Origin of the sequence: Streptomyces sp. NPDC042638, from assembly GCF_040647235.1 — a bacterium.
Classification (GTDB): Bacteria; Actinomycetota; Actinomycetes; order Streptomycetales; family Streptomycetaceae; genus Streptomyces; species Streptomyces rameus.
Genome location: NZ_JBEZBT010000034.1, coordinates 1 through 55,852 on the forward strand (window position 1 = coordinate 1; position 55,852 = coordinate 55,852).

54 protein-coding genes and 2 riboswitches (1 of these 56 cut by a window edge) are annotated in these 55,852 nt (G+C 72.9%); of the genes, 20 read left to right on the forward strand and 34 right to left on the reverse strand.

What is annotated here, in order from left to right; translation table 11 throughout:
* Positions 1-184 precede the first annotated feature (184 nt).
* From AB0B40_RS24740 to AB0B40_RS24750, 3 genes are all read right to left on the reverse strand, one after another.
* Entirely contained in the window at positions 185-568 is a 384-nt protein-coding gene (locus tag AB0B40_RS24740; RefSeq protein WP_345050399.1) for a DUF3040 domain-containing protein, read from the reverse strand.
* Between the two features lie 276 nt (positions 569-844).
* Complete coding sequence (locus AB0B40_RS24745; protein ID WP_345050397.1) at positions 845-1,615, reverse strand: methyltransferase; 771 nt, start codon at positions 1,613-1,615, stop codon at positions 845-847.
* A 131-nt stretch (positions 1,616-1,746) separates the two neighbouring features.
* Positions 1,747-2,325, reverse strand: a complete 579-nt coding sequence (locus AB0B40_RS24750; protein WP_345050395.1) for an SAV_6107 family HEPN domain-containing protein — start codon at positions 2,323-2,325, stop codon at positions 1,747-1,749.
* A 160-nt stretch (positions 2,326-2,485) separates the two neighbouring features.
* Here AB0B40_RS24750 and AB0B40_RS24755 point away from each other — a divergent pair, with 160 nt between their 5' ends.
* The 5 genes from AB0B40_RS24755 (at position 2,486) to AB0B40_RS24775 (ending at position 8,660) form a co-directional block, all read left to right on the forward strand.
* Positions 2,486-3,349, forward strand: coding sequence for an ATP-binding cassette domain-containing protein (locus tag AB0B40_RS24755; protein ID WP_345050393.1), 864 nt, complete (start codon positions 2,486-2,488; stop codon positions 3,347-3,349).
* Positions 3,321-5,405, forward strand: a complete 2,085-nt coding sequence (locus tag AB0B40_RS24760; protein ID WP_345050391.1) for a YhgE/Pip domain-containing protein — start codon at positions 3,321-3,323, stop codon at positions 5,403-5,405. The genes AB0B40_RS24755 and AB0B40_RS24760 overlap by 29 nt, the downstream gene beginning before the upstream one ends.
* Positions 5,406-5,452: 47 nt before the next feature.
* Positions 5,453-6,082, forward strand: coding sequence for a TetR/AcrR family transcriptional regulator (locus AB0B40_RS24765; protein ID WP_345050388.1), 630 nt, complete (start codon positions 5,453-5,455; stop codon positions 6,080-6,082).
* A 405-nt stretch (positions 6,083-6,487) separates the two neighbouring features.
* Positions 6,488-7,090, forward strand: coding sequence for a DUF4126 domain-containing protein (locus AB0B40_RS24770; protein WP_345050386.1), 603 nt, complete (start codon positions 6,488-6,490; stop codon positions 7,088-7,090).
* 58 nt (positions 7,091-7,148) lie between these two features.
* The gene (locus tag AB0B40_RS24775; RefSeq protein WP_362265623.1) at positions 7,149-8,660 is read left to right on the forward strand and encodes an NAD(P)/FAD-dependent oxidoreductase; all 1,512 of its coding nucleotides are present in this window, start codon (positions 7,149-7,151) and stop codon (positions 8,658-8,660) included.
* A gap of 32 nt (positions 8,661-8,692) precedes the next feature.
* Here the strand turns inward: AB0B40_RS24775 and AB0B40_RS24780 are convergent, their stop codons facing one another.
* The 6 genes from AB0B40_RS24780 to AB0B40_RS24805 all read right to left on the reverse strand — a co-directional run bounded on the left by AB0B40_RS24780 (position 8,693) and on the right by AB0B40_RS24805 (position 13,557).
* Positions 8,693-9,622, reverse strand: a complete 930-nt coding sequence (locus tag AB0B40_RS24780; protein ID WP_362265625.1) for a hypothetical protein — start codon at positions 9,620-9,622, stop codon at positions 8,693-8,695.
* A 56-nt stretch (positions 9,623-9,678) separates the two neighbouring features.
* Positions 9,679-10,602, reverse strand: a complete 924-nt coding sequence (gene metF / locus AB0B40_RS24785) for a methylenetetrahydrofolate reductase [NAD(P)H] (RefSeq protein WP_345050380.1) — start codon at positions 10,600-10,602, stop codon at positions 9,679-9,681.
* Positions 10,603-10,772: 170 nt separating this feature from the next.
* Positions 10,773-11,420 (reverse strand): thiamine phosphate synthase, encoded by a 648-nt coding sequence (thiE, locus tag AB0B40_RS24790; RefSeq protein ID WP_362265627.1) that lies wholly within the window; start codon positions 11,418-11,420, stop codon positions 10,773-10,775.
* 91 nt (positions 11,421-11,511) lie between these two features.
* Positions 11,512-11,877: an Rv2175c family DNA-binding protein gene (locus tag AB0B40_RS24795; protein ID WP_133922101.1), complete on the reverse strand. Its 366-nt coding sequence runs from the start codon at positions 11,875-11,877 to the stop codon at positions 11,512-11,514.
* Between the two features lie 64 nt (positions 11,878-11,941).
* Entirely contained in the window at positions 11,942-13,174 is a 1,233-nt protein-coding gene (locus AB0B40_RS24800; protein WP_345050372.1) for an FAD-dependent oxidoreductase, read from the reverse strand.
* A gap of 32 nt (positions 13,175-13,206) precedes the next feature.
* Positions 13,207-13,557 (reverse strand): hypothetical protein, encoded by a 351-nt coding sequence (locus AB0B40_RS24805; protein WP_345050370.1) that lies wholly within the window; start codon positions 13,555-13,557, stop codon positions 13,207-13,209.
* 53 nt (positions 13,558-13,610) lie between these two features.
* Positions 13,611-13,722, forward strand: a riboswitch (TPP riboswitch).
* On the opposite strand from AB0B40_RS24805, the gene thiO reads away from it, so the two are divergent.
* The 6 genes from thiO (at position 13,720) to AB0B40_RS24835 (ending at position 19,507) form a co-directional block, all read left to right on the forward strand.
* Positions 13,720-14,889 (forward strand): glycine oxidase ThiO, encoded by a 1,170-nt coding sequence (gene thiO, locus AB0B40_RS24810; RefSeq protein WP_345050368.1) that lies wholly within the window; start codon positions 13,720-13,722, stop codon positions 14,887-14,889. Its footprint overlaps the riboswitch before it by 3 nt.
* A complete protein-coding gene (gene thiS / locus AB0B40_RS24815) occupies positions 14,886-15,098 on the forward strand; it encodes a sulfur carrier protein ThiS (RefSeq protein ID WP_362265630.1) in 213 nt (70 codons plus the stop codon). The genes thiO and thiS overlap by 4 nt, the downstream gene beginning before the upstream one ends.
* Before the next feature lie 3 nt (positions 15,099-15,101).
* A complete protein-coding gene (locus tag AB0B40_RS24820) occupies positions 15,102-15,896 on the forward strand; it encodes a thiazole synthase (RefSeq protein WP_345050362.1) in 795 nt (264 codons plus the stop codon).
* Between the two features lie 141 nt (positions 15,897-16,037).
* On the forward strand, positions 16,038-17,975 hold the full coding sequence (gene pknB, locus AB0B40_RS24825) for a Stk1 family PASTA domain-containing Ser/Thr kinase (protein WP_345050360.1): 1,938 nt from the start codon (positions 16,038-16,040) through the stop codon (positions 17,973-17,975).
* A gap of 57 nt (positions 17,976-18,032) precedes the next feature.
* Positions 18,033-18,911: a deoxyribonuclease IV gene (locus AB0B40_RS24830; RefSeq protein ID WP_362265632.1), complete on the forward strand. Its 879-nt coding sequence runs from the start codon at positions 18,033-18,035 to the stop codon at positions 18,909-18,911.
* Positions 18,912-18,988: 77 nt separating this feature from the next.
* Entirely contained in the window at positions 18,989-19,507 is a 519-nt protein-coding gene (locus AB0B40_RS24835; protein WP_345050965.1) for a DUF4396 domain-containing protein, read from the forward strand.
* Between the two features lie 12 nt (positions 19,508-19,519).
* Here the strand turns inward: AB0B40_RS24835 and AB0B40_RS24840 are convergent, their stop codons facing one another.
* The gene (locus AB0B40_RS24840; protein WP_345050355.1) at positions 19,520-20,152 is read right to left on the reverse strand and encodes a sulfite oxidase-like oxidoreductase; all 633 of its coding nucleotides are present in this window, start codon (positions 20,150-20,152) and stop codon (positions 19,520-19,522) included.
* A gap of 167 nt (positions 20,153-20,319) precedes the next feature.
* Between AB0B40_RS24840 and bfr the strand changes: the two genes are divergently transcribed.
* Positions 20,320-20,838: a bacterioferritin gene (bfr, locus tag AB0B40_RS24845; RefSeq protein ID WP_345050352.1), complete on the forward strand. Its 519-nt coding sequence runs from the start codon at positions 20,320-20,322 to the stop codon at positions 20,836-20,838.
* Positions 20,839-20,856: 18 nt separating this feature from the next.
* Here bfr and AB0B40_RS24850 read toward each other — a convergent pair whose 3' ends face one another.
* Both AB0B40_RS24850 and AB0B40_RS24855 read right to left on the reverse strand, forming a co-directional pair.
* Positions 20,857-21,081, reverse strand: coding sequence for a (2Fe-2S)-binding protein (locus tag AB0B40_RS24850; RefSeq protein WP_362265635.1), 225 nt, complete (start codon positions 21,079-21,081; stop codon positions 20,857-20,859).
* A gap of 148 nt (positions 21,082-21,229) precedes the next feature.
* The gene (locus AB0B40_RS24855) at positions 21,230-22,582 is read right to left on the reverse strand and encodes a class II 3-deoxy-7-phosphoheptulonate synthase (protein WP_345050346.1); all 1,353 of its coding nucleotides are present in this window, start codon (positions 22,580-22,582) and stop codon (positions 21,230-21,232) included.
* 269 nt (positions 22,583-22,851) lie between these two features.
* Between AB0B40_RS24855 and AB0B40_RS24860 the strand changes: the two genes are divergently transcribed.
* A complete protein-coding gene (locus tag AB0B40_RS24860) occupies positions 22,852-24,714 on the forward strand; it encodes an anthranilate synthase family protein (protein ID WP_362265637.1) in 1,863 nt (620 codons plus the stop codon).
* Positions 24,715-24,765: 51 nt separating this feature from the next.
* On the opposite strand, the gene AB0B40_RS24865 is transcribed toward AB0B40_RS24860, so the two are convergent.
* From AB0B40_RS24865 to AB0B40_RS24880, 4 genes are all read right to left on the reverse strand, one after another.
* Positions 24,766-25,794 carry a 6-phosphofructokinase gene (locus AB0B40_RS24865; RefSeq protein ID WP_345050342.1) on the reverse strand — a complete coding sequence of 343 codons (1,029 nt, stop codon included), beginning with the start codon at positions 25,792-25,794 and terminating at the stop codon, positions 24,766-24,768.
* A 108-nt stretch (positions 25,795-25,902) separates the two neighbouring features.
* The gene (locus AB0B40_RS24870; RefSeq protein WP_345050339.1) at positions 25,903-26,580 is read right to left on the reverse strand and encodes a response regulator transcription factor; all 678 of its coding nucleotides are present in this window, start codon (positions 26,578-26,580) and stop codon (positions 25,903-25,905) included.
* The gene (locus AB0B40_RS24875) at positions 26,577-27,812 is read right to left on the reverse strand and encodes a DUF5931 domain-containing protein (RefSeq protein WP_345050337.1); all 1,236 of its coding nucleotides are present in this window, start codon (positions 27,810-27,812) and stop codon (positions 26,577-26,579) included. The genes AB0B40_RS24870 and AB0B40_RS24875 overlap by 4 nt, the downstream gene beginning before the upstream one ends.
* 35 nt (positions 27,813-27,847) lie before the next feature.
* The gene (locus AB0B40_RS24880; protein WP_345050962.1) at positions 27,848-28,579 is read right to left on the reverse strand and encodes a lysophospholipid acyltransferase family protein; all 732 of its coding nucleotides are present in this window, start codon (positions 28,577-28,579) and stop codon (positions 27,848-27,850) included.
* Positions 28,580-28,696: 117 nt separating this feature from the next.
* Between AB0B40_RS24880 and AB0B40_RS24885 the strand changes: the two genes are divergently transcribed.
* Both AB0B40_RS24885 and AB0B40_RS24890 read left to right on the forward strand, forming a co-directional pair.
* The gene (locus AB0B40_RS24885; protein WP_345050335.1) at positions 28,697-29,476 is read left to right on the forward strand and encodes an alpha/beta fold hydrolase; all 780 of its coding nucleotides are present in this window, start codon (positions 28,697-28,699) and stop codon (positions 29,474-29,476) included.
* Positions 29,469-30,161, forward strand: coding sequence for a hypothetical protein (locus AB0B40_RS24890; RefSeq protein WP_345050332.1), 693 nt, complete (start codon positions 29,469-29,471; stop codon positions 30,159-30,161). The genes AB0B40_RS24885 and AB0B40_RS24890 overlap by 8 nt, the downstream gene beginning before the upstream one ends.
* A gap of 6 nt (positions 30,162-30,167) precedes the next feature.
* On the opposite strand, the gene AB0B40_RS24895 is transcribed toward AB0B40_RS24890, so the two are convergent.
* The 6 genes from AB0B40_RS24895 to AB0B40_RS24920 all read right to left on the reverse strand — a co-directional run bounded on the left by AB0B40_RS24895 (position 30,168) and on the right by AB0B40_RS24920 (position 35,138).
* The gene (locus AB0B40_RS24895; protein WP_345050330.1) at positions 30,168-30,914 is read right to left on the reverse strand and encodes an endonuclease/exonuclease/phosphatase family protein; all 747 of its coding nucleotides are present in this window, start codon (positions 30,912-30,914) and stop codon (positions 30,168-30,170) included.
* 106 nt (positions 30,915-31,020) lie between these two features.
* Positions 31,021-31,974: an ROK family glucokinase gene (locus AB0B40_RS24900; protein ID WP_345050326.1), complete on the reverse strand. Its 954-nt coding sequence runs from the start codon at positions 31,972-31,974 to the stop codon at positions 31,021-31,023.
* 67 nt (positions 31,975-32,041) lie between these two features.
* Positions 32,042-32,521 (reverse strand): DUF5304 domain-containing protein, encoded by a 480-nt coding sequence (locus tag AB0B40_RS24905; RefSeq protein ID WP_345050324.1) that lies wholly within the window; start codon positions 32,519-32,521, stop codon positions 32,042-32,044.
* A gap of 57 nt (positions 32,522-32,578) precedes the next feature.
* Positions 32,579-33,751: an ArsA-related P-loop ATPase gene (locus AB0B40_RS24910; RefSeq protein WP_362265641.1), complete on the reverse strand. Its 1,173-nt coding sequence runs from the start codon at positions 33,749-33,751 to the stop codon at positions 32,579-32,581.
* 44 nt (positions 33,752-33,795) lie between these two features.
* Positions 33,796-34,239 (reverse strand): SRPBCC family protein, encoded by a 444-nt coding sequence (locus tag AB0B40_RS24915; protein ID WP_345050319.1) that lies wholly within the window; start codon positions 34,237-34,239, stop codon positions 33,796-33,798.
* A 143-nt stretch (positions 34,240-34,382) separates the two neighbouring features.
* Positions 34,383-35,138, reverse strand: a complete 756-nt coding sequence (locus AB0B40_RS24920; RefSeq protein WP_345050960.1) for a metallophosphoesterase — start codon at positions 35,136-35,138, stop codon at positions 34,383-34,385.
* Between the two features lie 339 nt (positions 35,139-35,477).
* On the opposite strand from AB0B40_RS24920, the gene AB0B40_RS24925 reads away from it, so the two are divergent.
* Positions 35,478-37,274 (forward strand): AMP-dependent synthetase/ligase, encoded by a 1,797-nt coding sequence (locus tag AB0B40_RS24925; RefSeq protein ID WP_345050316.1) that lies wholly within the window; start codon positions 35,478-35,480, stop codon positions 37,272-37,274.
* A 13-nt stretch (positions 37,275-37,287) separates the two neighbouring features.
* Here the strand turns inward: AB0B40_RS24925 and AB0B40_RS24930 are convergent, their stop codons facing one another.
* Together AB0B40_RS24930 and AB0B40_RS24935 are read right to left on the reverse strand one after the other, a co-directional pair.
* The gene (locus AB0B40_RS24930; protein WP_362265677.1) at positions 37,288-38,874 is read right to left on the reverse strand and encodes a GMC oxidoreductase; all 1,587 of its coding nucleotides are present in this window, start codon (positions 38,872-38,874) and stop codon (positions 37,288-37,290) included.
* Between the two features lie 101 nt (positions 38,875-38,975).
* Positions 38,976-40,118 carry a glycosyltransferase family 4 protein gene (locus AB0B40_RS24935; protein ID WP_345050314.1) on the reverse strand — a complete coding sequence of 381 codons (1,143 nt, stop codon included), beginning with the start codon at positions 40,116-40,118 and terminating at the stop codon, positions 38,976-38,978.
* A gap of 136 nt (positions 40,119-40,254) precedes the next feature.
* Between AB0B40_RS24935 and AB0B40_RS24940 the strand changes: the two genes are divergently transcribed.
* On the forward strand, positions 40,255-41,490 hold the full coding sequence (locus tag AB0B40_RS24940; protein WP_362265643.1) for a glycosyltransferase family 87 protein: 1,236 nt from the start codon (positions 40,255-40,257) through the stop codon (positions 41,488-41,490).
* Here AB0B40_RS24940 and AB0B40_RS24945 read toward each other — a convergent pair.
* Positions 41,451-42,773 (reverse strand): MATE family efflux transporter, encoded by a 1,323-nt coding sequence (locus AB0B40_RS24945; protein ID WP_362265645.1) that lies wholly within the window; start codon positions 42,771-42,773, stop codon positions 41,451-41,453. The genes AB0B40_RS24940 and AB0B40_RS24945 overlap by 40 nt on opposite strands.
* 89 nt (positions 42,774-42,862) lie before the next feature.
* Here AB0B40_RS24945 and AB0B40_RS24950 point away from each other — a divergent pair, with 89 nt between their 5' ends.
* Complete coding sequence (locus tag AB0B40_RS24950; protein ID WP_345050309.1) at positions 42,863-43,396, forward strand: PadR family transcriptional regulator; 534 nt, start codon at positions 42,863-42,865, stop codon at positions 43,394-43,396.
* Here the strand turns inward: AB0B40_RS24950 and AB0B40_RS24955 are convergent.
* The 5 genes from AB0B40_RS24955 to AB0B40_RS24975 form a co-directional block, all read right to left on the reverse strand.
* Complete coding sequence (locus AB0B40_RS24955; RefSeq protein WP_362265647.1) at positions 43,377-44,564, reverse strand: hypothetical protein; 1,188 nt, start codon at positions 44,562-44,564, stop codon at positions 43,377-43,379. The two genes, AB0B40_RS24950 and AB0B40_RS24955, sit on opposite strands and share 20 nt — an antisense overlap.
* 27 nt (positions 44,565-44,591) lie before the next feature.
* A complete protein-coding gene (locus AB0B40_RS24960; protein WP_345050305.1) occupies positions 44,592-45,605 on the reverse strand; it encodes an NlpC/P60 family protein in 1,014 nt (337 codons plus the stop codon).
* Between the two features lie 237 nt (positions 45,606-45,842).
* A complete protein-coding gene (locus AB0B40_RS24965) occupies positions 45,843-46,874 on the reverse strand; it encodes an NlpC/P60 family protein (protein ID WP_345050303.1) in 1,032 nt (343 codons plus the stop codon).
* A 212-nt stretch (positions 46,875-47,086) separates the two neighbouring features.
* Positions 47,087-48,430 (reverse strand): NYN domain-containing protein, encoded by a 1,344-nt coding sequence (locus tag AB0B40_RS24970; protein WP_345050300.1) that lies wholly within the window; start codon positions 48,428-48,430, stop codon positions 47,087-47,089.
* A gap of 46 nt (positions 48,431-48,476) precedes the next feature.
* The gene (locus AB0B40_RS24975; RefSeq protein WP_345050297.1) at positions 48,477-48,716 is read right to left on the reverse strand and encodes a hypothetical protein; all 240 of its coding nucleotides are present in this window, start codon (positions 48,714-48,716) and stop codon (positions 48,477-48,479) included.
* 152 nt (positions 48,717-48,868) lie between these two features.
* Between AB0B40_RS24975 and AB0B40_RS24980 the strand changes: the two genes are divergently transcribed.
* Positions 48,869-49,663, forward strand: coding sequence for a rhomboid family intramembrane serine protease (locus AB0B40_RS24980; RefSeq protein WP_362265650.1), 795 nt, complete (start codon positions 48,869-48,871; stop codon positions 49,661-49,663).
* Positions 49,660-49,941 (forward strand): Lrp/AsnC ligand binding domain-containing protein, encoded by a 282-nt coding sequence (locus tag AB0B40_RS24985; protein ID WP_345050290.1) that lies wholly within the window; start codon positions 49,660-49,662, stop codon positions 49,939-49,941. Before AB0B40_RS24980 ends, AB0B40_RS24985 begins: the two co-directional genes overlap by 4 nt.
* Before the next feature lie 13 nt (positions 49,942-49,954).
* Here AB0B40_RS24985 and AB0B40_RS24990 read toward each other — a convergent pair whose 3' ends face one another.
* The 4 genes from AB0B40_RS24990 to AB0B40_RS25005 form a co-directional block, all read right to left on the reverse strand.
* On the reverse strand, positions 49,955-52,585 hold the full coding sequence (locus tag AB0B40_RS24990; protein ID WP_362265651.1) for a PQQ-binding-like beta-propeller repeat protein: 2,631 nt from the start codon (positions 52,583-52,585) through the stop codon (positions 49,955-49,957).
* Positions 52,586-52,658: 73 nt separating this feature from the next.
* Positions 52,659-54,035, reverse strand: coding sequence for an aminotransferase class V-fold PLP-dependent enzyme (locus tag AB0B40_RS24995; RefSeq protein ID WP_362265653.1), 1,377 nt, complete (start codon positions 54,033-54,035; stop codon positions 52,659-52,661).
* Positions 54,036-54,163: 128 nt separating this feature from the next.
* A riboswitch (SAM riboswitch) is annotated at positions 54,164-54,280 on the reverse strand.
* Between the two features lie 75 nt (positions 54,281-54,355).
* Positions 54,356-55,420, reverse strand: coding sequence for an anthranilate phosphoribosyltransferase (gene trpD / locus AB0B40_RS25000; RefSeq protein WP_345050281.1), 1,065 nt, complete (start codon positions 55,418-55,420; stop codon positions 54,356-54,358).
* A gap of 121 nt (positions 55,421-55,541) precedes the next feature.
* On the reverse strand, positions 55,542-55,852 hold the end of the coding sequence (locus tag AB0B40_RS25005; protein WP_345050279.1) for a cytochrome bc complex cytochrome b subunit. It continues 1,327 nt past the right edge of the window; the window shows 311 of its 1,638 coding nt (coding positions 1,328-1,638); its start codon lies beyond the right edge, outside the window — the gene reads right to left on this strand; it ends in the stop codon at positions 55,542-55,544.

Consider the following 55,852-nt stretch of genomic DNA (forward strand, 5'->3'; position numbering starts at 1 on the left):
GCGGCCGGGCCGAGGGGGCGCCGGCGGAGCGGCGCGGGGGCCGTACCCACCCGCGGGGGGGGCCGGGGGCCACCCGGCCGGGGCGCCCCACCGGGGGGGGGGCCCGCCCCTCACCTGTGTCTGCTGCCGTCAGCGTGTCTCCACCGTGGCCGGACGTCGTCCGGCGGGGCCGGCGGCGGAGCGGTCAGTGGCCCTGTTCGTCCCGGCGGCGCTGCCAGCGCTGCTCGATGCGGTCCATCACGGAGCGCTTCGGCCGTACCTGCCGGCGAGCGGTCCCCTGGGGCTGCTCGCCCGGTTTCGGGGCCTTGCGCCAGCCGGTGACGGCGAGCACCGCACAGCCCAGCATGACGAGGAAACCCACCACGCTGACCCAGATCTGCTGCATGACCATTCCGGTCATGAGGAGCGCGATACCGATGAGGAAGCCCGCGACCGCCTGGTAGACCCGCCGCCGGGTGTACGTACGCAGCCCGCTTCCCTCAAGCGCCGACGCGAACTTGGGATCTTCGGCGTACAGCGCTCGCTCCATCTGCTCGAGCATGCGCTGCTCGTGCTCCGAGAGCGGCACGGAGTCCTCCTCATCGTGCAGTCGCCTGGGCGACCCGGGGGGTCCCTTCAGGATAGGCAGGGAATCGCCCCCGTGAAACCCGCCCCTCTACGCCAACTGGCCAGCCGAACTCCGCCACGACCGTCCGGCTCGCTGAGGCTTCCATTCCCCGGCGGCCGACCCGTCATGCCGGAAGCTGCACCTCGATCATACGGCGCAAACCGCTCGATCGGGGGGCTTGTGGCGTACTCCATGTGCGGCCCAGACCCTGATCAGCGACTTGTCACGGCCCCTTGCTCAGGCCTCCGCGGCCTCCGGTGTCTCACCGAGCACATGCAGCTGGGTGGCGACCGAGTGGAACGCGGGCAACTCGGCCGCCGCGGCCTCCAGCTTCAGCAGGGCGTCCACGGCCCCGGGCTCGGTGTCCACCAGAACACCGGGCACGAGGTCGGCGAACACGCGCACGCCGTGCACCGCGCCGACCCGCAGTCCGGCGTTCTCGACCAGCGCGGTGAGCTGCTCGGCGGTGAACCGGTGGGGCACCGGGTCGCCCGTGCCCCAGCGGCCGTGCGGGTCCTCCAGCGCCTGCCGGGCCTCGCTGAAGTGACCGGCGAGGGCGCGGGCGAGCACGGCTCCGCCGAGGCCGGCGGCGAGCAGGCTGAGGACACCCTCCGAGCGCAGCGCCGCCACCGCGTTGCGGACGCCCTCGGCCGGGTCGTCCACGTACTCCAGGACGCCGTGGCACAGGACGACGTCGTAGCCGCCGCGCTCGGCCACGTCGAACAGGCCGTGCGCGTCGCCCTGGACGCCCCTGACCCGGTCCGCGACGCCGGCCTCGGCGGCGCGGCGCTCCAGCGCGAACAGGGCGTTGGGGCTGGGATCGACCACGGTGACGCGGTGGCCGAGGCGGGCGACGGGCACGGCGAAGTTGCCGCTGCCGCCCCCGGTGTCGAGGACGTCCAGCGAGTTCCGGCCCGTGGCCTTGACCCGGCGGTCGAGGGCGTCCTGCAGGACCTCCCAGACCACGGCGGTACGGAGGGAAGCGCGGGGGCGCGACGGGTCCGACACGGCAGTTGACTCCTCGGCAGGGCTGGAGGGTTTCAAGGCGTCTCCACCCTATTGCCTCCGTGCCGGACCAGGTCACCGCGCCGCAGCGCGGCCCGCGCGGCCCACCCGGTCCGTGGCCGAGGCGGCCGGGGTCAGCCCGTGTCCGGCAGCTCGCCGCGGGTTCCCGGGGGCCGCGGCGCCGGGGCGTCCGCTTCGCCGGTGTCCCGACGGGGCTGGGGCAGGACCGGCTGGAGGACCAGGATGCGCTCCACGATGCGGAGGAACATCGCGACGTCGCGTATCAGGTCGTCGGCGTCCCGCGAGCCGGCCGCGCCCCGGATGCCCGCCTCGGCGCGGGCGCGGCGGGCGGCACCGGAGGCGAACAGCGCGCTCCACTCGGTCAGCTCGGGGGCGATCTCGGGCAGCACCTCCCAGGCACTGCGGATCCGGGCGCGGCGGCGTGGTGAGGTCTCGGGGCGGCCCCGGGCGGCGAGGACGGCGGCGGCGGTGCGCAGGGCGGCGAGGTGGGCGGTGGCGTAGCGCTCGTTCGGCGTTTCCAGGACGGTGGCCTCCTCCAGAGCGGCGCGGGCCTGGGCGAGCAGGTCGAGGGCGGCGGGCGGGGCCGTGGCCCGGCGGAGCACGGGGTGCACGTCGCTCGCCGGGCCGGTCAGTGAGGGGGCAGGGCCGGTGGCGCGGCGCCGGCGGGCGGCGGCTGCGGACGAGTGGGCCATGACGAACCTCCTGTCGTCTGGGTGACGGCACGAATGCCGTATGTGCCCATCGTGCGGTATGCCACTGACAATCCGATCTGACCTGGGGCTTTGCCTCGATCGGCAGTTCGGGCGTATTTTTGAACTGACCAGTCAGTTCAAATAGCCACAGGGGGGCTTGGTGGACGGCACGGACGGCACCGGCGGCACGGCCGGCGCGGGCGTCAGGATCGACGGCCTCGGCCTCAAGGGCCCACGGGGGTGGGCCTTCCGCGGCATCACCCTCGACGCGGAGCCGGGCTCGCTGATCGCGATCGAGGGACCGTCCGGCTCGGGCCGCACATGCCTGCTGCTCGCGCTCACGGGGCGGATGAAGCCCACCGAAGGAGTCGCCGTCATCGGCGAGTTCAAACCTCCCCGGCACATGGCGGCGCTGCGCCGGATCAGCGCCGTGGCCAACGTGACCGGCGTGACCGACCTGGAGCCGGCTCTGACCGTCGGGGAGCACCTTCGCGAACGGGCCCTGCTGCAGCGCCGTTTCGGCGCGTCCCTGCGCGAGCTGCTGCACCCCCGGACCCGCCGCGTCCAGGAGGCCCGGCTGCGCGTCGACGCGGCGCTGGCTGCCGCCGGGCTGGACCTGGAGACGCTCCCGAAGGGCTCCCGGACGGCCGTGCGCGATCTGGAACGGCCGCAGGAGGTACGGCTGTCCATCGCGCTGGCCCTGCTCGGCCGGCCCCAGCTGCTGGGCGTCGACGACGTCGAAATGAAGCTCTCGGAGGCCGAACGCGCCGGGATATGGGAGGTGCTGCGGTCCCTCACGCGCGCGGGGACGACGGTCGTGGCCGTGTGCCGCACCGCGCCCGAGGACTGCGTGTCCGTGTCCACCCGGCGCACCGACGGCGACACCCACGAAGGCACCGACGGCGACACCCACGGGGGCACCGACGACAGTGCCGACCGGGGCACCGACGACAGTGACGACAGTGACGACGACAGCGACCCGAAGGAGGAGGCCGATGCGCTCGCCGAGGCTGGCCGCGCTTGAGCTGAGGCGCTTCGGGCGCGGCAGGCTGCCGCGCGCGGCCCTGGTCGCGCTGCTCGTGCTGCCCCTGCTGTACGGCGCCCTGTACCTGTGGTCCTTCTGGGACCCGTACGGCCGTCTGGACCGCGTCCCGGTGGCGCTGGTCAACGACGACAAGGGCGCCACGGCGGGCAAGAAGAAGATCACCGCCGGTGACGACATCGTCGACGGGCTGCGCGACAGCCGGAGCTTCGAGTGGCACGAGGTGAGCGACGCCGAGGCCCGCGCGGGCGTCGAGGACGGCACCTACTACCTGTCGCTGACCATGCCGGCCGACTTCAGCCGCCGTATCGCGTCCAGTTCGGGCGACTCCCCGGAGACCGGGGCCCTGCAGGTGCGCACCAACGACGCGAACAACTACATCGTCGGCCAGATCTCCCGCACCGTCTTCAACGAGGTGCGTACGGCGGCGTCCACGAAGGCGTCCCGGACCTTCCTGGACAAGATCTTCGTGTCCTTCTCCGACATCCACGACAAGACCGTCACGGCGGCCCGGGGCGCCGACAAGCTGAACAGCGGCATCGGGAAGGCGGAGAAGGGCTCCAAGGACCTCGCCGACGGCCTGAAGGAGGCCAAGGGCGGCAGCGGCAAGCTGGCCAAGGGCCTGGCGAAGCTCGACACCGGCTCCAGCGACCTCCAGGACGGTTCACGGCGGGTCGCCGACGGCACCCAGGCCCTCGCCGACAAGGTCAACGGCGTCTACGCCGACGCGGGTCCCTTCCTGAAGGGCAACGAGAAGACCATCGGGGACACCGCCAGGCTGGTCTCCGACTCGGCCAGGACGGTCAAGGACAACCTGGACGTGCTGGTGAAGCTCGCGCCCGGCGCCGCCAGGGCGGCCCACGCGTCCTCCGCCGTCCTGGACGAGGTGTACGAGGCGCGCTGCCGGACGGCGACCGTGGCCGACCCGTTCTGTCCGCAGCTGAAGCGGGCCAGGACCGCCGCGGCCGAGGTGGCGACCGTCGCCGACGACCTCGGCACGCTGATCGCGGACCAGGACGGCGATCTGAAGACGATGCGGGACAACCTCGGCACGCTCCAGAAGCAGGCCGACGCCCTCGCCGAGCGCTCACCGCACCTCTCCGAGGACGTCGAGAACGCCGTGAAGGAGATCAACACGCTGAACACCGGCGCGCAGAAGGTCGCCGCCGGGGCGGAGAAGCTGCACACCGGGATCGGTACCGCCCGCACCGGCGCGGACACGCTGGACAAGGGCATCGGCACCGCCGAGTCGGGCGCCGAGACCCTGAACGGCGGCCTGTACAAGCTGTCCGACGGCTCCGGGAAGCTGGCCGGCGGGCTGCACTCCGGCGCCGGGAAGATCCCGGACTACGACAAGCGGGACCGCGACCGGCGCACCGGCGTGATGGCCGACCCCGTCCAACTGGCCTCCCACGACCTGCACAAGGCGCCGAACTACGGCACCGGCTTCGCCCCCTACTTCATCCCGCTGTCCCTGTGGGTCGGCGCGATGGTGGCCTACATGCTGATACCGCCGCTCAACCGGCGTGCGCTGGCGGCCGGTTCCCCGGCCTGGCGGATCGCGTTCGCGGGCTGGCTGCCGGTGGTCGCCGTGGGGGTGCTCCAGGTGCTGGCCCTGATGGCCGTGCTGCACTGGGCGATCGGGCTGCAGATGCTCCGGGCGGCCGGCACGATCGGCTTCCTGTGCCTGGTCACAGCCTGTTTCGCGGCGATCGTGCAATGGCTGAACGCCCGCTTCGGGGCGGCCGGCCGGATCCTCGTCCTCGCCCTGCTGATGCTCCAGCTGACCTCGGCGGGCGGCACCTATCCCGTGCAGACCAGCCCGGGCTTCTTCGCCGCGATCCACCCGTTCCTGCCGATGAGCTACGTCGTGGAGGGGCTGCGCCGGCTGATCACGGGCGGCGGGCTCGGCCCGGTGTGGCAGGCGTGCGGTGTGCTGGCCGCGTTCACCGCCGGCGCCCTCGCGCTGACCGCCCTCGCCGCCCGCCGCCGCCAGGTGTGGACGCTGGACCGGCTGCACCCGGAGCTGACCCTGTGATCCCCGGGAAGCTCCCGCACGCGCGCGTACCTGTGAGAATCGGGGCCATGGAAAGCAGCAGCGCCAGGTCCGGCGGCAGCACGCGCCGCGAGGCCACCCGGCAGAAGCTCTACGAGGCGGCCGTCACGCTCATCGCCGAGCAGGGCTTCTCCGCGACCACGGTGGACGAGATCGCCGAGCGGGCCGGGGTCGCGAAGGGCACGGTCTACTACAACTTCGCGAGCAAGTCGGTTCTCTTCGAGGAACTGCTGAGGCACGGCGTCGGCCTGCTCACCGCCTCCCTGAAGGAAGCGGCCGACACCACGGCACGCGAGGGCGGCAGCACGGTGGACGCGCTGGACGCGATGGTCCGCGCGGGCCTGGTCTTCATCGACCGCTACCCGGCCTTCACCCAGCTGTACGTCGCGGAGCTGTGGCGCACCAACCGGGCCTGGCAGTCCACCCTGATGGTGGTGCGGCAGCAGGCGGTCGCGGTGGTGGAGGGGGTGCTGCGCGAGGGCGTGGCGGCCGGCGAGTTCAGCGACGAGATCGACGTCCAGCTGACGGCGGCGGCGCTGGTCGGCATGGTCCTGGTGGCCGCGCTGGACTGGAAGTCCTTCCAGCCGGAGCGCTCCCTGGACGACGTCCACGCGGCTCTGTCCCGGCTCCTGCAGGGGCGGGTCAGCGGCCGGGTCTGAGCCGCCCGGGCACGCCCCGCGCCTCCCGGGCGGACAGGACGGCGCCGGTCCGTTCCCGGACCGGCGCCGTCCCCCTCCCCGTGATTTCCCCCTGTTCCCCCTTGTCTCCGTCCCGTACTCCCCCGTACGGGTCCCCCGAACGGACCCCCGTGGTGGTCTTCCCCGAGGCCCCCGTGTCTCGCTTCCGCCGACGGATCGGCGGAAGGAGCGGCCGGTGGGCGGGCACCGTTCCGCCGCCCCGTGCCGGCGGTGCCGGGCCACGCCCCCTGCCGTGCCCCCACTCTCTCGTTCCGGCGCCCGTCGGCCCATCCGCGCGGATACTCATCTGGCCGGCTGAGTACCCGTACTCAGCCGCCCGCGCGCGTGCCCACGACTGCGGGCCGCCGGGTGGCTACGATCGCGTCCGTGTCCGTACTCCCTCTCGTCTTCACCAGCGGCTGGGCCAGCGGCATCAACGCCTACGCGGTGGTGCTGCTGCTCGGCCTCTTCGGCGCGACGGGGATCAGCGACGACGTCCCGCAGACGCTGCAGCGCCCCGAGGTGCTGATCGCCGCCGGCGCGCTGTTCCTGTGCGAGGCCGTCGCCGACAAGATCCCGTACGTCGACTCGCTGTGGGACTCGGTGCACACGGTGGTCCGTCCGCTCGCCGGTGCCTGGGTGGGGGCGCTGCTCGCCGGGCACAGCGGCTCGGTCTCCGATGTGGCGGCCGGCCTGCTCGGCGGTTCCACGGCACTGGCCAGCCACACCGTGAAGACCGGGACGCGGATGGCGGTCAACGCCTCGCCCGAGCCGTTCAGCAACATCGTGCTGAGTCTCGCCGAGGACCTCGGGGTGGGTGCCGTCGTCTCGTTCGCGATGTTCCATCCGGTGGCGGCGGCGGTCATCGCGGGTGTCCTGCTGCTGGGCGGGCTGCTGGCGCTGCTGTTCCTCGTCTCGCGCATCCGGCGCTTCCTGCGCCGCCGGGCCCAGCGACGCGAAGAGCGGCGCCTGGCCTCGCGGTCCCCCTGAGCCGTGCCGGAGCCGCCCGGCGGCCGGGGTGTCGGCGGCGGTCGATAAAGTCGCGGACATGGCACGGATTGCGGTGATCGGCGCCGGGACGGGCGCGATGGCGGCCGCCGCCCGGCTGGCCGTCGCGGGCCACCGGGTGGTGGTGTACGAGCGTACGGAGACGTACGGCGGCGCGGTGCGGCGGTTCGAGCGGGACGGGTTCCGCTTCGACACGGGCCCGGGGCTGCTGACGCTGCCCGCCGTCTACCGCGACCTGTTCGTCAAGACCGGCAAGGAGCCGCTGGAGGACCGCGTCGAGCTGGTCCAGGTCGACCCGTCGGCGCGGCACGTCTTCACGGACGGCGGCGAGGTCTCGTTGCCGAACGCCTCGCGCGCGGGTGTCGTCGCGGCCCTGGACGAGGCGCTGGGCGCGGGGGCGGGCGGGCGCTGGGGCGACTTCCTGGTGCGGGCCCGCGAGGCATGGGACCGCACCCGCCGGCCGCTGCTGGAGGAGCCGCTGTGGCCCGACTGGCGGGTGCTGGGCGAGAAGGAGCCGTATCCGGCGGTCCCGCACAAGCGGCTGCTGCGCACGCGCAGGGCCGGGACCCTGGCCGAGATCGGCTCCTGGGAGCTGCGTGACGATCGCCTGACGGCCCTCCTGATGAGTCACGCGCTCGCCTACGGCCTCGATCCCTGGACCGCTCCGGCGAGTGCGGCCGTGCTGCCGTACATGGAGCACGCCTTCGGCACCTGGTACGTCCGCGGCGGCATCCGCGAGCTGGCGCGCGCGGTGTACGAGCGGTGTCTGGAGCGGCGGGTGGAGTTCGTCTTCGGCGCCGAGGTCAGCCGGATCGTGGAGAAGGACGGCCGGGCCGCGGGGGTGGAGCTGGCCGACGGGAGCGTCACCGAGGCGGACCATGTCGTGGCGGGGGTGCACCCGGCGCGGCTGCGGGCGCTGACGGAGCGTCCGCTGGACGCCGAGGGGGACGTCCGGGCCGACCCCGGGGCCGTCCCGCCCGCCCGGTTCACCCTGCTCCTGGCGTTGCGCGGCGCGCGGGAGCCGGGAGCCGCGCACCGCACGGTCGTCCATCCGGCCGCCCCCGAGTCCGAGTGGGACTTCCTGACCTCTCCCGGCGGCGACCTGCCCCCGCCGCCCACGGTGACGGTCCTGCGTCCCGACGACCCCACGCTCCGCCCCGACGACGGGCACGAGGCGGTGGTGATGTCCGCCGCGGTGCCGGCCGATGCCCCCTGGGAGGAGGAGAGCACGGCCCGGCGCTACACGGATCTGCTGCTCGACGCGGGCCGGCTCGCGGTACCTGATCTGCGCGAGCGCCTGCTGTGGCACGAGGTGCGCGCACCCGGACACGTCGCGGACGAGACGGGTGCCCGTTCCGGAAGCGTGCCCGCGCCCTCGCTCGCCGGCGGCCAGGGACGTTTCCTGCGCCCGGCGAACACCACGCGGCTGCCCGGGCTGTACCGGGTGGGCGGCTGGTCCCACCCGGGCGGCGGGCTTGCGCACGCCGGTATGTCGGGCGCGCTGGTGGCCGGCCTGATCGTGGAGGGGCCGGGGTTCCGCGGCTCGCAGTGAGCGCCCCGGGCCGAACGGCCCGGGGCCGGCCCTCAGAAGCGGTACTGCTCGTCGTATCCGGCGCCGGGCTGCGGCTGCGGCTGCCCGTTCGGCTGGTGCGGATACGGCTGCTCCTGCGGGAGTTCGCCGCCGTAGGTCTCGTCGGTGCGCTGCTGCGGCACCCACACCCCGCCGGGCGGCGTCTGGCCGTAGCCGCCGGTGGCGTACGGGTCCTGGGTGTAGCCCGGCTGCCCGTACTGCTGTCCGTACCCCTGGTCGTAGGAGTCGTAGGACTGGTTGCCGATGTACGGGTCGGAGTAGTTGGCGTAGCTCTGCTGGCCCGCGGTGTCGTAGCCGTAGCCCTGCTGGGTGTACCCGGAGTAGTCGTAGGCGTAGCTCTGCTGGGTGGTGTCCGCGGGGGCGGTGTCGCCGTAGACGCCGTAGTTGCCGGTGTCCTCGTGGAGGGGCTGCGGCTCGTAGACGGCGGTGGTCTCCGCGGCGGACGGCTCGGCCGTGCGGGCGGCGGGGGTGAAGACGTCGTCGCGGTCGTAGTCGCCGTCGAAGCCGTCGTAGGCCCGGCCGTGGCCGCCGTGGACGTCGTCGTGGTCGTGGTCGGTGTCCCGGTCGTCGGCGGCCCCGGCCGACTCCGGGTCGGTGTCCGGGACGCCCGGCTCTTGCCGGTCCGCCCTGCCGCGGCGGCGCTTGCTGCCGCCGCCGGCCTCGGCTTCGGGCCGCTTGACCGCCCAGCCGGAGGCGAACCCGCGGCGGAACGACAGTGTGACGTAGGTCTGGCCGACCGCGAAGGCGATCGCGCCGAGCCCGATCACGATGACGGAGGGCATGAGCACGCCCAGTACGACGCCGAGGAACCCGGCGAAGGCGAGCAGCCGCCAGCGCAGCCGCGCCTTGTACTGCAGCAGCACCTCGCCCAGCAACCACAGCGCGACGACGCCGAACGCGATGTAGAGGACCGTCCAGCCCATGTACGCCCCTCTCCCAGTGACCGCTACGCAGTGTGTCGTATCGCGGTGCGGCCGGTCTAGGCCCGCGGGGGGTGGTGCAGGCCCAGGTTCTCGTAGATTTCCAGGGTCGCCGTGGAGTTGTTGAGCGTGATGAAGTGCAGTCCGGGCACTCCCTCGGACAGCAGCCGCGCGCAGAACTCCGTGGCGAACTCGATACCGATGGAGCGTACCGTCGCCGGATCGTCCTTCGCTGTGAGGATCCGCTCTTTCAGGACGTCCGGGAAGACCGCGTTGCTGAGTTGGGGCAGCCGTTCCAGCATCTTCACGCTCGTGACGGGCAGGACCTCCGGAATGACCGGGGTGTCACAGCCCGCGGCCGCCACGCGGTCGCGCAGCCGCAGGTACGACTCCGGCTGGAAGAACATCTGTGTGATGGCGTAGTCGGCGCCCGCACGGCACTTGTCCACGAAGTGGGCGACGTCCGTGTCCCAGTCCGCGGAGCGCGGGTGCATCTCCGGGAACGCGGCGACACCCACGCAGAAGTCACCCGACTCCTTGATGAGCCGGACGAGATCGGCCGCGTAGGTCAGGCCCCGGGGGTGCGGCACCCACTCGCCCATGGGGTCACCGGGCGGGTCACCGCGTACGGCGAGCATGTTGCGGATACCGGCGTCCGCGTACTGGCCGATGATGTTGCGCAGTTCGGCGACGGAGTGGTCGACCGCGGTGAGGTGGGCGACCGGGGTCAGCGTGGTGTCGGCGACGATCTGCTGGGTCTCCTTGACCGTGCCCGCGCGGGTGGAACCGCCGGCGCCGTAGGTCACGGAGACGAAGTCGGGAGCGACCGCCTCGACCCGCCGGAGCGCACTCCACAGGTTCCGCTCGCCCTTGGAGGTCTTCGGCGCCGAGAACTCGAACGAGTACGTCCTCTTGCCGGTGGCGAGGATGTCGCGCACGGTGCGTGCGCGATCAGTCCTGGTGGATGCGGTTCCGAGGGCCATACCCGCAGGTTAGCCAGGCGGGGACGGTCACCCAACCGTGCGTAGGGTATTTGACCGAATTGCCGGGTTCCTGTCCATCCCTTGGACAAACCCCCGGGACAAACCCCCGGGACAAATCCCTGGGACACCGGATCCCCGGACCGTCACCGGGCCCAGCGGGGGCCGCGGGCCTAGAGCTGCCGCAGCCGCTTCGCGAACTCCGCCGCCGCCGCGCCCGGGTCGTCCGCCTCGGTGACCGCGCGGACCACGACCACCCTGCGGGCACCCGCGTCCAGCACCTGGTCCAGGTTGCCGAGGTCGATACCGCCGATGGCGAACCAGGGACGGCCGGTGCCGAGGCCCGCCGTGTGGCGGACCAGGTCGAGACCGGGTGCGTGGCGGCCGGGCTTGGTGGGGGTCGGCCAGCAGGGGCCGGTGCAGAAGTAGTCCACGCCCTCCTGGACGGCGGCGGCGCCGGCCTCGGCCTCGGCGTGCGTGGAGCGGCCGATCAGCACCCCGTCGCCGAGGATCGCACGGGCCGCGGGGACCGGCAGGTCGCCCTGGCCGAGGTGCAGCACGTCGGCACGGACCGCGTGGGCGACGTCGGCCCGGTCGTTGACGGCGAGCAGCTTGCCGTGCCGGGCGCAGGCGTCGGCGAAGACCCGCAGGTGCTCCAGCTCCTCGGCCGCCTCCATGCCCTTGTCCCGCAGCTGCACGATGTCCACCCCGCCGGCCAGGACCGCGTCCAGGAACTCGGGCAGGTCGCCCTGGCGCTTGCGGGCGTCCGTGCAGAGGTACAGGCGGGCGTCGGCGAGCGCGGCGCGGGCGGTGTCGGACATGCGTGGGTTCCCCCGTGGTCGGTGTGCCTGGTGGTTCCGCGGGCGGCGTGCGGGCTCGGTCCAGCACGCCGCCCCCTGATGCGGGTCGGCCTCAGACGGCGAGCGCCTGGGCGCGGCGCTTCACCTCCGTGCCGCGATTCTCGCTCAGGGCCTGCGCGGGGGTGCCGGGCAGGGTCGGGTCGGGGGTGAAGAGCCACTCGATCATCTCTTCGTCCGTGAAGCCGTCGTCCCGCAGGAGCGTCAGGGTCCCGGACAGGCCCTTGACGACCTTGTCCCCGTCGATGAAGGCGGCGGGGACGTGCAGCGCCCGGTTCTCACCTCGGCGTACGGCGATCAGCTGGCCCTCCTTGACCAGCTGCCGGACGCGCGTCACCTCGACGCCGAACTGTTCGGCGATGTCGGGGAGCGTGAGCCAGGCGGGGACGAGAGCATCGATTTTTGCGTCAATCTCGGTCACGGGGACAAGCCTGCCATCCCCCACCGACAGTCGGAAGCCAGGCGGGTCCACCTGGGAGGACGCGCTAGTCGGCGGTGGCGTCCTTCAGGGGGCGGGCCGGCTCGGACAGAGCCTCGGAGTCCATGTGGCGGCCCGCCTCGATCAGCCGGCGGCCCTGGGCCAGATCACGCGGCCGGCCGACGGCCAGCAGGGCCACCAGGCGCTCCTCGCGCAGCCAGCACACCGTCCAGGAGGGGCCCGCCGGATCACCGCGCCAGACCACGCGGTCGGCCGCGGCATGGTGTCCGGCGTACTGCACGAACCGGCCGAACTGCTCGGACCAGAAGTACGGCACCGGGTCGTAGACGGCCGGGGTCTCGCCGAGGATGTTCGCGGCGACCGTGCGCGGGCCCTGCAGGGCGTTGTCCCAGTGGTGGACGAGGAGCCGTTCGCCGTAGCGGGCCGAGGGGAAGGACGCGCAGTCGCCGACGGCGTACACGTCCGCCAGGGAGGTGCGCAGCCGGGCGTCGGCGAGGACGTCGCCGTGCGCGCCCAGGGCGATGCCGGAGCCCGCCAGCCAGCCGGTGGCGGGCCGGGCCCCGATGCCGACGACGACGGCGCCCGCGGGCAGCCGGGTGCCGTCGGCGAGCACCACCGCGCCGGGCTCGACGCGCTCCACGCGCGCGTGGGTGCGCAGCTCCGTACCGCTGTCGGCGTACCAGGCGGTCATGGGCGCGGCGACCTCGGCGGGCAGGGCCCCGGCGAGCGGGTGGTCGGCGGCCTCCACCACGGTCACCGCGCAGCCGGCCTCGCGGGCGGCGGTGGCGAACTCGGCGCCGATCCAGCCGGCGCCCACCACCACGATGTCGTGCTGCCGGGCGAGCACGGGCCGCAGCCGCTCGGCGTCGTCCAGGGTGCGCAGCAGATGGACCCCCGGCACGCCCTCGGTGCCGGGCAGCATGACCGGTTCGGCGCCGGTGGCGAGGACCAGGACGTCGTACGGCACCGGGCCCGTCTCGGTGTCCAGCTCGCGCGCGGCGGGCCTGAGGCCGTACACCTCGCAGCCGAGCCGCAGCTCGACGCCGAGGGACTCGAAGTCCACGTCGAACGCGGAGCCCTCGGCCTTGCCGAGCAGCACCGCCTTGGACAGCGGCGGCCGGTCGTACGGCTGGTGCGGTTCGGCGCCGATGACGGTCACAGGGCCCCGGAAGCCCTGTTCCCGCAGCGCGACCGCGGTCTGCACCCCGGCCATGCCCGCGCCGACGACGACCACGCGCCGTCCCTGTGACGTGCCTTCTTCCGCTGTCTGCTCGCTCACCCGATCACCTTAGACACATGACTGAGCGTCAGTCAGGGGGCGGGCTCGGTGACCTGCTCCACAACGCTGGTGCCGGAGCCCGGCCGGGACTCCCACTCCCAGGTCTCCGCCAGCCGCACGCGTCCGTCCGGCAGCTCCACGACCGTGGACACGCAGTGCCCCGAGGCGGTCGTCCCGTCGGTCCTGAGCTGCACGTACCGGAAGTCCACCTGGTCGCCCTCCCGGGTGCCGACCAGGTGGCCGCGTACGACGTCGCCGCCCGCGTACTCGGCCCAGACCTCGCCGTCCTTCTCGTGGTAGGCGAACCGGGTGCGGGTACCCACCTGACCTGGGGCCTGGTCGGACACGGGGGCGAAGGTCAGTCCGTCGAGCGACCGGGCCATGAATCGGGGCTCCCTTACGAGTGACGAGGTCCGCGGGCTAGGGTGGCCACCGTACAAGCACTCGCGGGAGCCCGGACGCACCGGGCTGAGAGGGAGGCTGGCGGCCTCCGACCGTACGAACCTGATCCGGGTCATGCCGGCGAAGGGAGGGGCTGGACGCCCATGTCGTCACGTACGTCCGACGTCCTCGTCATCGGGGGCGGAATCATCGGCCTGGTCACGGCCTGGCGCGCGGCGCAGCGCGGGCTCGTCACCTCCGTGGTGGACCCCGAGCCCGGGGGCGGGGCCGCGCAGGTGGCGGCCGGGATGCTGGCCGCGGTCACCGAGCTGCACTACGGCGAGGAGACCCTGCTCGCCCTGAACCTGGAGTCGGCCCGCCGTTATCCGGCGTTCACGGCCGAGCTGACCGAACTGACCGGCCACGACCTCGGCTATCGCCGCTGCGGCACCCTCGCCGTCGCCCTGGACGCCGACGACCGCGCCGGCCTGCGCGAACTGCACGCGCTCCAGCAGCGCTCGGGCCTGGAGTCGGAGTGGCTGTCCGGACGGGAGTGCCGGCGGCTGGAGCCGATGCTCGCGCCGGGGGTGCGCGGCGGACTGCGGGTCGACGGCGACCACCAGATCGACCCGCGCCGGCTGGCGGCGGCCCTGGTGGCCGCGTGCGAGCGGGCCGGTGTGGTCTTCCACCGCGTCCGCGCGGAGCGGCTGGACGTGGCGGGGGACCGGGCCGTCGGGATCACCACGGGGGACGGCACCGCACTGCGCGCGGAGCAGGTGGTGCTGGCCGCCGGAAGCCTGAGCGGGCGCCTCGCGGGCGTGCCGGCCGAGGTGCTGCCGCCGGTGCGGCCGGTCAAGGGACAGGTGCTGCGGCTGGCCGTGCCGCGCCGGTACGCGCCGTTCCTGAGCCGGACCGTGCGGGCCGTGGTGCGCGGCAGCCATGTCTACCTCGTGCCCCGGGAGAACGGCGAACTCGTGGTCGGCGCCACCAGCGAGGAGCTGGGCTGGGACACGACGGTCACGGCGGGGGGCGTGTACCAGCTGCTGCGGGACGCCCACGAGCTGGTGCCCGGCATCACCGAGCTGCCGCTCACCGAGACCCGGGCCGGGCTGCGCCCCGGCTCCCCCGACAACGCGCCGCTGCTCGGCCCGTCCGGCCTGGCCGGGCTGCTGCTGGCCACGGGGCACTACCGCAACGGCGTGCTGCTCACCCCGGTCACCGGGGACGTGCTGGCGCATGCGCTGGTCACCGGTGGACTGCCCGAGGAGGCGCGCGCCTTCACCCCGCGGCGGTTCGGCGCCGCGCCCATGGAACGGCTGGAGCGATCCGCATGAACCTCTCCGTCACGATCTCCGTCAACGGTGAACCCCTCCAGGTCGCCGCCGGCACCGCGCTGGACGCGCTGGTCCGCAGGCTCACGGCGGCGCCGCGCGGGGTGGCCGCCGCCGTCAACGAGACCGTCGTCCCGCGCGCGCAGTGGGCGACGACCGCCCTCGCCGAGGGCGACCGCGTCGAAGTCCTCACGGCCGTGCAGGGAGGCTGAGCCATGGCTGACGATCCCCTGGTCCTCGGCGGACTGGCCTTCTCGTCCCGGCTGATCATGGGTACGGGCGGGGCGCCCAGCCTGGAGGTGCTGGAGCGGGCGCTGATCGCCTCCGGTACCGAGCTGACGACGGTGGCCATGCGCCGGGTGGACCCCTCCGTGCACGGCTCGGTGCTGTCGGTGCTGGAGCGGCTCGGTATCCGGGTACTGCCGAACACGGCGGGGTGTTTCACCGCGGGCGAGGCCGTGCTGACCGCCCGGCTGGCCCGGGAGGCGCTGGGCACGGACCTGGTCAAGCTGGAGGTCATCGCCGACGAGCGGACGCTGCTGCCGGACCCGGTGGAGACACTGGAGGCGGCGGAGACGCTGGTCGACGACGGGTTCACGGTGCTGCCCTACACCAACGACGATCCCGTGCTCGCGCGGAAGCTGGAGGACGTCGGCTGCGCCGCGGTCATGCCGCTCGGTTCGCCGATCGGCTCCGGGCTCGGCATCCGCAATCCGCACAACTTCCAGCTGATCGTGGAGCACGCGCGCGTGCCGGTGATCCTGGACGCGGGGGCGGGTACGGCGTCCGACGTGGCGCTGGCGATGGAGCTGGGGTGTGCCGGGGTGATGCTGGCGTCGGCGGTGACGCGGGCGCAGGAGCCGGAGCGGATGGCCGCCGCGATGCGGCACGCGGCGGAGGGGGGCCGGCTGGCCCGGCTGGCCGGGCGGATCCCGCGGCGCTATCTCGCGGAGGCGTCGTCTCCCACGGAGGGCCTGGCCGTACTGGATCCCGAGCGCCCCGCGTTCTAGCCGGAGATACGGCCCCGTCCTGTTCGCCCCCGCCCACGCGGTGGGCGGGGGCGTGTGTAGCGTCACAGGTCGGCTGCAGTCCCGCCCCGATGCCGGTGGGCGGGGCGGCCGTGCCGGTCGCGGCTCGTAGACTCGCCTCTCGTGGATACGACCCTTCAGGACCCCCTCGTCGGGCAGGTGCTCGACGGCAGGTATCGCGTGGACGCGCGGATCGCGGCCGGTGGGATGGCCACGGTCTACCGGGCCCTGGACACCCGCCTGGACCGCGTTCTCGCGCTGAAGGTGATGCACCCGGCGCTGGCCTCCGACGGGGCCTTCGTCGAACGGTTCATCCGGGAGGCGAAGTCCGTCGCCCGGCTCGACCACCCCAACGTGGTGCAGGTCTTCGACCAGGGCACCGACGGGTCGTACGTCTACCTGGCCATGGAGTACATCGCCGGCTGCACCCTGCGGGACGTGCTGCGCGAGCGGGGTGCCGTGCAGCCGCGGGCCGCGCTGGACATCCTGGAGCCGGTGCTCGCCGCGCTCGGGGCCGCGCACCGGGCCGGGTTCGTGCACCGCGACATGAAGCCCGAGAACGTGCTGATAGGCGACGACGGCCGGGTCAAGGTCGCCGACTTCGGGCTGGTGCGCTCCGTGGACACGGTGACCAGCACGACCGGTGCCGTACTCGGGACCGTCTCCTACCTCGCGCCCGAGCAGATCGAGCAGGGCACCACGGACCCGCGTGTCGACGTGTACGCGTGCGGTGTGGTCCTGTACGAGATGCTGACCGGCACCAAGCCGCACTCCGGGGACTCCCCGGCCCAGGTGCTCTACAAGCACATCCACGAGGACGTGCCGCCGCCCTCGGCGCTCGTGCCGGGGCTGCCGTACGAGCTGGACGCGCTGGTCGCGTCGGCCGCCGCGCGCATACCCGACGGCCGGCCGCACGACGCCGTGGCGCTGCTCGCCCAGGTGCGCGAGGCCCGCCGGACGCTGACCGACGAGCAACTGGACGTGGTGCCGCCGCAGGCGCTGTCCGCCGGCCACGACAACGCCGGGGACCGGACGAGCGTGATCCCGCGCGCGCTGACCGTGCCCCGGCCACTGCCCGTCGACGAGGACGCTCCCGAGGGCGCCCCGGGCGACGGCATCGACCGCACCGCCCGCTTCCAGAGCCCGCCCGTGCCGCCCCGCCGGCGTCCGGCACGGCCCCCGCGCGCGGTGCTGGCGCTGATCGCGGCCGTGCTGGTGGTGTTCGGCGTGGGCGCCGGGGTCTGGTACATCAACTCCGGCCAGTTCACCCGGGTGCCGCCGCTGCTGGCCAAGACCGAGACGCAGGCGAGGGAACGGCTGAGGACGGCCGGGCTCGACGTCGGCCAGGTCAAGCGGGCCTACAGCGACACCGTGGAGCGGGGCACGGTGATCGGCAGCGACCCGGCACCGGGCGCGCGCATCCGGGACCACGACTCGGTGACGCTGACCGTGTCGCTCGGACCGGAGACGGTGAACGTGCCGAACGTGGAGGGGCAGCCGCTCGCGAAGGCGCGGGCACGGCTGAAGGCGGACGGCCTGGAGCCGGGCATGGTCACCCGCGAGTTCAGCGAGGACGTCGACACGGGCTCGGTGATCCGCACGGTCCCGGACGCGGGCACCAAGCGGCACGCGGGCTCGGCGATCGCGCTGGTCGTCAGCAAGGGCAGCCCCATCGACGTGCCGGACGTCACGGGCGACGACCTGGACAGTGCCAGGGCGGAGCTGACGGACGCCGGGCTGAAGGTGCGGATCGCCGCCGGCCGGGTCAACTCCGAGTACGACAAGGGCGAGGTCGCCGCGCAGAGCCCCGGCGGCGGACGCCAGGCGGCCGAGGGCGACACGGTGACGCTGACGCTGTCCAAGGGCCCGGAGATGATCGAGGTCCCGGACGTGGTCGGGGACAGCGTGGACGACGCGCACACGGCCCTGGAGGGCGCGGGCTTCGAGGTGAACGAGGACCGCGGCCTGCTCGGGCTGTTCGGGGACACCGTGAAGAAGCAGTCGGTGGAGGGCGGCGACAAGGCACCCAAGGGGTCGACGGTCACGATCACCATCCGGTGACCCGGTTCACCACCGGCCGTGGTCCGGGCGCGGGGGCGGACATGACACCCTGAACGGGTGAGTCCCGTTCAGTCCTCCCTCCCCCGCAACCCCGTCGGCGGCCATGTGCCCGTGGCCGGTGGGCTGCACTCCGTCGGGCTGTCCTACGCCCGCGACCTGAAGGCGGAGGCCGTGCAGGTCTTCGTCGCCAACCCGCGCGGCTGGGCCACGCCCGCCGGGAACCCGCGGCAGGACGAGGCGTTCCGCGCGGCGTGTGCCGAGGAGTCGGTCCCGGCGTACGTCCACGCCCCCTATCTGATCAACTTCGGCTCGCACACCGAGGCGACCGTGGAACGGTCGGTGGAGTCGCTCAGGCACTCCCTGCGGCGGGCGCGGGAGATCGGCGCGCTGGGTGTGGTGGTGCACACCGGGAGCGCGACCGGCGGACGGGCCCGGGAGACGGCGCTGCAGCAGGTGCGCGAGCACATGCTGCCGCTGCTGGACGAGCTGACCCACGACGACGACCCGTTCCTGCTGCTGGAGTCGACCGCCGGGCAGGGATCCTCACTGTGCTCGCGGACCTGGGAATTCGGGCCCTACTTCGAGGCGCTGGACGCCCACCCGAGGCTGGGCGTGTGCCTGGACACCTGCCACGTCTTCGCCGCCGGACACGATCTGACCGGGCCGAGCGGCATGCACCAGACCCTGGACCTCCTGGTGGACACCGTCGGTGCGGGCCGGCTGAAGCTGATCCACGCCAACGACTCCAAGGATGTGGTGGGCGCGCACAAGGACCGGCACGAGAACATCGGCGTCGGCCACATCGGCGAGGACCCGTTCCGGGCGCTCATGACCCATCCCGCGACCGAGGGCGTCCCGCTGGTCATCGAGACGCCCGGCGGGAAGGAGGGGCACGCGGCGGACGTGGAACGCCTGAAGAAACTGCGCGACGCATAACCCTTGGGGAATACCCCTGGGGGGTATATGGTTCCTGTCCGGTGCAGGAGCCGTCATCCGACATGGGGGTACACGTCATGCAGCACGAGGCACACACGGAACACGTCCATCACGACGCACATCACGCGCACCACGCGCACCACGCCGGTCACGCGGGCGGGACCGGCTGGGCAACGGCCGCACAGGCCACCCTGCACTGCCTCACCGGCTGCGCCATCGGCGAGGTGCTGGGCATGGTCCTGGGTACGGCGTTCGGGTGGGGCAACCTGCCGACCACCCTGCTCGCGATCGCGCTGGCCTTCTTCTTCGGCTACTCGCTCACCCTGCGCGGGGTGCTGAGGGCGGGCGTCGGCTTCCGTACGGCCTTCCGGGTGGCACTGGCGGCGGACACCCTGTCCATCGCCGTGATGGAGCTGATCGACAACGGGGTGATCCTGGTCTGGCCGTCCGCCAGGGACGCCATGCTGGGCGACGCGCTGTTCTGGGTCTCGCTCGTGATCTCGCTGGTGATCGCCTTCGTGGTGACCACCCCGGTCAACAAGTGGACGATCGGCCGCGGCAAGGGACACGCGGTGGTGCACCGGTACCACCACTGAGCCGGTCCGGAGTCAGAGCTCCGGGCCGTCGCCGAGCCCCTCCTGGTAGGAGTAGCGCTGCTCCTTCCAGGGGTCGCCGATGTTGTGGTAGCCGCGCTCCTCCCAGAAGCCGCGGCGGTCGGCGGTCATGTACTCCACGCCCCGGACCCATTTGGGCCCCTTCCAGGCGTACAGATGGGGCACGACCAGCCGGACCGGGAAGCCGTGCTCGGCGGTGAGCAGCTCGCCGTCCTTGTGGGTGGCGAAGATCGTGTGATCGGAGGCGAAGTCCGTGAGGCGCAGGTTGGAGCTGAAGCCGTACTCCGCCCAGACCATCACATGGGTGACGTCCGGCGCCGGCGGGGCCAGGTCCAGGATCGCGCGGGCCGGGACGCCGCCCCACTCCGCGCCGACCATGCTGAACTTCGTCACGCAGTGCAGATCGGCCACCACGGAGGTGTACGGCAGGGCCGTGAACTCCTCGTGGTTCCAGGCGTGCTTGTCGCCGTCGGCGGTGGCGCCGAAGACCCGGAAGTCCCAGCGCTCGGGCCGGAACTTCGGGACGGGTCCGTAGTGCGTGACCGGCCAGCCACGCTGGAGCCGCTGACCCGGCGGAAGCTCGGACCCTGCCGCTGCCCCAGACTCTCGCTCCACCGGATGCCCCATGTATCCATCCTGACAGACCTCGGGCGATGCCCTTGACCACCGCATGACGAAACGGATAACTGGGGTAAGTCGGCACTTACTTACTAAGTATGCACTTACTGGACGATCTTCGCAGGCAGTGCCATCATGCGGCGCTATCGGCCCGTCGTCCGGAAGGAGCCCGTCGCATGCAAGGCGACCCCGAGGTCATCGAACTGCTCAACGAGCAGCTGACCGCCGAGCTGACCGCGATCAACCAGTACTTCCTGCACTCCAAGCTCCAGGACCACCGGGGATGGGCGAAGCTCGCCGAGTACACCCGCGCCGAATCGTTCGACGAGATGCGGCACGCCGAGCTGCTCACCGACCGCATCCTGCTCCTGGACGGCCTGCCGAACTACCAGCGGCTCTTCCACGTCCGGGTCGGGCAGACGGTGGCCGAGATGTTCCAGGCCGACCGGCAGGTCGAGGTGGAGGCCATCGACCGGCTGCGCCGGGGCGTCCAGGTGATGCGCGACAAGGGCGACATCACCTCGGCGAACATCTTCGAGGCGATCCTGGCCGACGAGGAGCACCACATCGACTACCTGGACACGCAGCTGGAGCTGGTGGACAAACTGGGAGAGGCGCTCTACCTCTCGACGGTGATCGAGCAGAGTCAGCCCGACCCGTCGGGGCCGTCCACCAGCGGCTTCTCCAGCCCCTGAGCGGCGCGGCCGCGAGCCCTAGGCCGCGTCGTCCAGCGCTTCGAGAGCCGGGGCGTGCCGCTCGATCAGCTCCCGGCGGGGGCAGGCGCCCCGGCCGAGGAGGGCCTGGATCCGGCGCACACAGCCGCCGCAGTCGGTGCCGGCCTTGCAGGCCGAGGCGATCTGGCGCGGGGTGCCGGCGCCGTTCTCCGCGTGCTGCTGAACCTGCTGTTCGGTGATGCCGAAGCAACTGCAGACGTACACGCGGTTCACCTCCCGACGGGGTCGCTGACTGGCTGCCGCCCCGATTTCCGGTGAGGCAAACCTAACCTTACCCACCCCGTCGCCTACGCAAAAGTGCGAGGGGCGCGGATCGGATGTGATCCGCGCCCCAGGCGGTGGCCGGTACCGGTTACTGGTCCCGGTACATCTCGGCGACGAGGAACGCCAGGTCCAGCGACTGGCTGCGGTTCAGCCGCGGGTCGCAGGCGGTCTCGTAGCGCTGGTGCAGGTCGTCGACGAAGATCTCGTCACCGCCGCCCACGCACTCGGTGACGTCGTCGCCGGTCAGCTCCACGTGGATGCCACCCGGGTGGGTGCCGAGCCCCTTGTGGACCTCGAAGAAGCCCTTGACCTCGTCGAGCACGTCGTCGAAGCGGCGGGTCTTGTGCCCGGAGGCCGCCTCGAAGGTGTTGCCGTGCATCGGGTCGGTCACCCAGGCCACCGTCGCGCCGGACGCCGTGACCTTCTCGACCAGCTCGGGGAGCTTGTCGCGGATCTTGTCGGCGCCCATGCGGACGATGAAGGTCAGCCGGCCCGGCTCCCGCTCGGGGTCGAGGCGGTCGATGTACCGCAGCGCCTCCTCGGCCGTGGTGGTCGGGCCGAGCTTGATGCCGATCGGGTTGCGGATCTTCGAGGCGAACTCGATGTGCGCGCCGTCCAGCTGCCGGGTGCGCTCACCGATCCACACCATGTGCCCGGAGACGTCGTAGAGCTTGCCGGTGCGGGAGTCGACCCGGGTCAGGGCGGACTCGTAGTCCAGCAGCAGCGCCTCGTGCGAGGAGAAGAACTCGACGGTCTTGAACTCCTCCGGGTCGGTGCCGCAGGCCCGCATGAAGTTCAGCGCGTTGTCGATCTCGCGCGCGAGCTGCTCGTAGCGCTGGCCCGACGGCGAGGTCTTCACGAAGTCCTGGTTCCAGGCGTGCACCTGGCGCAGGTCGGCGTAGCCGCCGGTGGTGAAGGCGCGCACCAGGTTCAGCGTGGAGGCCGACGCGTGGTACATGCGCTTCAGCCGCTCGGGGTCCGGGACGCGGCTGGCCTCGGTGAAGTCGAAGCCGTTGACGGAGTCGCCCCGGTAGGTCGGCAGGGTCACGCCGTCGCGGGTCTCGGTGGGCTTGGAGCGGGGCTTGGAGTACTGCCCCGCGATCCGGCCCACCTTCACCACGGGCACGGAGGCCGCGTAGGTCAGGACGGCACCCATCTGGAGCAGCGTCTTCAGCTTGTTCCGGATGTGATCGGCGGACACCGCGTCGAACGCCTCGGCGCAGTCGCCGCCCTGGAGGAGGAACGCCTCTCCCTTGGCGACGGCCGCCATCCGGGCGCGCAGCTGGTCGCACTCGCCCGCGAAGACGAGCGGCGGATACGACTCGAGGTCCGCGATCACTGCGCGCAGAGCCTCGGCGTCGGGGTACTCGGGCTGCTGCGCCGCGGGCAGGTTTCGCCAGGTGTTGCCAGCGCTCGGGCTGGTCTTAGCGTTCACGGTCACCTCGTAAACATTACGGGGTCGTGTCGGATGTTTTTTCCTCCCGCTCGAAGGGTGAGACGGAGTGACTGCCCGGTGGACGGACCGGGGGTGCGGTAAGGTGCCTGGCATGTTCGCGCTTCCGATGCAGAACCGCATCCAGAACTGGTGGTGGACCGCTTCTCCGGCGGCCCGCTGATCGCGCGTACGACAAGACAACGCCGAAGGCCGCCCGAGGGGCGGCCTTCGGCGTTTTCCGGGGTCGTTCCTCCTCACCGACGTACAGAGGAACCATGGATCTGGCACAGCTGCTGCACGACCCCCGCCCCTTCGCCCTGCTCCGCCGCCGCACCCCCGGCCGTGACGAGCAGCTGGTGGAGGTGCTGCTCGGCCCGGTGACCAGCCGTGACCGGCTCGCCGACCTGCCCGACGAGGGGCTCGCCCTGGTCCCGTTCCGGCAGATCCGCGAACGCGGCTTCGACGTCCGCGACGACGGCACCCCGCTGCTGGTGCTGACCCCCGAGGAGTCGTACGCCGTCCCGCTCGCCGAGGCGCTCTCCCGGCTCCCGGCGCACGAGGTGCGGGTCGAGGGCGGCGGCTTCGACGTGACGGACGAGGAGTACCGCGAGATCGTCGGCCGGGTGCTGCACGAGGAGATCGGCCGCGGCGAGGGCGCGAACTTCGTGATCCGGCGCACCTACGAGGGCGAGATCCCCGGCTTCGGCCGCGCCGACGCCCTCGCGCTGTTCCGGCGGCTGCTGGAGGGTGAGCGGGGCGCGTACTGGACGTTCGTGGTGCACACCGGCGACCGGACCCTGGTGGGTGCCAGCCCGGAGGTGCACGTGCGGATGTCCGGCGGCACCGTCGTGATGAACCCGATCAGCGGGACGTACCGCTATCCCGCCGAGGGACCGACCCCCGAGCACCTGCTCTCCTTCCTGGCCGACGGCAAGGAGATCGAGGAGCTGTCGATGGTCGTCGACGAGGAACTGAAGATGATGTGCACCGTCGGCGACATGGGCGGGGTCGTCGTCGGCCCCCGGCTGAAGGAGATGGCGCACCTCGCGCACACCGAGTACGAGCTGCGCGGCAGGTCCTCCCTGGACGCCCGGGAGGTGCTGCGGGAGACCCTGTTCGCGGCCACGGTCACCGGCTCGCCGGTGCAGAACGCGTGCCGGGTGATCGAGCGCCACGAGTCCGGGGGGCGCGGGTACTACGCCGGTGCGCTCGCCCTGCTCGGGCGGGACTCCGGGGGCGCGCAGACCCTCGACTCCCCCATCCTGATCCGCACCGCCGACATCGGCGCCGACGGCCGGCTGCGCGTTCCGGTCGGGGCGACGCTGGTGCGCGGCTCCGACCCCGCCGGCGAGGTCGCGGAGACCCACGCGAAGGCGGCGGGTGTGCTCGCCGCCCTCGGGGCCCGGCCGTCCCGGCCGCCCCGGGAGCGGGAGCGGCCCCGGCTGGCCGACGATCCGCGGGTGCGGGCCGCGCTGGACGGGCGGCGGGCGGCGCTCGCGCCGTTCTGGCTGCGGATGCGGGAGCGGTCCGAGGCCCTGGCGGGCCACGCCCTCGTCGTCGACGGGGAGGACACCTTCACCGCGATGCTCGCGCACGTCCTGCGGTCGACCGGCCTCGACGTGACCGTCCGGCGGTACGACGAGCCCGGGCTGCGGGCGGCGGTGCTCGCGCACGAGGGGCCGGTCGTCCTCGGGCCCGGCCCGGGCGACCCCCGCGATCTCGACGACCCCAAGATGCGCTTCCTGCGGGACCTCACCGCCGAGCTGCTGCGGGGGCACCGGCACGGTGTGCTCGGCGTCTGTCTCGGGCACGAGCTGATGGCGGCGGAGCTGGGCCTGGAGATCGTCCGGAGGCACGTGCCCCACCAGGGTGCGCAGACCGGGATCGACCTGTTCGGGCGGAGCGAGACCGTCGGCTTCTACAACAGCTTCGTCGCGCACTGTGACGAGGAGGCGGCCCGGGAGCTGGCCGCGCACGGCGTCGAGGTGAGCCGCGCGGCCGACGGCGAGGTGCACGCGCTCAGGGGTCCCGGCTTCGCCGGCGTGCAGTTCCATCCGGAGTCGGTGCTCACGCTGAACGGCGCGGCGGTCGTCGAGGAGCTGATCGGCCGGCTGCGCGGGGCGAGCACGGTGGGCTGAGGCGGTGCGGGGGCCTGGGGCCGCGTGCGTCCCCAGGCCCGGGCCGGGTCGTCAGCCGAAGAACACCCCGACCTCCTCGTACAGCTTCGGGTCGACCGTCTTCAGCCTGGCCGTGGCCTCGGAGATCGGGACGCGGACGATGTCGGTGCCGCGCAGGGCGACCATCTTGCCGAAGTCACCGTCGCGCACGCAGTCGATGGCGTGCAGACCGAAGCGGGTGGCCAGCCAGCGGTCGAAGGCGCTGGGCGTGCCGCCGCGCTGGATGTGTCCGAGGACCGTGGTGCGGGCCTCCTTGCCGGTACGCCTCTCGATCTCCTTGGCGAGCCACTCGCCGACCCCGGACAGCCGCACGTGCCCGAAGGAGTCCAGCGACTGGTCCTTGAGCACCACCTCGCCGTCCTTCGGCATGGCGCCCTCGGCGACGACGACGATCGGGGCGTACGACGCCCGGAAGCGGGAGGTGATCCACGCGCACACCTGGTCGAGGTCGAAGCGCTGCTCGGGGATGAGGATGACGTTGGCGCCGCCGGCGAGGCCCGAGTGCAGCGCGATCCAGCCGGCGTGCCGCCCCATCACCTCGCAGACCAGGACCCGCATGTGGGACTCGGCGGTGGTGTGCAGCCGGTCGATCGCCTCGGTGGCGATGTTGACGGCGGTGTCGAAGCCGAAGGTGTAGTCGGTGGCGGACAGATCGTTGTCGATGGTCTTCGGTACGCCGACGCAGGGCACGCCGTACTCGTCGGACAGACGCGCCGCGACGCCGAGGGTGTCCTCGCCGCCGATCGCGACGAGGGCCTCCACCTCCTGCTTGGCGAGGTTGTCCTTGATCCGGCGGATACCGCCCTCCACCTTCAGGGGGTTGGTCCGCGAGGAGCCGAGGACGGTGCCGCCGCGGGGCAGGATGCCGCGCACCGCGGGGATGTCGAGGCGGACCGTGTCGTTCTCCAGGGGGCCCCGCCAGCCGTCCCGGAAACCGACGAAGTCGTAGCCGTACTCCTGCACGCCCTTGCGTACGATGCCCCGGATGACGGCGTTGAGCCCGGGGCAGTCGCCGCCTCCGGTCAGTACTCCGACTCGCATGAAATGTCCCTTCGCCACGCTTGCCTGACGATCGGTCACGCTAATGGTGATCCGCGTCACATCGGGAGAGGCGGGAGGGTGATTCGGATGCAGTCGCCGCGATCCGGGCTACTCGTCGTCGAGTCCGCGCTCTATCGCGTACCGCACCAGCTCGACCCTGTTGTGCAGTTGGAGCTTGCCGAGCGTGTTCTGCACGTGGTTCTGCACCGTGCGGTGGGAGATGACGAGGCGTTCGGCGATCTGCTTGTAGCTCAGGCCCTTCGCCACCAGCCGCAGCACCTCCGTCTCCCGGTCCGTCAGCCGGGGTGCGCCCGGCTCGCCGGCGTCCGGCGCGGGCACGGGCTCGGCGGCCAGCCGCCGGTACTCGCCGAGGACCAGTCCGGCGAGGCCGGGCGTGAACACCGCGTCGCCCACGGCCGTACGGCGCACCGCGTCCAGCAGTTCCCCGGTGGAGGCCGACTTCAGCAGATAGCCGGTCGCGCCGGACTTCACCGCCTCGAGCACGTCCGCGTGCTCACCGCTCGCCGAGAGGACGAGCACGCGCAACGCCGGGTTGTGCGCGACGAGTTCCTTGCACACCTGGACACCGGGCTTGGCGGGCAGGTTGAGGTCCAGCACGAGGACGTCGGGGGCGGCGGCCTTGGCACGGCGGACCGCCTGCTCCCCGTCGCCCGCGGTGGCGACCACCTCGAAGCCCGACTCGGCCAGGTCACGGGCGACCGCGTCACGCCACATGGGATGGTCGTCCACCACCATGACCCTGATCGGGTCCTGTCGCTGTGTCATCGCTGCTCCGCCTTCTTCACCCGCGCCCGCACGGCGCCCTTCGGTACCTTCAGTTCCACTTCGGTGCCCTGCCCGGGCACGGAGACGATCTCGGCGCTGCCGCCGAGGTCGCGCAGCCGGCCCCGGATCGACAGGGCCACCCCGAGCCGGCCCTCGCCCTCGGCCTGCGCGAGCCGGCCCTCGGGGATGCCGGGGCCGTCGTCCCGGACGGTGACGACGACCTCCTCCGGCTCGTCCTCCACCAGGATCCAGGCCCGGGCCCCCGCCCCGGCGTGCCGGCGCACGTTGTCCAGGGCGGCCCCGACGGCGGCGGCCACCTCACGGGCCGCGGCCGGCGGCAGCGGCACCGGGGCGCCGGGTTCGGCGAGGCTGAACCGGGCGCACGCGTAGGGGGCGAGCAGGAGGCGCAGGTCGACCGGGCCGGCCGGATCCTCCTCGCCCGGCTCCTCCACCAGCCGGACCACGGCGCCTTCGGCCAGGTCCTCCGAGACCCGGGACACCGGCACCAGACCGCCCGACACCAGCGTCCGCAGGGCCACTTCCTGTTCTCCGGCCAGCCTGCCCAGCTCGGCCGCCTCGCCGCCGAGGGCCGTGCCCCGGCGCTTCACCATCGCCAGCACCTGCAGCACGCTGTCGTGGATGTCCCGGGCCAGCCGCTCCCGCTCCCGGGTCGCGGCCTCGATCTCCAGCGCCCGGGCCAGGGTGCGCTCGGAGGCGCGGGCCACCTCCACGACGTAGCCGATCGCGATGGAGGCGACCCAGACGAGGACCACGTTGTGCACGGTGTCCCGGGCGGGGTGGCCGCGCTCGACCAGGTTGACGGCGGCCACGGCCGTGGAGGCGACGGCCGCCCAGCGCCAGCCGCCCTTGACGGCGAAGGCCAGTACCGCGCCGGCGGTCCATATCGACGGCAGGGTGGGGCCGCCGCCCGCGATCCGCTCATGGCTGTCGGCGACCGGCGTGAGCAGGATGCCGACGAGCGCGACAGCCAGGTCGACGGCCAGGAAACGCCGGGTGCAGCTCGCCGCGTTGGCCACCCGGGGCAGGGTGGTGAGGGTCCACGTGACCAGGACCGTGTAGTAGGCGACGGCGACCCAGGGGCGCACGAAGTGGTCGTACGCGGTGGCGCACAGACCGATGGCGTACAGCATGGTCAGGACGCGGTAGCCGGCGAGCGCGCGCCACAGCGGCAGCTCGACCGACATCCGCATGACGCGCTCGCGCTCGGGCATGTCCCCCCCGGTCCCCCCGGCTCTTCGGCCCCCGCCTAGGAGTCGGCCTGCTTCTTCTCGGCCTTCTCGGCCTTCTCCGCTTCCTTGGCCGCCTTGGCCGCCTCCGCGATCTGCCGCTTGGCGGCGGTGGCGTAGATGTCGACGTACTCCTGGCCGGAGAGCTTCATGATCTCGTACATGACCTCGTCGGTCAGGGCGCGCAGCACGAACCGGTCGTGCTCCATGCCCTGGTAGCGGCTGAAGTCCAGGGGCTTGCCGATCCGGATGCCGGGCCGCATCAGCTTGGGCATCACCTGCCCGGGCGGCTGGATCTTCTCCGTGTCGATCATGGCGACCGGGATGACCGGCGCGCCGGTGGCCAGTGCCACGCGCGCGAGGCCGCCGGGCTTGCCCCGGTACAGCCGCCCGTCGGGTGAGCGGGTGCCCTCCGGGTAGATGCCGAACAGCTCGCCGCGCTCCAGCACCTCGATACCGCTCTTGACCGCCGCCTCACCGGCGCCGCGCGCCCCGGACCGGTCCACCGGGAGCTGGCCGACACCCTTGAAGAAGGCCGCGGTGAGGCGGCCCTTCACGCCCGGGGTGGTGAAGTACTCGGCCTTGGCGATGAACGTGACCTTGCGGTCCAGCACGGCCGGCAGGAAGAAGGAGTCCGAGAAGGACAGATGGTTGCTCGCCAGGATGGCGGGGCCGGTGGCCGGAACGTTCTCCAAACCCTCCACCCAGGGCCTGAAGGCGACCTTCAGCGGCCCTCCGATGGCGAGCTTCATCGTTCCGTACAACACCCGTGTGCCTCCTGTTCGCGTCGAGGAGACCTTAACCCGGAGGACCGTCAATGGGCCCGACGGCCCTGGTCGGTGTCAGTGCGGTCGCGTACGGTGAAGCACATGCCAGTTCTCCCCGGAGCCGAGCCGTACCGCCATGAGGGCGGTGAGGTGGGGGTCCTCCTCTGCCATGGCTTCACCGGCTCGCCCCAGTCGCTGCGCCCCTGGGCGGAGCACCACGCGGCCCGCGGACTGACCGTCTCCCTGCCGCTGCTGCCCGGTCACGGCACCCGCTGGTCGGACATGCAGCTCACGACCTGGCAGGACTGGTACGCGGAGGTGGACCGCGAGCTGCGCGTGCTGGCCGCGCGCTGCTCCCGGGTGTTCGTCGCGGGCCTGTCGATGGGCGGGGCACTGGCGCTCCGGCTCGCCGCCCGGCACGGCGAGCGGGTCATGGGCGCGGTTGTCGTCAACCCGGCCAACAAGGTGCACGGCCTGTCCGCGCACGCCCTCCCGGTGGCCCGGCATCTGGTGCGCACGACGAAGGGCATCGCCAGCGACATCGCGAAGGAGGGCGCGGCCGAGCTGGGGTACGACCGGGTGCCGCTGCACGCCGCGCACTCGCTGCGGGTGTTCCTGCGCCGGCTGGACGGCGAGCTGCCCCAGGTCACCCAGCCGTTGCTGCTCATGCGCAGCGCCCAGGACCATGTCGTCCCGGCGGCCGACTCGGCGCGGGTGCTGAGCCGGGTGTCGTCCACGGACGTCACGGAGGTCGTGCTGGAACACAGCTACCACGTGGCGACGTTGGACCTGGACGCGGACCGGGTCTTCGAGGAGAGCCTCGCCTTCATCGGCAGGCTCGCACCCGGTGTCGGCAAGGAAGGGACGGCCGCAATTGGCTGAGCACGACTCCGGGCGAGAGGGCCGTGAGGACCGAGAGGGCCGAGAGGACCGCGAGCCGGACAAGCAGGAGGTGCCGTTCGACGAGGACGCCGCCTGGCGGGCCATCGTCGCCGGGTACGGCGCGGAACCGCCGGACCCGCCGGGTGCCCGGCCCTTCAGACGGGTGGAGGACCTCGCCCTGCCGGAGCCGGACCCGGCCACGGGCGCGGCGAAGGTCCCGGCGAAGGACACGGCGCGTCCGGGAGCCGGCCCGGTGAAGGAACCGGAGAAGGACCCGGGGAAGGAACCGGAGGACGAGCCCCGGCGCGACACGGACGACTCCGCTGACCGGCGGTCCGCCCGTCCGCTCGGCGGCTCGGTCTCCTTCGCGCCCGGTGTCGGCCCGCGCGACTACACGGTGCCCGAGCCGTCCGACGACGACTTCGACGAGGACGACGAGGGCCACTTCGTACCGCCGGAGCCGCCGCCGCTGCCGGCCTCGGACACGACCGCCAGGTTCGCCTGGCTCGGCGTGGTCGGCGGCCCCGTCCTGCTCCTGCTCGCGGTGGTTCTCGGCTGGAACATGACCTGGTGGCTGGCGACGCTCGGCATCGGCGGCTTCCTCGGCGGCTTCGTGACTTTGGTGGCCCGGATGCGGACGGACGACGACGAGGACGGTGACCCGGGACGCGGGGCGGTGGTCTGACGCCCGCTACGCCCCCGGGACCCGCAGGGCGGCCAGCACCGGCAGGTGGTCGGTGGCCGCGGTCAGATCGGCCCGGGTGACGCCCGGCTGCTCCAGGGGAACACCGCAGCCGAGCACCTCGACGCCCTCGGTGGCGAAGATCGCGTCGATGCGCTGGTGGGGGTCGGCGGGGGTGGAGGTGAAGTCACCGCCCCAGGGTGCGGTCGCCCGGCAGTCCTGGAGACGGGCGGCGAGCCGGCGGAAGGTGCGGCCGTCGGGGCGTTCGTTGAGGTCGCCGCCCGCGATGGCGTGTTCCACACCGAGTCCGGTGAGCCGGTCGAGGAGCAGGCCGCCCTGCGCGTAGCGCTCGTCCCGCTGGAGGCTGAGGTGGCAGCTGAGCACACCGAGGCGGGCGCTCCCGAAGCGGACCACCGCCGTGGCGAACCCGCGTCGGTGCAGGCCGGGAGTGAGGGGGAGCAGCACGTCCTCGGTTCGCTCGACCGTGGCGCGCAGGCCGCACAGGATCGCCGGTCCCGACGCCGTGGCGCCGCCGGTGAGGACGACCTGGCCGGAGGCGGCGGCGAGCCGGGCGAGTTTCTTGCGCCAGCGGAAGAAGCGGGGGGCCTCCTGGAGGAGGACCAGGTCGGGGGCGCAGGCGGTGATGACACGGGCGAGGGCGTCCGTGTCGTCCCGCATCGAGCGGATGTTGTAGCTCAGGACGCGGACGACGGCGGAACCGTCGGGTTCCGTACCGGAGTTGGGAAGCAGCTCCATGCCGGCCAATCTACGCCCGGCAGCCCGGGGCGCGGGGACCGCGGCGACCGCCGGTCGCACGTGGCTGGTCGCGCGGTTCCCCCCGCCCCTGGGCAGCGGGCGTCTGTCACATGATCGGGTCGGGCTCCCGGGCCAGGTCCGCCGCACCCACCAGGCCCGCCTTGTTGCCGAGCTGGGCCGCGATCACATCGGCCACCGGGCGCCAGTTGCCGCCGACCAGCCAGCGCTTGTACGACTTGCGGATCGGGTCCAGGACCAGTTCGCCCTCGTCGGACAGGCCACCGCCGACGATGAACGCGGACGGGTCGAAGAGGGACGCCAGGTCGGCCAGTCCCGCGCCGGCCCAGCGGGCCAGCTCGCGGTAGGAGTCGACGGCCACCGGGTCGCCCTGGCGGGCGGCCATGGAGATGTGCTTGCCCTCGATGCCGTCCGGGGTGCCGTCGCCCAGGGAGAGGAGCAGCTCGGCGTTCTCGGGGGTGGCGTTGGCGCGCTGCTTGGCGTAGCGGACCAGGGCGCGGCCGGAGGCGTACTGCTCCCAGCAGCCCTGCGAGCCGCAGCCGCACATCAGGCCGTCCGGGACCATGCGGATGTGGCCGAACTCGGCGGCCACGCCGAAGTGGCCGCGGCGCAGTTTGTTGCCGATGATGATGCCGCCGCCGAGGCCGGTGCCGAGCGTGATGCAGATGACGTTGCGGTGGCCCTTGCCGGCGCCGAACCGGTACTCGCCCCAGGCGGCGGCGTTGGCGTCGTTCTCGACCACGACGGGAAGGCCGGTGCGGGCCTCGACCTTCTCCTGCAGCGGCTCGTTGCGCCAGTCGATGTTCGGCGCGAAGTACACCGTCGAGCGCTGCCGGTTGACGTAACCGGCCGCGCCGATGCCCACGCCGACGATCTCGTGCCCCACGCGCGCGCCGTCGACGGCGGCGGCGATGGCGTCCACGATGCCCTCGGGCGTGCCCGGGGTCGGCACCTGGTGGGTCGAGAGGATGTTGCCTTCCTCGTCGACCACACCGGCCGCGATCTTCGTGCCGCCGATGTCGACGCCGATGGTGAGTCCCATGAATCCCTCAGTTTCGGTCGAGCCCCGCTACGGCCAACCGTACCCGAGGCCCCGCAGAGGGAAGGCTTCAGTCCAGGTCGATGCGCTCCCCCGGGCCGGTGCCCTCGCCCCCGTCGCGCCGGCCTCGCGGGTCGTCCGCGGGGTCGGCCGTGCGGGCGGTCCAGCGCTGTTCCTGACCCTGGACGGCGGAGCGGTAGGCGGCGAGCAGTTCACCGCCGGCCGCGGCGAGATGGTCGAAGACGTCCGGGTTGCGCTCCAGGACGGGTTCCACGGCGGCCTTCGCCTGCTCGACGACCTGCCGCACCACCTGCTGGGCGGCGGGTCCGGCGAGGCCGCCGAGGAGCGGCGACCGGAGGCCGGACAGCTTGTCGGCCACCGAGTCCACGAGCTTCTTCAGCTCCTCGGCGGCCGAGCCCGGCGGGGGGCCGTGCTCGGTACGGCGGCGGGCCTTCTGGGCGGCGAGGTCCTCGGCGCAGGCCGTGGCCCAGGCGTCGGCGTCGCCGGCCCGCTCCTCTTCCGGTTCGGCTGCGGGGCGCTCATCGCTCATGGCGGACTCCTGACTACGGTTCGCCTTTACGACGGTACCCGAACGGGCGTATTCCGTTCACCGTCCGGTGCCGGGCCACAGGTCCGGGTCCGGGGTGAACCGGATGCGCAGCTCGCCGTCCAGGAGTCCGGCGCCGGCGACGGTGCAGCGGCGCAGGGCCGAGGGCAGCGGCACGATCCGGCGGAAGGGGCCCGCCGTGATCAGGAGTTCGTCACCGCGCCGGACGAGGTCCAGTTCGTTCCGTATGGCGCCGGGCAGCGGGAGGTGCCAGACCAGCACGCCGTCCTCGGCGATGCGGTCGGCGACCGGCCACTCGACCGGGTCGGGTGCCGGGTTGACGGCGGGCACGGCGAGAGCGGCGAGGTCGTCGGGCCCGTGCGGGTCCCGGCCGAGGTGCGGGACGGCGTGGACGTCGTACGACTCCTGCCAGTCGGCGAGCGTCTTGCGCTGCTGGGCGAGGAGCCCGGCGAGCCAGCTGTCGGGGGCGGTGTCGGGCAGGACCCGGTTGGCGACCAGGGCCTCGGTGCGCAGGCCGCGCAGGGCGAGGCCGAGGACGGCGGTGCGCACGGCGTCGGCACCGGCCGGTCCCGGTTCGGCGACCAGGCGTACCGCGGTGTCCCGGTCGGCGAGGACGGCCTCCACGGCGGCCAGTTCGACGTCCCAGCGGGCGGCCGTCTCGTACAGCCAGTCGGCGGGCATGGGGACACCGGCCAGCCGGCCGAGGACCGGGCGCAGGGCGCGGGCGGCCTGCCGTTCGGGCGGCAGGAGGCGGCGCAGATAGCGGCGCAGTTCCTCGGGCAGACCGAGCAGGGCCAGGGCCCCGGACAGCGGCGGGAGGTCGACGACGAGCAGGTCGTAGCGGTCGCAGAGGGCCGCGTCCCGCAGCGCGCGCAGGAAGGAGAGTTCCTCGGCGCCGGGCAGCGGGGTGACCTCCTCGGCGTCCAGCCGGGCGGCGCCGAGCAGGTCGAGCACGTTCGCGGCCCGGTGCTGGAAGGCGGTGAGGTCCTGCCGGAACCGTTCCGTGGCGTCGGGCCGCCAGACGGTGAGGCACGGGGCGGCTTCCGCGGGGGCCGGTCCTGTTCCGGTGCCCAGTGCCACGCCCGGGGTGTCGGTGCGGTCGGCGCTGAGCAGGAGCGTGCGGACGCCTTCGGCCGCGGCGCGCAGTGCGGTGGCGGAGGCGATCGTGGTCCGCCCGCTGCCGCCCGGGCCCGTGATCAGGATGGTGCGCATGACGGTGAACGGTACCGCCGTGCCCGGGAAGTGGACGCGGGCGCCTACTTCTCGCCCGACTCGACCCTCTTCTTCAGGCCCGCCAGCGCCCGGTCGATGATGACCTTCTCCGCCTTGCGCTTGATCATGCCGAGCATGGGGATCTTGACGTCGACGGTGAGGGAGTAGGTGACCTCCGTCGCGCCCTGGCCCGCCGGCTTCAGGAGGTAGGAGCCGTCGAGGGAGCGGAGCATCTGGGACTTGACCAGGGACCAGGAGACCTCGTGGCCGCCGGTCCAGGTGTAGGCGAGGGTCTGGTCGTCCTTGATGGCGCCGGCGTCCATGACGAGGCGGACCTGCTGGGCGCGGCCCTGCTCGTCGGTGGCGAGGACCTCCGCCTCCTTCACCTCGCCGGTCCAGTCCGGGTAGCGCGCGAAGTCGGCGATCACCGCCATGACGTCGGCCGGGGCCGCCTCGATCGTGATGCTCGAACTGGTGTGTTCCGCCATCGCCGTGGCTCCTCCAGATGCGGGCCGTGTTGAGAGGTCTGTGTGCGCCGGGCTGCGCACGTGTGTGCAGCGTGAAGGCTACCGCGCCGCCGACCTGCCGCCTTCACCGCGCCCGCCGGTCCCCTCCCCGGGTCCCCCGGAACTCACCATTCGAGCGCCCAGGGCGTGCCGCTGCCGGCGAAGTGCCCCACGTTCACACACTCGGTGACGCCGATCCGCATCCGGCGCGCCAGCGGCTGGTGCACATGCCCGAACAGCGCGTACCGCGGCCGGGTGCGGCGGATGGCGTCCAGCAGGGCCCGGCTGCCCCGCTCGAAGCGGCGGGCCACCGTGTCGTAGACCAGGTCGGGCACCTCCGGCGGGATGTGGGTGCACAGCACGTCGACCTCGCCGACGGCCTCGATCTTCGCCGCGTACTCCTCGTCGCTGATCTCGTACGGGGTGCGCATCGGGGTGCGCAGGCCGCCGCCGACGAAGCCGAAGGTCCACCCGCCGATCTCCACCCGCTCACCGTCGAGGACCGTGGTGCCGGGGCGGGCGTACTCCGGCCACAGTCCCGGCATGTCGACGTTGCCGTAGGTGGCGTACGTCGGTGCGGGGAACGCGGCGAACAGCTCGGCGTACTGCTTGCGCACCGCCTTCTCGATGGCCGCGGCCCGGTCGCCGCCGATCCCGCTCCACAGCCGGGCGCCGAACTCACGGGCCTCGGCGAAACGGCGGGCGGTGCGCAGCTCGACGATGCGGTCCGCGTTCTCCTTGCCGAAGAGGTCGGGGAAGATCCCGCGCGCGTGGTCGGCGTAGTCGAGGAAGAGGACGAGATCGCCCAGACAGATCAGGGCGTCGGCGCCTTCGCCGGCCCGGGCCAGGTCACGGGCGTTGCCGTGCACGTCGCTGACCACATGGACCCGGGTCCGCCGCCCGCCGGAGGGTGAGGATGGCATGGTGATCAAGCGTAGGCGTGTGCGGTCCAGGTGAACAGTGCCGGTCGGGCCTGCGGTTACTGGCCGGTCGGTTCAGCTGTGGACTACTGTGCGCGAGGGACGGCCCGGGCGTGTGACGCAGCGAACATCTCGCCGGGACCCCCTGTCCTAGACGCCATACCGGCGGGTAACGTCCGGGCAGTCCAGTCGTGCTCTGGATTTCAGCCACCGAGATACCGGAGCACCAGCCCGAGCCTTGGACCGCACCGTCGCATCGCACAACGTCGTGGCGCCGGCGCCCTATGAGGAGCAGCAGTCTTGCGCGAGTTCAGCCTTCCGGCTTTGTACGAGGTCCCTGCGGACGGCAATCTGACCGACATCGTCCGCAGAAACGCCGCGCAGCACCCCGACGTCGCCGTCATCGCCCGCAAGTCGGCCGGCGCCTGGCAGGACGTGACCGCTCGGGAGTTCCTGGCCGAGGTCCGCGCCGCCGCCAAGGGGCTCATCGCCTCCGGGGTGCAGCCGGGTGACCGGGTGGCCCTGATGTCACGGACGCGGTACGAGTGGACACTCCTCGACTTCGCGATCTGGAGCGCGGGCGCGATCACCGTGCCGGTGTACGAGACCAGCTCGTCGGAGCAGGTGCAGTGGATCCTGTCCGACTCGGGCGCGACCGCCTGCGTGGTGGAGCTGGACACCCACGCGGCGGCCGTGGAGTCGGTGCGCGAGTCGCTGCCCGCGCTCAAGCACGTCTGGCAGATCGAGGCCGGGGGCGTGGCGGAGCTGGGCCGGCTCGGCCAGGACGTGTCGGACGCGACGGTGGAGGAGCGCGGCTCGATCGCCCGGGCCGACGACCCGGCGACCATCGTGTACACGAGCGGCACGACCGGGCGCCCCAAGGGCTGTGTGCTCACCCACCGCAGCTTCTTCGCCGAGTGCGGGAATATCGTGGAGCGGCTGCGCCCGCTGTTCCGCACCGGCGAGTGCTCGGTGCTGCTCTTCCTGCCGCTGGCGCACGTCTTCGGGCGGCTGGTGCAGGTCGCGCCGATGATGGCGCCGATCAAGCTGGGCTGTGTCCCGGACATCAAGGACCTCACCGGGGAGCTGGCGGCGTTCCGGCCGACCCTGGTCCTCGGTGTGCCGCGGGTCTTCGAGAAGGTCTACAACTCGGCGCGGGCCAAGGCGCGGGCGGAGGGCAAGGGCGCGATCTTCGACAAGGCGGCGGACACCGCGATCGCCTACAGCAAGGCGCTGGACAGCCAGTCGGGCCCGTCGTTCGGCCTGAAGGTCAAGCACAAGGTCTTCGACCGGCTGGTGTACAGCAAGCTGCGCGCGGTGCTGGGCGGCCGGGGCGAGTACGCCATCTCCGGCGGTGCCCCGCTGGGCGAGCGGCTCGGCCACTTCTTCCGCGGCATCGGCTTCACGGTGCTGGAGGGGTACGGCCTGACCGAGTCCTGCGCGGCGACCGCGTTCAACCCGTGGGACCGGCAGAAGATCGGCACGGTCGGGCAGCCGCTGCCCGGCTCGGTGGTGCGGATCGCGGACGACGGCGAGGTGCTGCTGCACGGCGAGCACCTGTTCAAGGAGTACTGGAACAACCCGGGCGCGACGGCGGAGGCGCTGGCCGACGGCTGGTTCCACACCGGTGACATCGGCACCCTCGACGAGGACGGTTACCTGAGGATCACGGGCCGGAAGAAGGAGATCATCGTCACGGCGGGCGGCAAGAACGTCGCCCCGGCCGTGATCGAGGACCGGATCCGGGCGCACGCGCTGGTCGCGGAGTGCATGGTGGTGGGCGACGGACGGCCGTTCGTGGGCGCGCTGGTCACCATCGACGAGGAGTTCCTGGAGCGGTGGGCCGCCGAACACGGCAAGCCGGCGGGGTCCACCGCGGCGTCGCTGCGCGACGACCCGGATCTGCACGCGGCTGTCCAGGCGGCCGTGGACGACGGCAACGCCGCGGTGTCGAAGGCGGAATCGGTGCGGAAGTTCCGCATTCTGGCCTCCCAGTTCACGGAGGAGTCGGGCCATCTCACCCCGTCGCTGAAGCTCAAGCGGAGCGTGGTGGCGAAGGACTACACGGACGAGATCGAGGCGATCTACGCCAAGTGATCCGGGCGGTGCCTCATGGCGCGGTGTCCTCCACGAGGACCCGCGCCATGGTGCGTTCGGCGAGGGCCGTGATGGTGACGAAGGGGTTCACGCCGATGTTGCCGGGCACGAGCGAGCCGTCGGTGACGTAGAGCCTGGAGTAGCCCTTGACCCGGCTGTAGCCGTCGGTGGCCCGGCCCAGTACGCAGCCGCCCAGCGGGTGGTAGGTGAAGTCGTCGGCGAAGACCTTGCCCGACGAGCCGAACAGGTCGTGCCGGTAGATCGTCAGGTTGGCCAGGTTGATCCGGTCGAACAGCTTCCTGGCCATGCCCACCGACACCGCGCTCTGGGCGGCGCTCCAGCCGAGCTTCACGGTCCCGGAGGCGGGGTCGTAGGTGAACGACGCCCGTTCGGGGTTCTTGGTGATGGCCAGGTAGAGGCTGATCCAGTGCTCGAAGCCCATGGGCAGCGGGGCGATCTCGGCGAAGACCGGGTTGTCGGGGTTGGCCCAGTCGTCGATGCCCATGACGGGCATGGTGGCCTGGTCGGCGCCGACGGTGTCCCAGACGTGGTTGGCGCGGGCCAGCATGACGTTGCCGTTGGTGCCCCAGCCCGCGCCGACGGCGGGGTCCAGGTCCGGCAGGGTGCCGGTGTCGCGGGCGCGGACGAGGAGTTCGGTGGTGCCGACGCTGCCGCCGCCGAGGAACAGGTACGCGCAGCTGTACTGCCTGGTCTCGACGACGGTGCCGCTGTCGTCGATCCGGTCGGCGGTCAGCAGGTACGAGCCGTCGCCCGCCCGGCTGACGGATCTCACCTTCTCCAGCGTGTGGAGGGTGACGTTGCCGGTGCCGAGGGCGGCGGCGAGGTAGCTCTTGTCGAGGCTGCGCTTGCCCTCGTTGTTGCCGTAGATGACCTCGCCGGCCAGCGCGGACCTGGTGGCCGTGCCGGCGGCCTCGCGCTGCATGTGGCCGAAGTCGTAGACGTTCGGCACGAAGGTGGTCCTGAGGCCGGCGTTGGCGGCGGCCTTCCGGGAGGTCCGGGTGAACCTGTACCACTCGGTCGACTCGAACCAGGCCGGGTCGACGGCGTTGACGCCGAGCATGGCGCGGGCGCGCGGGAAGTAGGTGCCGTACATCTCGTCCGCGTCCACGGCCGGGAACTGCTCGCTGAAGTAGGACTTGAGCGGGGTGACCGCCATCCCGCCGTTGACCAGGGAGCCGCCGCCGACGCCCCGGCCGACGTAGACGGACATGTTGTCGTAGTGCACGCGGTCGAGGACGCCCGGGTAGGGGGTGATCGCCTTGTTGACGACGTCCAGCCACAGGAAGCTGGCGAGCGGGGCCTCGGTGCGGGTGCGGAACCACATGGAGCGCTGGTCGGGGGCGCTGGTGGAGCAGAACACCTTGCCGTCGGAGCCGGCGGTGTTCCACAGCCGGCCCATCTCCAGGACGAGGGTGCGGATGCCGGCCTGGCCGAGGCGGAGGGCGGCGACCGCGCCGCCGTAGCCCGAACCGACCACTATCGCCGGGGCGTTGTCGACGGCGGCCGGTTCGGCCGCGCGGGCGGATTCGAGTCCGACGCGGGTGAGACCGGCCGTGGCGGCGGTCTGCAGGGCGATCATGCCCAGGATGTGACGTCTCGCCAGCTGATGCTGCATCAGTTTTGCTGCCATGCGCGCAGCATGTGCGGATTTTCCGGTTCCGGCTAGAGCCGCAGCAAGGATTACAGCAGTGCCTTCAGCTTCTCCGCGAGCAGGTCCCAGCGCCACTTCTCCTCGACCCACCGCCGGCCCCGCTCGCCCATGCGGCGGCGCAGTTCGGCGTCCCCGAGGAGCGCCGCGATCCGCTCGGCGGCCTCGGCCGGCTCACCGCCCCGGACGACCCAGCCGGTCTCCCCGTCGAGCACCGCGTCCGGCGCGCCGCCGGAGTCCCCCGCGACCACCGGCAGGCCGGTGGCGGACGCCTCCAGGTAGACGATGCCGAGGCCCTCCACGTCCAGGCCGCCGCGGCGGGTGCGGCAGGGCATGGCGAAGACGTCCCCGGCGCCGTAGTGCGCGGGCAGCTCCGACCAGGGCACGGCGCCGGTGAAGCGGACCGAGCCGGCGACCCCGCTCTCGTGGGCGAGGCGGCGCAGGTCCCGCTCGTAGGGGCCGCCGCCGACGATCAGCAGCACGGCGTCCGGTTCGGCGGCGAGGACGCGGGGCATGGCCCGGATCAGGGTGTCCTGGCCCTTGCGGGGAACCAGCCGGGAGACGCAGACCACGACCGGCCGGTCGGTGAGGCCGAGCCGCGCGCGGACCTCGTCACCGCCGGAGGCGGGGTGGAAGGTCTTCTCGTCGACCCCGGGCGGCAGCTGCACCATGCGGCCGGCCGCCTCGGGAGTCAGGGCGCCGGCGATCCGGGAGCGGGTGTACTCGCCCAGGTAGGTGATCGTGTCCGTGGAGTCCCCGATCCGGCGCAGCAGCTGCCGGGCGGCGGGCAGCTGGGCCCAGCCGGCCTCGTGCCCGTGGGTGGTGGCCACCAGCCGCTCGGCACCGGCCCGGCGCAGCGCGGGGGCCATCAGGCCGAGGGGGGCCGCCGCGCCGAACCACACCGAGGTGCAGCCGTGCTCGCGCAGCAGCCCGGCCGCCCGCCGGGTGGCCTGCGGGGTGGGCAGCAGCATGGTCGTACGGTCGCGTACGACGGTGAAGGGCTGCTCGGCGTCGAAGGCGGCGGTGGCCTCGGCGCCCTCCCGGCCGCGCTTCCAGGTGGACGCGTAGACGACCACCCGGGCGGGGTCCAGGCGGAGCGCCATGTTGTGCAGGAACGCCTGGATGCCGCCCGGGCGGGGCGGGAAGTCGTTCGTGACGATCAGGGTCTTGTGCATCGCCGCCGACCCTACCGAACGGGGCGCCCCCCGGTCGGGCGCGGCCGGGTCTGTGGCACGCGCACAGGGTCGCGGGACATCATGAGTGCGCGAAGGCGGAATCGAACGGCGCGGGAATCGAGCGGCAGGGGATCACGTGGAGACGAAGGGCACCGGGCGGTCCCCGGCATGGCTGCTCACCGCCTGGGGCATCACCCGCGCACCGCTGCTGCTGTTCGTGTTCCGGGTGTACGCCTTCCCCGGACCGGACGTCACCTCGGACGTGTCGGTGATCTACCGCGGCTGGTACGAGGTGCTGCGCCAGGGAACGTTTCCCCTGGACGACGTGACCTGGCAGTACCCGCCCGCCGCCGCCCTCGCGATCCTCTCCCCCGGCGCCCTGCCCTTCCTGTCGTACGCGCACGCCTTCTTCGTGCTGGCCTGCCTGGCCGACGCCGTCGTACTGGCCCTGCTGCTCCGGGCCGGCCGCGGCTCCGGGCGGTCGTGGCGCGGGGCCTGGGTGTGGGTGGCGGGCGTGCCGCTGCTCGGGCCGACCGTGTACGCCCGCTACGACGTGATGGTGACCGCGGTGGCCGTGGCGGCGCTCCTGGCCGGGGTCCGGCGTCCGCGGGTGATGGGGGCGCTGACCGCGCTCGGGGCGCTGCTGAAGGTCTGGCCGGCACTGCTGCTGGTCGGTGCCGTGCGACGGCGGGCCTGGATGTCGGCGGCGGTGACCGCGGCGGGCGTCGCGACGCTGTTCGCGGTGTCCATGCCGGGCGCCTTCGCGTTCCTGACCTTCCAGCGGGAGCGGGGCACCGAGGTGGAGTCGCTGGGTGCCCTGGTCTTCCATGTGGCCCGGCACTTCGGCTGGGACGGCCAGGTGCTGCTGAACTACGGGTCGATCGAGTTCCTCGGCCCGTACGTGGACCGGGTCAGCACCGCCGCGCTCGCCCTTACCGGCGCCTCGTTCGGCTGGCTGCTGCTGTGGCGGCTGCGCGCGAGACGCCTGACGGCGCACGTCCTCGCCGACGCGGCCCTCACGGCGGTGCTGCTGTTCACGGTGACCAGCCGGGTGGTCAGCCCGCAGTACCTGGTGTGGCTGATCGGCCTCGCGGCCGTCTGTCTGTCGCACCGGGCGAGCCGCATGGGGGTGCCCGCGCTGCTGGTCGTGCTCGCGTCCTTCGTGACGGTCCTGGAGTTCCCGCTCGGCTTCTCGCACGTGGTGCTGAGCGACTGGTACGGCATCACGCTGCTGGCGCTGCGCAACGGCCTGCTGGTCGCGGCCACGGTCACGGCGGCCCGCCGGCTGTGGCGCTCGACCGTCCCGCCGGGCGCGGCCGCCCCCTACCCGCCTCAGGCCACCCGGACCGAGGGGACACCGGTCCCCTCCTGACGCCCGGCCCGCCGCAGCGGTACCGCCACCGCCGCGCACTGCACGGCCATCGCCAGCGCCATCGCCAGGCAGACCCCGGGCAGGCCGAGGCCGCTGAGGGCGTAGGCCAGCGGCAGCTGGACGGCGGTGCCGAGCAGGGTGACCCGGAGCAGCACGGGCGCCGTGCCACTGCCTTCGAAGACCCCGCCGAGCGCGATGAAGCCCGCCGTCAGCAGCAGGTAGGGGCCGATGCAGCGCAGGAACAGCACGCCCTGGCGGACGACGTCCGGACCGGCGCCGAAGGCGTTCATGATCCAGGGGGCCGCGGCGGCGAACAGGACGGCGGCCGACAGACCGAGCGCGCCGGACAGGAGCACCGCCTGGCGGCCGACGTCCCGGCGCGCGTCCACTCCCGCGCCCCGCAGGTGGGCGGTGTGGACGGCCGCTGCCTGGCGTACCGCGTAGAAGGCCATGGTGGCGACGTACAGGACCTTGTACGCGGCCGAGTACGCGGCCACCGCCGGCACGCCGAGCCGGGCCACGATCGCCACCAGGACCAGCGCGGCGCCCTGCCGCACGGTGAAGTCGGCGGACATGGGCAGTCCGGTGGCGAGGGTACGGCGCACAGCGGCGCGGACGCCCTCGGCGGGACGTGTCCCGGCCGCCGTGCGCAGCGGCGCGGAGCGGCGCAGGGCGCGCAGCCCCACCGCGAGGGCCGCACCGCGGCACAGCACGGTCGCGGCGGCGGCGCCCGGGACGCCGTAGAGGTGGATCAGGACGGGGTCGGCGAGCAGGAGCAGCCCGTTGGCCAGCAGGGCGAGCCGCATCGGGGTGCGGGTGTCGCCGGTGCCCTTGAGGATGCCGTCGACGAGCTGCTGGGTGAAGAAGACGGCCATGCCCGGCAGGGAGATCGCGAAGTAGGCGGCGGCCAGGTGCCGGGCCGCGCTCTCGCCGCCGCCGAGCACCAGGGCGGCCAGCGGCTCGCGCAGCAGGAAGCCGCCCGCCGCGACCACGGGTGTGACGAGGGCGCACAGTGCCCGGCCCCCGCGTACGGCGGCCCGTACGGCGGCCGGGTCGCGGGCCCCGCGGGCGTGCGCCACCAGCACCGTCGTACCCGAGGCGAAGACCAGCGCGACGCCGAGCAGCACGTTCTCCGCGTTGGTCGCGACGGCGACCGCCGCCACGGCCGCACCGCCGCACCGGGAGACCCAGACGGTGTTGACGATCCCGGAGACGACCGAGGCCAGGAGCGAGAGGTAGACGGGGCGGGCGAGCGAGACGAGCTGTCCGCGGTGGGCGTTCACGTGATCCCCCTCTTATCGAGCTACCTCGTTTCGAGGTAGCTCGATAAGAGCTACCATGGTGCCCTGATCCGCCGCAAGGAGGAGTCCGCGTGCTGGAGTTGTCGATCCTGGGCTTCCTCGCCGAGGAACCGCTGCACGGCTATGAGCTGAAGGAACGCATCAAGGCGCTGAGCGGACACGTCCGCCCCGTCAGCGACGGCGCGCTGTACCCGGCCATCAACCGGCTCGTCGCCGCCGGCCTGCTCGACCAGCACACCGAGGAGGGCGCGAGCGCCGCCCCGCGCCGGGTGCTGTCCCTGACCGGGAAGGGCCGTGCGGAGCTGCTGGCGCGGCTGCGGGGCCCCAAGCAGCAGGAGATCACCGACCAGGTCCGCTTCAACACGCTCCTGGCCTTCCTGCGGCACCTGGAGGACCCCGCCGAGCAGGCCGCCGTCCTGCGCCGCCGGCTCGACTTCCTGCAGACCCCGGCCAGCTTCTTCTACCGGGAGGGCGAGCCGGTGCGGGCGGAGAAGGCCGGGGACCTCTTCCGGGAGGGCATGCTCCGGGTCGCTCGGGCCACCGGGCGCGCCGAGCGGGAATGGCTGCGGGAGGCCATCGGCACCCTCAGCCGAGCTGCGTCGTGACGTAGTCCCGCCAGCGCGCGGTGAACTCCCGCGGTGTCGTCCCGAGCACCTGCTCGAGCGCCGTCTCGACCGCGCCCGCCCGCTGCCCGTGGGCGCCGACGGCCCGGTAGAAGGCGCCGAGCCGGGCCGGGCCCCACTGGTCGGCGATCATCCGGCAGGCCAGCCAGCCGCTCTCGTAGGCCCGCGCCAGTTCGGTGGGTTCGCTGGTGAAGCCGAAGTCCGCGTCGGTGGGCAGTTCCCCGGGCGGCTCGCCGTCCCGCACGGCCCGGCCGAGTTCCGGGGCGGCCTCCTGCGCGGTCCGGCCGGTGCCGAGATAGCCGACCCAGTCGGCGTAGCCCTCGGAGAGCCACAGCGGAGTGGCGGCGGTGGTGTTCGCCCGGGTGGCGACATGGGTGGTCTCGTGGGTGAGGACGACCTGCTTGCCAACGTCACCGAGCACGCTGTACGCCTCCGGGTTGACCACCACCCGGTCCGCGGGCGCGCGGCCCCGGCTGCCCGCCTCGCCCGTGGTGACGGCCGCGATGCCCCGGTACTCGGCGGCGGACGAGCCGAGCAGGGCCGCCATGGACGCCAGGCTCCGCGGGACGAGGACGACGACCCGGCGGCTCCAGTCCGTGGCCCACACCCCGGAGACGGCCGGAACCGCGCGGTCGGCCAGCCGGGCGAACTCCGTCAGGCCGGCGGCGGACCCGCCGGTGCCGAGCACCAGGCTGTGCGCGCCCCGGACGACGGTCACCGTGCCCTGGTCCCACAACTGCTGCCCGGCCTGCCCGGCGGGCCGGTCGGCGGTGACGTACCAGCTGTCGTCGGCGGTGCGGTCGAGGGTGAGACTGCGGCGGGCGTCGACGGGGGCCCGGTCGTAGCCGGCGACGCGGTAGCTCAGCTCGGCGTCGGCGGTGGCGCCGGAGGCGGTGTGGTGCACGGCGGTCACCCGGTAGCTCCAGGCGGCCAGCGGAAGGGCGCGCAGCCGGGTGTACTCGGTGCGGGTGCCCGTCGCGCCGTACGCCGCCTCGTCGTGGCCGAGCAGGGCCGCCGAGCGCCGGTCGAGCACCTGCTGCACCTCGGTCCGGACCGGATCGCCGGACGGGCTGCCGCCGCAGCCGGCAAGAGACAACAGCAGACCGAGCCCTACGGCTCCGATGCTCCACGCCCGTCCGCGACCAGCCACGGCCCGATCGTACGGCGAGCGGGGCGGTCAGGGCCGGGTGACCGAGGAGACCGGCATCATCCCGACCGGGTCGTAACGCACCGGGGCGCCGGGGTAGGGCGCGTGGATGACCTGGCCGTGACCGGCGTACATCGCCACATGGCTGGCGTCGGAGCGGTAGACGACCAGGTCGCCGGGCCGGGCCTGGGAGAGCGGGACCTGCCGGCCGGCGAACCGCTGCTCCTGCGAGGTGCGCGGCAGATGAACGCCGGCGTGCCCGTACGCCCACTGCATCAGGCCGGAGCAGTCGAAGCCGGAGGGGCCGTTGGCACCCCACACGTAGGGGCGGCCCAGGGCGGCGCGGGCGGCGGCCAGGGCCGCGGCGGCGCGCCCGTCGGGGGCGTCGGCACCGGTCGGCACGGGCAGTTCGGTACGGCTGCCGCGGGAGGCCCGGTCGTAGTCGGCGCGTTCGGCGGTGGGCAGGGCGTTGATCAGCTGCCGGGCCCGGGCGAGCTTGCGCTCCACGGTCCGCTTGTGGACGGCCACCGCCTTGCGGGTCTTCTCCAGCTCGGCCAGCTTCCCGGCCGCCTCCGCGCGCTCCTGGGCGAGTTGCCGCATCGCGGACTGGAGCTCCTTGAGCCGGCCCGCCTGCCGGGCGCCGATCCGGTCGAGCGTGGCCGCCCTGTCCAGGTATTCGTCGGGGTCGGCGGAGAAGAGCAGGGCGACCGCCGGATCGATGCCGCCGGCGCGGTACTGGGCACCGGCCAGCGAACCGAGCTGCCCGCGCAGGTCGTTGACGCGCTGCTGCTGCCGGGCGATGTGGTCCTGGGCGGCGCGGACCTCTTGGCGCAGCTCGCCGGCGCGCTCGTCGGCCTTGTCGAAGGCCTGGGTCGCCTTCTCGGCCTCCACGTACAGGCGGTCCACCTCGGTGCGGGTGTCGGCGTCCGGCGCCGCCTGCGCCGGTACGGCGCCGAGCGCGGCTGCCGCGGCCGACAGCATGCACAGGGCGGCGGCGGCGCCCCGGTCGAACCCGGACGGTGCAAGGCGGCGATGGGACCCCACGTCAGTCCTTCTGCTGGCGGACACAGACCGTTTCCCCGGCGCCTGGGGACGGGGAGGCCCCACGCCGGGGAAACGCGGCAGACAGTAGCCGTGCGGACGGGTCCGGGCCAAAGACCTCGGAGTCAACACACAGTGACGCCCCGCCGCTGACGCAGGTCACCGGCGGGGCGTGGAGTCAGTTTCGGTTTCTGTGATTCGCCCGTTCGGGCGCCACCGTGTCCGCGTACGGGGCCCTGGTCAGACCCGGACGCCGAACTGGAACGGCATGTTGCCGATGGCCTCGTAGCGGACCACGGCGCCGGTGTGCGGGGCGTGCAGCACCTGGCCGTTGCCCGCGTACAGGCCGACGTGGTGCAGGTCGCCGTAGAAGAAGACCAGGTCGCCGACCTTCAGGTCGCTCATGCCGACCCGGGTGCCGATGTTCGCCTGCGCCTCGGAGGTGCGCGGGATGGAGACGCCGGCCTGGGCGTAGGCCCAGGAGGTCAGACCCGAGCAGTCGAAGGAGGACGGGCCGGTGGCGCCGTAGACGTACGGCTTGCCGATCTGGCTCTGGGCGGCGGAGAACGCGGCCGAGGCACGGCCGGAGGCCGGCGGGGTGTCGCCGAGGTCGACGCGCTCGGTGGAGGAGCGGTTGGCGCGCTGCTGCTGCTCGGCGAGCTGCTGCTTCTCCTTGGCGGTCAGGGTGTTCAGGAGCTTCTGCGCCTCGGCGAGCTTGCCCTGGACTTCCTGCTTCTTGTTGCCCAGTTCGGTGCGGGTGGCCGAGAGGTCCTTGAGCTTCTCGGTGGCCTCGGCACGCTCCTGGGCGAGTTCGCGCTGTTTGTCCTGAATCTTCTTCAGGGCGTCGACCTGCTGGCCGCTCAACTGGTCGAGCGTGGACGCCTTGTCGAGGTAGTCGTCCGGGTTGGAGGACAGGAACAGCTGGACCGAGGCGTCGATGCCGCCGGAGCGGTACTGCGCGGTGGCCAGCGAACCCAGGCCGTCGCGCAGCTTGTTGAGCTCCTCCTGGCCACGGGCGACGTTGTCCTGGATGGTGGAGATTTCCTTCTGCAGCTTCTGCTGCTTCTCCTTGGCGCCGTTGTACTTCTCGGTCGCCTGCTCGGCCTGCTCGTAGAGCTTGTCGACCTTGGCCTTGACCTCGTCCTTGCCGGGCTTCTCGCTCGGCGCGGCGTTGGCGGCGTTGGCGCTGAGCGCGACGGCAGCTGCGGCAGCGGTGGTGAGCACGGTCACGCGAGTGCGGCTCGGCTGCTTGGGTCGACGGTGGGACGCCACGGAGGACGAACTCCTTCTTGTGAGTGTTCACCCGTTCGGAGGTTCGAGCCCCGACCCTAGTGACCCAGTTGTGATCAGTTCAAATCCTCACACCGAAAAATCCCGTCACGCAATGCATTCTTTGCACACAACTCACATCCAGTGATGCGCGATTGACACTACGTTGCGTGACGATAAGCCCAATTCGGGCATTAGCGGTGTCCGTTGGACCTTCAGGACAGCCGCTTCAGAAGCACCGCGGAGGCCACCGGCCGGGCACCCGCCCTGGCGACCCCGTCGGCCACCTCCCGGTCGGTGGAGGCGACGATGACCGGACGCCCCGGCGGCTCCGCGCGCACCAGTTGACGGATCAGCTCGTCGGCCGTGACACCCGGCTTGGAGAACAGCACCCGCACCCCGCGCGGCGGCGCGAGCAGCACCGGCGCGGCCAGTTCGGCACCGTCGAAGACACACGTCACCTCGGCCCCGGTCTGCGCGGCGAGCGCCGAGAGCTGGCCCAGCAGCCTGAGCCGCTGCTTCTCCAACGGCATCTGCGGATAGCCGGTCTTGGTCACGTTGTAGCCGTCCACGACCAGATGCGCCTGCGGCAGCGCCAGAAGCTGGTCGAGAATGGCCGGATCGTTCTCCGACAGGGCGCGGGCCGCGATGTCCTTCGGGGTCATTCGCCCCGGTTCGACCGCGTCCACGGTCTCGGCCGGGCGCACCGACACCGGCGGCAGGGCGAGTTCACGCCGGAGCCCCTGGGCCGACTCCAGCAGGGTGTCGAGCAGCAGCCGCACCCGCATGTCCTCCACGCTGCGGCCCTCCCGGGCCGCCCGGCGGGTGGCCTCCAGCGCGGCCTCGGCCTCGCCCAGGCGGGTCTTGAGCCGCCGGGACTCGCTCTCCGCCGCCGACACCTGCGCCTGCGCCTCGGCGCGCACGGCGTCGGCCTCCCCCTGCGCCTTGCGCAGCGCGGCCTCGCCACGCTTCACGTCACTGACCGCCGAACGCAGCTTGCGGTGCAGCGACTCCGCCTCCTTCTTCGCCGACTCCAGCTCCGAGCGCAGCCGTTCGGTCTCGGCGCGGGTGTGGTCGCGGGCCCGCGCCAGCTCCGCGCGCAGCCGCTCCAGCTCGGCCCGGCTCTCCTCGTCGGCCCGCTCGGCGTCCGCGCGCTGGGCCTCCTCGCCGGCCGCGGTGACCAGCTTCACCCAGCCCGCCGGGCGCAGCACGTAGGCCGCGGCCGCCACGTCGAGCGGGTCCGCGGCCGGGGGCGGGGCGCCGGAGTCGAGGGCGCCGGCGAGTTCCGGCTGCGCCTCTCTGAACTTCTCCCCGATCCGCTGCCGGAACAGCGGATCGGTCTCCAGGGCCGCCGCCATCGCGTTCCCGGCGAACTTCGCCCGGCGATTGGGGGCGAACCGGGCGTACTGTCTCAGCTGGGCCGGAAGTTCCGCCACGGTCAGGCCGCCGAAGCCGTCCGAGACGATCTGCACGATGCGTCGGCGCACTCCGTCGGGCAGCGGACGGTCAAGCACCTCGGCGGTGCCGTCGCCCGGCCCCCCGCCTGCGGTCTCCACCATCCGTCACACCCCAATACCGAATGAGCCTCTGCGGGGGCCGCTCCGCTCAGGAGCCGGCGCCCGGCCTGTCCACGAGTTCCACCTGATCCAGCGCGTTGCACCAGCGGCACCGCACCGACTCGATGGTCTCACTGACCACCTCGCACTCCTCCACCGTCGGCTCCCCCGCCAGGTCGAGGTGGACGTACTCGACGACCTTCGACGAGCGGGTCACGTCGAACCGCGTGAGGTTTCCGCACAGGGTGCAGCGCCACCGTGTCGTGGCCGTCGGCAGGGGAACCGTCATGGCGACTGTCCGCTTCCTTCTCGTGTCGGTCCGCGCCGTCCCCGGCGCGTGTGGCTCGTAACCCTACGGCCTGGCGGGGACTCGCCGCCCGTCAACCCATGGCGGCGAGGCGGTCTGTCAGCCTGCGTCCCGTTACGTCATGCTCTGTAGTCATGATCAGCACCTCCAGCACGGCGGCCGACAGGGCACTCAGAACGGTCCGGGCGACCTCGGCGGCGCCCGTGACGTACGGCCTCATCGCCCTGTGCTGCCTGCTCTTCGCCCTCGGCCCGGCCTCCGGGCTGGTCCCCGGGTACGGCTCCGGGGACGCGCTGGTGGCCGCGCAGCGGGCGTACTTCCGGCGCTGGGGCGTGGTCCCCGCCGAGCTGTTCGACGGATCGGCCGGCGCCGCGCTCACCCCGGCCACCGCCCTGTTCGTGCACGGCAGCTGGGTGCATCTGCTCGGCAACATGCTCTTCCTCTTCGTCTTCGGGGCGATGACCGAGGAACGGATGGGCCGGGTGGAGTTCACCCTGTTCTACGTCGGCTGCGGCTGTCTCGCCCTGCTGGGCTACGCGGCGGCCAACGCCGACTCCGAGCAGTCGCTGGTCGGCGCCTCCGGCGCGATCTCTGCGGTCCTCGGAGCGTTTCTTTACCTGTTCCCCCGCGCACGCGTGACCAGTCTCCTGCCGTTCCTGTTCTTCCTGCCGCTGCGCTTCCCGGCGTGGGTCGTGCTGCCGTTCTGGGCGGCCCTGCAGTGGCAGGCGGCCGGACAGGCCTCCGACGGGCCCGGGGTGGCCTATCTGGCCCACCTGGTGGGGTTCGGGCTGGGCTTCGGCTACGCGTGGGCGCGCTACGGCGGTGGGAGGGGTCCGGGGGGCGGCCTCGGAAGGGCGGTGGCGACGGACGGGACGGCTAGAGTGAAACCCGCCCCAGCTCCGGTCACCGAGGGAGAGAAACAGCCGTGATCACCGCGATCGTCCTGATCAAGACCAGCGTGGACCGGATCCCCGAGATCGCGGAGCGGATCGCCGCGCTGGAGAGCGTCAGCGAGGTCTTCTCGGTCACCGGCACCTACGACCTGATCGCCATGGTCAGGGTGCGGCAGCACGAGGACCTCGCCGAGGTCATCCCGGGCCGGATCAGCAAGATCCCCGGCGTGGAGGGCACGGACACCCACGTCGCGTTCCGCACGTACTCCCAGCACGACCTGGAGGCCGCGTTCGCGATCGGCCTGGACAACTAGGGTCTGAGTACACCTAGCCGCCCACCTCCACCGCGGCGATGCCGCTGCCCGAGGGGACGTAGAGGCGGCTGCCCTGCGCGACCGGCAGGTGCTGGTCGTCGCCCGCCTCCTGGCCGAGGGGCTCGCTCCACCGCTTCCGGCCGTTCAGGTCCAGGGCCCAGACCCGGTCGGCCGCGCGGGCGTACACGGTGCCGTCGGCCACCACCGCGCGGGGCTCGCCCGCGAGGGCGTACGTCCAGGCACGGGAGCCGTCGGCCGCCCGGACGGCGTACACCGTGCCCGACTCCGTACCGACGGCCAGCGCACGGTCGCCCGCGGTCATGGCGCCGGAGTCGGCCTCCCTGCGCCACAGCCGCCGGCCGTCCGCGATCCGGAAACCCTGCCGTACGGCGGGGGCGTCCGCGAACAGGGTGGTGCCCGCGAGGGCGACAGCCCTGACGTCGGTGCCCGCGGACACCTGCCACTTCCGCGCCCCGTCCCGCGCGTCCAGTGCCAGCAGGGTGTCGCCGTAGCTGCCCGTGCAGATCACACCACCCGAGACGAGCGGTGTGCCGGTGGGTCCGGCGGGCGTGCTGGCGGTCCACCGCTCACCGCCGTCACTGTCGTAGCGGCGCAGCCCGCCCGTGTCCGTGCCGCCGACGGAGACGAGCACATCGGAGCCGAGCAGCACGGGGACGGCGTACGCCAGGTCGCCGAGGGTCCGGGTCCACAGCGGGCTGCCGGACAGGCTCACCGCGGTCAGCCGGCGCACGTCGTCGGCGTGCAGGCCCACCACGCAGTAGACCGCGTCCCGGGTGACCACGGGGGTGGAGACGTCGTCGCCGAGCCGGACCTTCCAGCGCTTGGAGCCGTCCCGGGAGATGGCGTGCAGCACACCGCCGGAGGTGCCGGCGTAGACGACGGAACCGTCCGGGGAGAGCGCGCAGCAGGCGCCGTCCAGCCCGCCGATGCCGCCGAGGTCGTACTGCCAGCGCAGCACCGCGGACCGGGCGGCGGCCGGGACCGCCGTCACGCCCGGGTCCGACGGGTCGGGCGCCCGGTAGCTGCCGCTCATGCCCTCGCTCTCGGTGGTGAAGCCCCGCATCAGCGCCCAGCCGCCGCCCGCCACCCCGCCGACGGCGACGGCCCCGCCCGCGAGGGCCGCCAGGAGCCGGCGGCGGCCGGGGGCGACGGGACCCGGGCGGCGGACGTCGACCGTAGGACCGCCGGAGGGCACGGCCGCCTCGGAAACGGTGGCGGACACGGCCCTCGCGGACACCTCACCCGCCGTACCGGAGCCAGAGGCCAAGGACGCCTCCGGGTCCGGACCGACTGCGGAGGACACGGACACCTCCGGGGCCGCCGCAGAGGCGGAGGGCACGGATGCCTCTGGGCCCCGGGCGGAAGCGGGGACCCCGGGCGCCCCGGACGCAGAGCCCGGAGCCCCGGACGCCTCGGGGACCGGCGCCAAGACGGAGGACGCGGAAGCCTCCCGGGCCGTCGCGGACGCGGACCCGTCCGACGCCATCACGGACGCGGGCGCCCCGGGCGCCCCGAAGGCCGTCACCGGCGGTGCGGACGTCTCGGGCGCCGCCCCGGGCGGCTCCGAGGCCGGCGCCGAAGCCGGTGTCTCGGGGGTTTCCGGGGCCGGCGTCGAAGCGGACGTGTCGGATGCCGTCGCGGGCGGCTCGGAGGGCGGCGGCGCGGCGGGGGCACCCGGCGCAGTCGCGGAGGTCGGAGCGGCGGGTGGCGTGGGTGCCAGGTACTCCACGCCGCTGGGGCGGGCGTCGGGGGACGGGCTCGGGCGGGCCGTGGAGCCGTACCAGCCCGGGCGGATGCCGGTGCGCAGGGTGTCCGGGGTGAATCCGGCGTCGGCCACCACCTGCGCCGGCTCCGGGCGCTGCAGCGGGTCCTCGCGCAGACAGGCCGTCACCAGCGGCCGTACCGCCTCCGGCACGCCGGACAGGTCGAAGTCGCGGGTCAGGATGCGCAGCAGGACCACCGAGTCCTGGCCCTCGCCGAACGGTTCACGGCCGGCCGACGCGTAGGCGAGGACGGCGCCGAGGGAGAAGACGTCGCTCGGCGGCCCGACCTGGCCGCCGTTGCGGATCTGCTCCGGCGAGACGTAGCCGACCGAGCCGACGACCGCGCCGGTGCGGGTCAGCGAGGTGGCCTCCAGGGCGCGGACGATCCCGAAGTCGATGACCCGGGGGCCGTCCGGGCCCAGCAGGATGTTCGACGGCTTCAGATCGCGGTGGACCAGACCCTTGCCGTGGATGGCGGCCAGCGCCTCGCCGAGCGCGGCGGCGAGGATCCGCACCGCGGGCCCGGGCAGCGCGCCGTGGTCCAGGACGGCGTCCCGCAGATTCGGGCCGGGCACGAACTCCGTCGCCATCCAGGGCCGTTCGGCCCCCGTGTCGGCGTCCACGACCCGCGCGGTGTAGGTGCCCGCGCCCCCGACGGTCTGCGCTGCCCGGACCTCGTGGCGGAAGCGGGCGCGGAAGGTGCGGTCCTCGGCGTGCTCGGCCCGCACCACCTTCACCGCGAGGCGCGGTCCGTTGCGGGACCGGGCGAGGTAGACCTCGCCCATGCCGCCGGCGCCGAGTCTGTGCGTGACCTCGTACGGGCCGATGTGGCGCGGGTCGGTTGCGCGCAGCGGCTGCACTCCGTGCTCCCCCTGTCCGATGTGCTGTCAGGGGGAGGTTATATCCGCCTCCGGGGCTCCCGCGTACGGAGGTTCACACGGCGGGCACGCAGCGGCCGTCCTCCGTGCGGTACTGCCACTTGGCGCCGTCCCGGACCAGCTCCCGCACGGCCGTGACGAACCGTTCGACGTGCTCGTCCGGGGTGCCCGCGCCGAAGCTCACGCGGATGGCGTTGAGGGACTTCTCCCCCGGTGCCGCCTCGGGGGCGCCGCACTCGCCCTGGGCCTGCGGGTCGGTGCCCAGCAGGGTGCGGACCAGCGGGTGGGCGCAGAACAGGCCGTCGCGGACGCCGATGCCGTACTCGGCGGAGAGCGCGGCGGCGAAGTGCGAGCTGTTCCAGCCCTCGACGACGAAGGAGATGACGCCGACGCGCGGGGCGTCGTCGCCGAAGAGGGAGAGGACCAGCACCTCGGGGACCTCGGCCAGGCCCTCGCGGACCGTGCGGACGAGGTCCTGCTCGCGGGCGACCAGGGTGTCCCAGCCGGCCTCGGTGAGGGCCTTGCAGGCCGACGCGATGGAGTAGGCGCCGATGACGTTCGGGGAGCCGGCCTCGTGCCGGGCGGCGCTGTCGTGCCACTCCACGTCCACTCCCCCGTCGGTGCGCCGGGTGACCTTGCGGCTGGCGCCGCCGCCCGCGAGGTACGGCTCCGCCGCCTGAAGCCAGTCGGCGCGGCCCGCGAGGACACCGGCGCCGAAGGGGGCGTACAGCTTGTGCCCGGAGAAGGCGATCCAGTCGACGTCCAGGTCGGCGATGTCGACGGGGTGGTGCGGGGTCAGCTGGGCGGCGTCCAGCACGATCCGGGCGCCGTGGGCGTGCGCGGCGGCGGCCAGTTCGCGCACCGGCCACAGCTCGCCGGTGACGTTGGAGGCGCCGGTGACACAGACCAGGGCCGGCCCGTGGCCCCCTTCGGCGGACACCGCGCGGTCGGCGAGGGCCCGCTCCAGGGTCTCCACGGCCTGCCGCGGGGTGCGCGGGGCGTTGAGATAGGTGACGTCCGCGTCCTGCCAGGGCAGCAGGGAGGCGTGGTGCTCGGTCTCGAAGACGAAGACCTGGCAGCCGGCCGGGAGCGAGCGGGCCAGCAGGTTGAGGGAGTCGGTGGTCGAGCGGGTGAAGACCACCTGGTCGTCCGGGCGGCAGCCGAGGAACCCGGCGACCGTGGCGCGGGCGTTCTCGAACAGCTCGGTGGAGAGCTGGGAGAGGTAGCCGGCACCGCGGTGGACGCTGCCGTAGTAGGGGGCGTAGGCGGCGACGTCGTCCCAGACGCGCTGGAGGGCGGGGGCGCTGGCCGCGTAGTCGAGGGCCGCGTAGGTGACTTCGCCCCCGGTGACCAGCGGGACGGTGACATCTCGCCCCAGAACGGGCAGAGGGGTGCAAATGGACCGGTCGGTGGCAGCGGTGGAGACAGACATGGCGGAACTCCCGTGAGAGGAAAGCGAGGAAGAGAGAAAAGGGTGTGCGGAGGCGGGGCTCTGCGGCCCTAACGCATTCGCTTGCTCACGGAAGACTCCTCGACGACCAGGATCCCCGGGTTCGTGAGGATCCGCGCTTGCCGGGGACCTTGCTGTCCACGGCCTGGTCTTCACCCGGGGCACCCCGCCACGGACGGAGGGTTGCCGGACAGTCGGCCGGGGCCTCATGACTGTCACTCATGACCTGGTACAGGAACGTACGCGAGATGATCGTCGCCCCGCAACCCGTGTCCGGATCGCGGGACGGCTCCCGGTGAGGTTCAGGCGTTGCTGGCGGCCACCCAGCGCTCCAGCGAGCGCTTGGCCGCGCCCGAGTCGATCGACTGCGCGGCCTGCGCCATGCCCGCGCGGATCTGCTCGGCGAACGGCGCGTCCGTCGGCCGCAGCGCCACCAGCGCCGCCGCCGAGTTCAGCAGTACGGCGTCCCGTACGGCCCCGTGCTCGCCGTCCAGCAGGCGGCGGGCGACCTCCGCGTTGTAGGCCGCGTCGGCGCCGCGCAGGGCCTCCACGGGGACGAGGCCGATACCGACGTCCCGCGGGTCGAAGAACTCCTCCGTGACCTTGCCGTCGCGGACCACCCAGACCCGGGAGGCGGCGGTGACGGTCAGTTCGTCCAGGCCGTCCTCGCCGCGGAAGACCAGGGAGGAGTTGCCGCGCTCGGCGAGGACACCGGCCACGATCGGAGCCATACGGGGGTCGGCCACACCGACGGCCTGCGAGCGCACCTGGGCCGGGTTGGTCAGCGGACCGAGCACGTTGAAGGTGGTGCGGATGCCGAGCTGGGAGCGGGCCGCGGCGACATGGCGCAGGGACGGGTGGAACCGCACCGCGAAGCAGATGGTGATGCCGGCTTCCTCGGCGACCTCGGCGACCCGCCGCGGGGTCAGGTTCAGATTGATCCCGAGCTTCTCCAGGACGTCGGAGGAACCGGAGGCGGAGGACGCGGCACGGTTGCCGTGCTTGACGACCTTCGCGCCCGTGCCCGCGACGACGATCGAGGACATCGTGGAGATGTTCACCGTCTTGGCGCCGTCGCCGCCGGTGCCGACGATGTCGACCGCCGGGCCCGGCACCTCGATCACGTTGGCGTGCGCGTACATCGTCCGTACGAGTCCGCTGATCTCCTCGACCGTCTCGCCCTTGGCGCGCAGCGCCACCATGAACCCGGCGATCTGCGCGTCGGTCGCCTCGCCCCGCATGATCAGGTCCATCGCCCAGGCGGTGTCGTCGGCGGACAGGTTCCGGCCCTCCAGCAGGCCGTTCAGCAGGGCGGGCCAGGAGCGGCCCGCCGCGGTGTCGCCTCCAGCGGGGGTCACAGCGCTCATCAGCCGCTCCTCGTAGACAGTCCTGAAACGTCGTACACCACCCTATCCAGCCCAGGACAGGGCGAAGGGCCCCGTCCGGGGTACGGACGGGGCCCTTCGGCGTGGCGTGGCGACGCGGGGATCAGTGGTGGCCGTGGCCGCTCGTGATCTCCTTGTACTCCTCGACGGTCGGCTTGGGGATCTGGTTGTCCTCGCCGTAGAAGCCGTGGGACAGCTTGGCCCGCAGCTTCTGCGAGACCGGCACCTTGCGCTCGACACCGTTCTCGTCGACCGCCGGGCCGATCTCGGCCGGCTCGTACTGGTGGTGCGCCGTGAGCGTGTGCAGCTGCTCCTGGCTGAGCGGCTCGTGCACCTCGATGAACTCACCGTGGGGCAGGCGCTTGATGATGCCGGTCTCGCGACCGTGCAGCACCTTGTCGCGGTCGCGGCGCT

Bases quoted from the DNA above. Each gene is read 5' to 3' on its own strand.
- AB0B40_RS24905 (WP_345050324.1), bottom strand. From the start codon at position 32,521: ATGAGCGATGAGCGCCCCGCAGCCGAACCGGAAGAGGAGCGGGCCGGC.
- AB0B40_RS24805 (WP_345050370.1), bottom strand. From the start codon at position 13,557: ATGGCCCGGTCGCTCGACGGACTGACCTTCGCCCCCGTGTCCGACCAG.
- thiE (WP_362265627.1), bottom strand. From the start codon at position 11,420: ATGTCCGACACCGCCCGCGCCGCGCTCGCCGACGCCCGCCTGTACCTC.
- AB0B40_RS24915 (WP_345050319.1), bottom strand. From the start codon at position 34,239: ATGGCGGAACACACCAGTTCGAGCATCACGATCGAGGCGGCCCCGGCC.
- AB0B40_RS24765 (WP_345050388.1), top strand. From the start codon at position 5,453: ATGGAAAGCAGCAGCGCCAGGTCCGGCGGCAGCACGCGCCGCGAGGCC.
- AB0B40_RS24970 (WP_345050300.1), bottom strand. From the start codon at position 48,430: ATGGTGGAGACCGCAGGCGGGGGGCCGGGCGACGGCACCGCCGAGGTG.
- AB0B40_RS24930 (WP_362265677.1), bottom strand. From the start codon at position 38,874: ATGATCGCCCTGCAGACCGCCGCCACGGCCGGTCTCACCCGCGTCGGA.
- AB0B40_RS24820 (WP_345050362.1), top strand. From the start codon at position 15,102: ATGGCTGACGATCCCCTGGTCCTCGGCGGACTGGCCTTCTCGTCCCGG.
- trpD (WP_345050281.1), bottom strand. From the start codon at position 55,420: ATGAGCGCTGTGACCCCCGCTGGAGGCGACACCGCGGCGGGCCGCTCC.
- AB0B40_RS24880 (WP_345050962.1), bottom strand. From the start codon at position 28,579: ATGAAGCTCGCCATCGGAGGGCCGCTGAAGGTCGCCTTCAGGCCCTGG.
- AB0B40_RS24975 (WP_345050297.1), bottom strand. From the start codon at position 48,716: ATGACGGTTCCCCTGCCGACGGCCACGACACGGTGGCGCTGCACCCTG.
- thiS (WP_362265630.1), top strand. From the start codon at position 14,886: ATGAACCTCTCCGTCACGATCTCCGTCAACGGTGAACCCCTCCAGGTC.
- AB0B40_RS24870 (WP_345050339.1), bottom strand. From the start codon at position 26,580: ATGACACAGCGACAGGACCCGATCAGGGTCATGGTGGTGGACGACCAT.
- AB0B40_RS24910 (WP_362265641.1), bottom strand. From the start codon at position 33,751: ATGCGCACCATCCTGATCACGGGCCCGGGCGGCAGCGGGCGGACCACG.
- AB0B40_RS24775 (WP_362265623.1), top strand. From the start codon at position 7,149: ATGGCACGGATTGCGGTGATCGGCGCCGGGACGGGCGCGATGGCGGCC.
- AB0B40_RS24935 (WP_345050314.1), bottom strand. From the start codon at position 40,118: ATGCACAAGACCCTGATCGTCACGAACGACTTCCCGCCCCGCCCGGGC.
- AB0B40_RS24885 (WP_345050335.1), top strand. From the start codon at position 28,697: ATGCCAGTTCTCCCCGGAGCCGAGCCGTACCGCCATGAGGGCGGTGAG.
- AB0B40_RS24835 (WP_345050965.1), top strand. From the start codon at position 18,989: ATGCAGCACGAGGCACACACGGAACACGTCCATCACGACGCACATCAC.
- AB0B40_RS24750 (WP_345050395.1), bottom strand. From the start codon at position 2,325: ATGGCCCACTCGTCCGCAGCCGCCGCCCGCCGGCGCCGCGCCACCGGC.
- AB0B40_RS24840 (WP_345050355.1), bottom strand. From the start codon at position 20,152: ATGGGGCATCCGGTGGAGCGAGAGTCTGGGGCAGCGGCAGGGTCCGAG.
- AB0B40_RS24860 (WP_362265637.1), top strand. From the start codon at position 22,852: ATGGATCTGGCACAGCTGCTGCACGACCCCCGCCCCTTCGCCCTGCTC.
- metF (WP_345050380.1), bottom strand. From the start codon at position 10,602: ATGGCCCTCGGAACCGCATCCACCAGGACTGATCGCGCACGCACCGTG.
- AB0B40_RS24895 (WP_345050330.1), bottom strand. From the start codon at position 30,914: ATGGAGCTGCTTCCCAACTCCGGTACGGAACCCGACGGTTCCGCCGTC.
- AB0B40_RS24760 (WP_345050391.1), top strand. From the start codon at position 3,321: ATGCGCTCGCCGAGGCTGGCCGCGCTTGAGCTGAGGCGCTTCGGGCGC.
- AB0B40_RS24865 (WP_345050342.1), bottom strand. From the start codon at position 25,794: ATGCGAGTCGGAGTACTGACCGGAGGCGGCGACTGCCCCGGGCTCAAC.
- AB0B40_RS24780 (WP_362265625.1), bottom strand. From the start codon at position 9,622: ATGGGCTGGACGGTCCTCTACATCGCGTTCGGCGTCGTCGCGCTGTGG.
- thiO (WP_345050368.1), top strand. From the start codon at position 13,720: ATGTCGTCACGTACGTCCGACGTCCTCGTCATCGGGGGCGGAATCATC.
- AB0B40_RS24900 (WP_345050326.1), bottom strand. From the start codon at position 31,974: ATGGGACTCACCATCGGCGTCGACATCGGCGGCACGAAGATCGCGGCC.
- AB0B40_RS24980 (WP_362265650.1), top strand. From the start codon at position 48,869: ATGATCAGCACCTCCAGCACGGCGGCCGACAGGGCACTCAGAACGGTC.
- bfr (WP_345050352.1), top strand. From the start codon at position 20,320: ATGCAAGGCGACCCCGAGGTCATCGAACTGCTCAACGAGCAGCTGACC.
- AB0B40_RS24995 (WP_362265653.1), bottom strand. From the start codon at position 54,035: ATGTCTGTCTCCACCGCTGCCACCGACCGGTCCATTTGCACCCCTCTG.
- AB0B40_RS24875 (WP_345050337.1), bottom strand. From the start codon at position 27,812: ATGCCCGAGCGCGAGCGCGTCATGCGGATGTCGGTCGAGCTGCCGCTG.